The sequence below is a fragment of the Pseudomonadota bacterium genome (genome assembly GCA_023229365.1).
Classification (GTDB): domain Bacteria; phylum Myxococcota_A; class Polyangia; order JAAYKL01; family JAAYKL01; genus JALNZK01.
Window position 1 is genome coordinate 1 of record JALNZK010000032.1, and the last position, 46,758, is coordinate 46,758.

Here is a 46,758-nt window from a genome sequence, read left to right on the forward strand (position 1 = left end):
CGATTGCGCCGCGCTGCACGAAGATGTTCGACCTGAACCGCGCGAGGTTCTTGACGCCGAACGAGAGATCGAGCTCGTTGTCCTTCTCGAACTTACTCTTCTGATCCTCCGTGAGGATGGAGTAGCAGATCCGCTTCGTGTCCGCCGGCCCGAGCGGATCCATCTTGAGCGGGACGAGGCTGCCGTCGATGCGGAGCTGCGGCGGCGTGCCGGTCGTGATGTGGAGATCCGACGCGCCCTTCTCGATCATCGCCTTGAGCAGCTGGTGCAGGTTGATAGTGGATTCCACGGTCCGCGGCCCTTTCCCCGTTCGGGGGCGTTGCGATCAGTCGCCGGCGGTGACGCGCAACACCTCTGCCAAGGCCGTCATCCCCTCGCCGACCTTCTTGAGGCCGGCCATGCGCAGCGACTCCATGCCGAGCCGGATGGCCTCCGCCTTGAGCTCCGCCGTGGAGCAGCCCTGGAGCACCATCTCCTTGAGCTGATCGCCGAAGGTCATCACCTCGTAGAGCGCCACGCGCCCCTTGAAGCCCGTGTTGTTGCACAGAGGACAGCCCGCAGGCTCGTACGCCGTATAACCCGCGGCGAGCGCCTCGGGCTTCACCCCCGCCTCCAGCAGCCGCTCCCGCGGGACGTCCGACGGGACCTTGCACTCCTTGCACAGCCGCCGGGCGAGGCGCTGGGCGATGACCATGACGACCGACGCCGTCACCAGGAACGGCTCGACGCCCATGTTCAGGAGCCGGCTGATCGTGGACGGCGCGTCGTTCGTGTGCAGCGTGGAGAGCACGAGGTGGCCCGTGAGCGCCGCCTTGACCGCGATCTCCGCGGTCTCGAAGTCGCGGACCTCGCCGACCATGATGATGTCCGGATCCTGCCGCAGGAACGAGCGCAGCGCGGCGGCGAAGTTCAACCCGATCTCGTCGTGCATCTGCACCTGGTTGATGCCGTGCAGGTTGTACTCGACCGGATCCTCCGCGGTGGAGATGTTCACGTCCGACTTGTTGAGGTCGGAGAGCGCCGAGTAGAGCGTGGTCGTCTTCCCGGATCCGGTCGGGCCGGTGACGAGCACCATGCCGTACGGCAGGTGGATGGCGCGCTTGAAGTCCTCGAGCGGCACCGTGTCGAACCCGAGCTTGGTCATGTCGAGCTGGAGGTTCGACTTGTCGAGGAGCCGCAGCACGACCTTCTCGCCGAACAGCGTCGGCAGCACCGAGACGCGGAAGTCCATCTCGCGACCCTTGCCGAGCTTCAGCTTGATGCGGCCGTCCTGCGGGAGGCGCCGCTCGGCGATGTCGAGCCGGCTCATGATCTTCACGCGGCTCGTGAGCGCGTTCTTGAGCTTCAGGGGCGGCTGCATCTCGTCGTGGAGCACGCCGTCGACGCGGTACCTGATGCGCATCGACTTCTCGTAGGGCTCGATGTGGATATCCGAGGCGCCCTTCTTGATCGCGTTGACGAGGATGAGGTTGACGAGCCTGACCACCGGAGCGTCCTCGCTGAGCTTCTCGAGCTCGAGGACGTTCTGGTCGTCGCTCATGTCGCCCGTGATCTCGAACTCCTCCTCGTCGAAGCCCTCCATGACGTCGTCGTAGGAGGCGAGCGGCTGGGAGTAGTACTTCTCGATCGCCTTCTCGATCGCCGCCTCGGACGCGACCACCGGCTCGACGTTGTAGCTCGTGAGGAACTTGATGTCGTCGATGGCGTGCAGGTTCGTCGGATCGCCCATCGCGACGATGAGCGACGTGCCGGCGCGCGACACCGGGATGATCTTGTGCCGCTCCGCGACGTCCCGCGGGACGAGGCTGATGATCTCTTCTTCGATCTCGTACTGGTCGAGATCGATGGCGGGGATGTTGTACTGAGACGCGATGAATTCGGTGACGTCGTTGTCGGCCACAAAGCCGAGCTTCACCAGGCTCTTGCTCAGGTTCTCGCCGCTGGCCTTCTGGAGCTCCTGGGCTTTTCGCAGCTGTGCCAGCGAGATGAGTTGCTCGCGGACGAGGAGCTCGCCGAGCCTGTTTTCGTTTGCCATCGGACCTCCGGACCCGGGTGCGCCCAGGTCGAAAAAATCTATTCGGTCGCGTGGATGCGGTCAACTGTCTTCTGGTCGGACATTCAGTGCGGACGGACGGGTGCGCCGATTTCGGATCCGGCGGCTCAGTCCTCCCAGATCAGCTTCCAGGGGTGGTGCTTGATGTCGCGGATCAGCTCCTTGAGATCGTCGTAGATCTCTTCGTCCGAGAGAAGCTGGCCGGCGGTGCCCTCGCCGCGCCGGATCTTCTGCACCATGCCGTCGACGCTGGCGAGCGTGTTGTCCGCCCGGACCGCGATGTCGTCGAGCCGGTTGAGCGCGTCCTTGATGCTCTTCTGCTCCTCCGGCCCGAGGGTGTCGCCGAGACGGTCGACCACGACGAGCGCCTCGCGCACGTCCTTGATCAGCGGATCGATCTCCCGGTTCAGCTTCGCCGAGATCTCCTCCATGTTGTCGAGCGTGCGCGCCACCCCGGGGTCGTCGACGTACTTCTCCCGCGCGCCCTGCACGAGCCCGCGCGTGTCCGTGAGCAGCCCCTCGAGGTTGTCGGCGATGCGGCCGACGCGCGCCTTGTCCGCCGTGCCGCCGTCCGAGAGCATCTGGTCGACGCCGCCCAAGAGCCGCGCCCCGCTCCCGAGGACCTGGTCCAGGTTGCCCGCGTTGCGGCGCAGGAGCTCGTTGAGCGCCGTGATGAGCTCGGCCGCGTCGGCCAGGAACAGGTCGAGCCGCGGCGGATCCGTCCCGAACGCCTTCTGGCCCTGGGCGAACGGCGTCGGCGCCACCCCTGGGTCGATCTCCATGAACGGATCGCCGAGCAAGCCCTTGGTCGTGATGTAGAACCGCGCGTCCGAGCGGAAGGTCTCCGCGACGTCCTCCTCGATCTCGATGAGCGTGCGGACCAGGGCCGGGCGGAGCGTCGTCGGGTGCAGCGGGCCGGTCTGTCCGAGGTAGGTCATCTCGGTGATGGTGCCGACCTTGCGGCCCGCGACCTTGACCGCGGCGCCCGGCGCGAGGCCGCCCGGGTTCTGGAAGTACACGTCGATCCTGGTGCGGCTGCCGAAGGACCAGTCGCCGAGGATGAGGACGAACGTCACCAGAAGGACGAGCGCGACGAGGATCATCGCACCGACCTTGAGCTCCAGGTGCCTCTCGTCGCGGCCGCCGGCGGTCATCGCGCCTCCTCCTCGGGTCGCCCTCCAATGAAGGCTCGTACCACGGAATCCGTGCTAGCGGCCAATTCTTGGGCGGTGCCCAGGAAGCGGACGCGACCCTCGTGGAGCAGCGCGACGCGGCTCGCGATCTCGAACACGGAGCGCACGTCGTGGGAGACGACCACCTGGGTCACGCGCGACGCGGCGAGCGGCCCGCGGACGAGCGCGTCGAATTTGCGCGCCGCGAGCGGATCCAGCCCCGTCGTCGGCTCGTCGAACAGGATCGCCCGCGGCTCGAGCGTCATCGTCCGCGCGACGGCGACGAGCTTGCGGAGCCCCGGGCCGAGGGTCGCGGGATCGCGATCGGCGAGGTGGGAGACACCCACCTGGGCGAGGTAGCCGAGCGCCCGCTCCCGGGCGCGCCGCGGGGGCAGCGCGTAGTGCTTGCGGAGCGGCAGCGCGACGTTCTCGACGCACGACATCGAGTCGAAGAGCGTGGCCTGCTGGAACACCATGCCGCACCTGCGCCGGAGCGCGGTGAGGTGCGCCTCGTCCATGCCGGTGACCTCCTCGCCCTCGAACCGGATCGAGCCCCGGTCCGGGCGCAGGAGCCCGACGAGCTGCTTGATCATCACGCTCTTGCCGACGCCCGACTTGCCGATGATGCAGAACACCTCGCCCTCGCCGATCTCGAGCGAGACGTCGGTGAGCACGCGCCTGCCGCCGAGGGTAATCGACACGTCGCGGTAGGAGATCATGCGCCCCCCGTCGCGAGGTGCGCGATCATCGAGATCAGCGAGTCGAGCGCGACGATCGCGAACGACGATCCCACGACCGCATCGGTCGTCGCCTGGCCGACGCCGCGCGCGCCGCCGCGGGCCGCGAGGCCGCACGCTCCGGACACGATCGGCACCGCCATGCCGTAGGTGAGCGCCTTCGCGATGCCCTGCACGACGTCGGCGGTCCCGATCAGCGACAGGTTCCAGTAGGTGACGGGGCTCACCCCGAAGGCGACGATGCCCGTGAACAGGCCCGCCGCGATCGCGGCGCTGGAGCCGATCACGGCGAGGGTGAACGCGGCGATGATCGCGCCCCGCAGCCGCGGCACCATGAGGACCTCGACGGGATCGGCGGCGCACATGCGCATCGCGTCGAGCTGATCGGTCACCGCCATGGCGGCGATCTCGGCCGCGATGCCGGCGCCCACGCGGCACGCGAGCAGAAGCCCCATGAGCGTTGGCCCGAGCACGCGCACGAGCAGCTTGAGGAACGACGCGCCCACGAGGCTCGTGTCGCCCACGGCGCGCGCGAGCTGCTCCGTGGACTGGTACACCATGATCATGCCGACGAACGCCATGGCGATGCAGACGAATGCCAGCGAGCCGTTCGTGTACCTGTGCGCCATGCGCCGCGACTCGCCGCGATCGGTCTTCGCCGTCAGGAGGAGCCGGGTCGTGCGGACGAGCAGGATGGAGATCGCCCCGATGTGCGCGATCACCGCGAGGGGGCCGGTGGGCGGCCCGGCCCGACGCGCCCGGAGGCCCGCGTCGGCGAGGGTGCGCTTGTCGAACAGCGCTTTGCTCTGCTTGGACATGATCGCGCCAGCAGTCTAGCACACGACCCAACCGCGGAACCAAGAACGGGCGGCGGCGCACTTGCACGGGAAACGTCGGAGTCGCAGAGGCCATACTCTAAAAGTGATACAGTTACGGCACTCATATTGTTTGATAAGGGGGGCTGGAATGAAACGACAAGCGGAAGTTGGGCGATACGTGCCTCGCAAGTGCGTCTTCGAGGTGACCTTGGCCTGCAACATCAGGTGCAGGCACTGCGGATCCGGTGCCGGGGAGCCGAGGGCCGACGAGCTCTCCACGGGCGAGATCGCGCGCATCATGTGCGAGCTGGCCGCGCTCGGGTGCCGCAAGGTGACGATCAGCGGCGGCGAGGCGCTGTTGCGTTCGGATTGGCCCGAGATCGTCTCCGCCGCGTCGGGCGCCGGTATGAAGACGGGGCTCGTGACAAACGGCATCCTGTTCGACGACGGGGCGGCGAGGACGGCGGTGTCGGCCGGCCTGGACGCGATCGGGTTCAGCCTGGACGGCGTCGGCGAGATGCACGACCGGGCGAGGCGATGCCCGGGGCTCTTCCCAAGAGTGCTCCGCGGCTTCGAGGCCGCGGCCGGGGCCGGGCTGCGAGCGTGCGCGATCACACAGATCAGCACGAGGAACCTCGGCGCGCTCCGGGGGATCCGGGATCTCCTAGTTGAGCGCGGCGCCTTCGCGTGGCAGGTGCAACCGGCGATACCCATGGGAGAGCTGTGCTACGACCGCGAGCTGAGCCTTCGACCGGAGGATGTCGTCCGCGCGTCCGCGGAGGTCGCGGCGCTGATCGCGGAGGACGTCCTCCGCATCGACGTCGGCGACTCGCTCGGCTATTTCGGCCCCGACGAGATGATCCTGCGGAGGAGCCTGGGGGGTGGCTATTTCGGAGGATGCCAGGCGGGGAAGAGGATGGTCGGGATCGAGTCGGACGGCTCGGTGAAGGGGTGCCTCTCCATCCAGCCGGGGAACAACCCGGGGCGCGATCGGTTCGTCGAGGGGAACCTGAGGGAGTGGAGCCTCGCGGAGATCTGGAACCGGCCCGGCGCGTTCGCCTACAGCCGGGAGTGGAGCCCCGCCGATCTTTCCGGCTTCTGCCGGCGGTGTCAGTTCGCCGAGCACTGCCGCGGCGGATGTCGGAGCACCCAAGTCGCCTTCGGCGGCGGGGATGGGAACCCTCTGTGTGTGTACCGGGTGCTCGCCGAGAGAAGAGCGAAGAGCGGAACCGCCAACGCCGGAACCGCCGCCGCGGTGCTGGCCATGTTCCTGGCGTTTAGTGTGCAGGGGTGCGTGGGTTGCACATCGGGCGCGGGCGTGTACGGTTTCATTGGCGACGATTCTTCCGACACGGATACAGACACGGATACAGACACGGATACAGACACGGATACGGACAGCGACACCGACACGGACACCGATCCGAATCCCGACGGAGGCGCCGACGGCGGTGCCGACGCGGGCCAGTAGGCGCTGTCAGGGCTTTGGAGAGGGCCGCACCGGGCTGAGACACCGGCGTAGAAGTCGTGTAAGCTAGCTCTGTGGCGACACTCAAGATAGAGCGCGGGACCGAAGACGATGGGAGGGAACTCGAGTTCGAACTCGCGTTCCAGAGAACCCTCTCCTTCGAGCGGCGACTCGCCTGGATGCTCGAGGAGTCGGATCACATCCTCGCCACCCTGATTGCCAATGGAAAAAGAACGCCTTCTGCAATTGTTAAACGCCCACTGCGTTGAGTTCGTGATCATCGGCGCGACGGCGTTCCCGCTCCACGGCTATGCGCGGGCAACCCTCGATATCGACGTATTCATCCGCCCGGATCCCGAGAACGCTCGAAGGATACACGCGGCGCTCGCGGAGTTCGGATACGATCTGTCCGACGTCACCCCAGACGATCTGCTGCGAAACAAGGTCTTGATCCGCCAATATGTCGTTGCGCTCGACGTGCACCCCTTCGTACGCGGTGTCGGGTTCGCGGACGTGTGGGATCACCGCGTGATGGCCCGCTTCGGCAGCGTCGAGGTGCCGTTCGCCTCTCTCGAAGACTTGATCGTCATGAAACGTGCTGCGGGCAGGCCCAAGGACGTCGAGGATCTGCGCGTCCTCGAGCGCCTCGCCGCTGGTGCGCCGGTCGAAGAAGAGGAAACCGCAGATTGAGGCGACGTATTTGGCCCGCTGACGAGACGGCCTACTCCCACTCGATCGTGCCGGGCGGCTTGGAGGTGAGGTCGAGCGCGAGGCCCGAAATGCCGGGCAGGGCGAGGATCGCGTCGCGCAGCTCGGCGACGAGCGCGGGCGGGAGGCTCGCCGCGGTCGCGGTCATCGCGCGCTCCGAGTGGATCGGGCGGACGATGCACAGCTCCGAGCCCTTGCCGTCGATCCGCAGCGGCACGAGCACGGTCGGGCACTGCCAGATCGAGTCGTACAGCTCGTGGCGCCGGAGCCCCTCCATGACCAGGTGGTCCGCCTCCCGCAGGAGATCGAGGCGCTTGCGCGTCATCGTCGCGGCGAGCGGCTCGAACCTGGAAGGCCTGGTCGTAGAGAGGTTCCAGACGCAGCGGTTGATCCCCGGCACGTCCTTGTACATCGTGCCCGCGGCCTCGATGAGCCGCTCGAACGGCGCGTCGCCGCTCAGCATGACCGGGTGCTCGTACGAGCGGAGATCCGCCTTCACGCCCACGGACTTGATGGGCAGCGGCGCGGCCTCGATCCCGTAGCGCGCCCCGATCGCGGCCACGCTCTCCCGGATCGCCGCGACCTCGTCCTCGGCGCCTCCGCCCTTCGAGCAGAGGAGCCGGACGCCGAGCCCCGGGCCGGGGAACGGGTGGCGCCAGATCGCGTGGCGCGGGATGCCCAGACGCTCGCCGAGCTCCCGCACCTCCACCTTGTAGAGATCCGCGAGCGGCTCGACGACGCGCCCGGCGGCGATCATCTGCTCGATGATCGGCACGCGGTTGTGGTGCGTCTTGATCGTGTCCGCGCGCTTCGTGCCGCCGGTCTCGATCGTGTCCGGGTAGATCGTCCCCTGGCCGAGGAGGTGCCCCTCGATGCCGAGCCGCTTCGCCTCCGCCTCGAACACGTCGATGAACGTCCGGCCGATGATCGCGCGCTTCTCCTCCGGCTCCACCGCGCCCGAGAGCGCGGCGAGGAACGCCTCGGAGGCGTCGACGAAGTGCAGGTTCTCGGCGAGGCCCAGCTCCTCGAACATCCGGAGCACGCCCTTGCTCTCGTCCTTGCGCATCATGCCGTTGTCGACGTGGAGGAGGTGCAACCTCGAGGCGCCGAGGGCGAGGCCGAAGAGCTTCGCCGCCACGGTGGAGTCGACGCCGCCGGACGCGAGCAGGAACACGGAACCGCCGCCGACCTGCGCGCGGATCTTCTCGACCTGCTCCTCGACGTAGCGCTCCATCGTCCACGACGGGGCGCAGCCGCAGATCCCGAGCACGAAGTTCGCGATCATCTCGTCGCCGTGGGCCGTGTCGTCGACCTCCGGGTGGAACTGGAAGCCGTAGCGGCGCAGCCGATCCGAGCCGATCGCCGCGTACCTGTGCTTCTTCCCGGCCGCGCCGAGGAACGAGTACCCCAGCTCCTCGAAGTCGGGGCCGATCGCCGACACGGTGTCGAAGTGGCTCATCCACACGATCTCCTTCTCGGCGAGGCCTTGGAACAGAGGGTGCGGCCGCACGACGTGCATCTCCGCGTGCCCCCACTCGCGGCCGCCGTGGATCACCTCGCCGCCGTAGTGCTTGGCGATCTCCTGGTGGCCGAAGCAGAAGCCGAGGATCGGCACGTCGAGATCGTAGATCGCCTTCGTGTACTCCGAGTCCTCGCCGTGGGACGAGAGCGACGGGCTGCCGGAGAGGATGATCCCCTTGTACCTCCGGAACGCGTCGATCGGATCGTCGGGCTGGCGGATCTCGGCGAGCACGCGGCTCTGGCGGACCTTCGTCGCGATGAGGTGCGCGTACTGTCCGCCGAAGTCGATGACGGCGATGGCGTCGTGCTGCATGTTCTCCCTCTCACTCCCGCGCCAGCACCGCGCCGTTGAGCGGGATGCTGCGGCCCTCGCAGAGGTCGCTGACCAGGACGAACGCGAGCGCGGTCTCGCTCACCGTGAACGTGTAGACGCCGACCTGCTCCTCGGGACAGGCGTAGTCGCCGTCGGTGTCGGTGAACGAGATCTCGCAGCCGTCGACCGCCGCTTGCCCGTAGACGTCGATCACCATGAGGTTCGGCGCGCCGGCCGCCTCGTAGGTGAGATCCTCGAAGAACTCCACGCTGTAGTCGGTGCTCAGCCAGACGCCGGTGAGCAGCTCCGCGTCGCACTCGGCGTCCGTGTCGGTATCGGAGTCGGTGTCGGAATCGGTGTCGGAGTCCGTGTCCGAATCCGAATCGGTGTCCGAGTCGGAGTCGGAGTCGGAATCGGTGTCCGAATCCGTGTCCGCGTCGCCGGACGCGTCGTCGTCGCCGCAGCCCACGGCCGCGGCGAACGGGCAGAGGGTGAGGAGCAGGGTCAGTATGCCGAAGGTCGCGCGTGCCATGGGTGGTTCTCCTTTGGTTGAGGCCGTCACAGGATCCTAGGCAGGATGGACTTCGCGTCAAGCGCGCTATTCTCCGGCGTCGGTCCCCGCGTCGCCGACGCCCGCATCACTTTGGCAGCACCAGCAATACGCTCCGTCCGGCCCTTCCGTACAACCCGAGCCGCACGGGCAGCTCAAATCATCGAGACATTCGGTCACGCCGTGGTTCCAACACGGGTCGTCCGGAAGGCATTCGACGAGCATGGTTCCTTCGCAGTAGCTGTCTCCCACTTCCGTGCACTCCGTCGCGGACTCTCCGCAGCAGCCTTCTTCGACCCAGCACTCGCCGTCGGCGCATCCGGAAGAGCAATCCGCGACGTCGCAGTCCTTCTCTGTGAAGTGGCACCCGTCCAGACACTCCATCGCGTAGTCAGCACTGCTGCAGTAGTTGTCATCGTTCGACGTGCACTCGCACTCGGTTTCCGTGTCGCCTGCCTCGTTGCTTTCTTCGCCGCTGCACGCCGCGACAACCGCGGCCGAAGCTAGGAGCAGGGTCGATCTTCCAAACGTTCGAATCTTCATCGCGATCACCTCCGGGCACCCTCCCGTGCAATCCTCGCACCATTCCCGCCCGGCGGCCGGGAGAAAGCGTATCGGGCCGATTTCGCTGGGGAATCAGAAGAGCCAAGCATCGGCGAGGTGTGCCACGTTGTGCCGCCGACCCATCCCCCGGCCCCTTCCCGGTGCGGGAAGGGGAGCAGCGGGATTGATCTTGGCAGAAGAGATCTGATGCCTCCCCCTTCCGCGTCGGAAGGGGGACCGAGGGGGTAGGTTCTAGTCAATCTCTAATCGATCTCTAAAATCCCCTGCCTCACGACGATCGGCGCGTCGCCGCTCGCGTCGACGATCGTGGAGCCGGGCGGGCCGGGCACCGAGCCCGGGACGACGAGGTCGATCCCCTCGAGGTCGAGGAGGTCGCCGTGCGAGAGCGCGTCCCTCCCGCCGGCGCGGTTGGCGCTCGTGGCGGTCAGCGCGCACCCGACACGCCGGACGAGCTCGAGCGCAGGCGACGACCCGGGGACCCGCACGCCGACGAGCCCCCTCGGTCCGACGAGCGGCGCCGAGAGACCCGGACGCGCCGGCACGAGCAACGTGAGCGGCCCGGGCCAGTACCTGGCGGCCAGCTCCAGAGCGAGGGGCGGGAGCGGCAGGGCGATCTCCGCGGCGGCGCCGAGGTCGTGCACGATCGCGGAGATCGGCTGCTTGGGATCGCGGGTCTTCACCGCGGCGGATCTCGCGACGGCCTCGGGAAAGGCCGCGCGCGCCGCGAGGCCGAAGAGGCGCTCGAACGGCAGCGCGACCACGCCGCCCGCGAGGACGACGCGCGCCGCCTCGTCGAGCCACGTCGAGGGCGAGGCGATCTCGGCCACCTTCGCCCCTAGTCCTCGGACGACAGCTGCAGCTGCAGGCCCCGGTCCGACTCCTCGACCGCCACGCGCTGCTTCTCGCGGGCCCCGTCGAGGCGACTCGCGAGCTGCTCGTCGGTCGCGCTCAGGATCGAGGCGGCGATGAGCCCCGCGTTCTTGGCGCCGTCGATGCCGACCGAGGCGATCGGGACGCCGCCGGGCATCTGCACGGCGGAGAGGAGCGCGTCCAGGCCGCCGAGCCCGCCGACCGCGATCGGCAGCGCGATCACGGGCAGCGTCGTGTTCGCCGCCATGGCGCCGCCGAGGTGGTGTGCGCCCCCTGCCGCGGCGATGATCACGCCGAACCCGTCGGAGCGCGCCTTCCGGGCGATCTCGGCCGCGCGCTCTGGCGAGCGGTGCGCCGACGCGATCGTCGCCCGGTACGGGATGTCGAAGCTCTTGAGCACCTCGATCGCCGGCTCGACCTTCGGCAGATCGTTGACGCTCCCCATGACGATGAGCACGCCGTTTTTCATTTCCAGACTCCTCGCTGACGTCAACGGATCACAGGGCGCGATGGCCGATGTCCCGGCGCATGCGCATCCCGGACCACGAGATCCCCCCCGCCACCTGGTACGCGATCCGCGCGGCCTCCGGCACGTCGCTCCCCCGCGCCGTCACGCCGAGGACGCGCCCGCCGACGGTCACCATCTCCCCGCCCGGCTGCCCCTTGGTCCCGGCGTGGAACACCCGCAGCGCGTCGTCCTGTCGGATCGCGTCGAGGCCCGCGATCGGCTTACCCTTCTCGTACGGGCCGGGGTAGCCGCCCGCGACGAGCACCACGCAGAGCGCAGCGCCGTCGTGCCACGCGAGCGGGGCGCCGGACAGCGTACCTTCGGCCGCGTCGCGCAGGAGGAGCGCCAGGTCGCTCTTCAGCATGAGCAGGAGCGGCTGGCACTCCGGATCCCCGAAGCGGACGTTGTACTCGAGGACGTGGAGCCCCTGCTTGCCGATCATGAGGCCGGCGTAGAGGACGCCCCTGAACGGCGTGCCCTCGGCGGCCATCCCCTCGACCGTGCGCCGGATCACCTGCTCCTCGATCAGCCGCCCGAGCTCCGGCGTCACCACCGGCGCGGGCGCGTACGCCCCCATGCCGCCCGTGTTGGGCCCGGTGTCGCCTTCGTACGCCGCCTTGTGATCCTGCGCGGCGATCAGCGTCGTGAACCGCTCGCCGTCGCAGATCGCGAGCACCGATGCCTCCTCGCCCTCGAGGAGATCCTCGACGACCACGCGGGACCCCGCGTCGCCGAACGCCCGGTTGCCGACCATCTCGCGCACCGCCCCACGCGCCTCGAACGGGCTGCGGCAGACGACCACGCCCTTGCCGGCGGCGAGCCCGTCGGCCTTGATGACGCACGGGCCGCCGCGCCGGTCGATCTCGGCGAGCGCCGAGTCGAGCGCCGTGTGGACGGAGAACCTGGCCGTGGGGACGCCGTGGCGCTGCATGAACTCCTTGGCAAACGCCTTGCTGCCCTCGAGGCGGGCCGCCGCGGCGCTCGGTCCGAACGCGCGGATCCTCCGGGCCGCGAGCCTGTCCACGAGGCCGTCGACGAGCGGCGCCTCGGGGCCGACGACCACGAGGTCGATCTTCTCGCGCTCGGCGAGGGAGACCTGGCCGTCGACGTCCTCGGCCTTCAGCGGGACGCACCGGGCGTGCGCGGCTATGCCTCCGTTCCCCGGCGCGCAGATCACCTCCGACACCTCGGGGCTGCACCCGATCTTCCAGGCGAGGGCGTGCTCCCGCCCGCCGCCGCCGACGATCAGGACCTTCATCGAGCGCCCCCTCGGCGCGCGTGGGTCGCGAGATCGAACTGCGGCAGCGTCTGGAACACGGCCGCGTCGTATTTCGCGGTGTGGCCGAAAGCCTTCACGGCGAGATCGAAGCGGATCGCCGGCGGAACGGCGCCGTCCCGGGCGAGGTGCCACAGCACGACCTCGTAGTCCTGCGGATCGCAGACCGCGGTGACCCGCTCGAAGTTCTTCGCCGCCGCGCGCAAGAGGCACGGGCCGCCGATGTCGATCTGTTCGACCGCCTCGGGGAGCTGCACGGTCCTCGAAGCGACCGTCGCCTCGAACGGGTAGAGGTTGACGACGACGAGCTCGATCACCGACGCGTGGATCCGGCGCAGGTCGGCGATGTGGCCCTCCGTGTTGCGCGCGAGGATTCCGCCGTGGATCTTCGGGTGCAGCGTCTTGACGCGCCCGTCCATGATCTCCGGCGCGCCGGTGTAGTCGGACACCATCGTCACCGGGAGCCCCGCCGCTGCGAGCGCCTTGGCCGTGCCGCCCGTGGAGAGGAGACCGAACCCGAAGTCGACGAGGCCGCGCGCGAGAGTCTCGATGCCGCGCTTGTCGGATACGCTGAGGAGAGCGAGGCGCCGATCGTCCATGTGACCGTTTCCCTCCTGGCCGGCGGGGCGGTCGCCGCACCGGCGGATACCGAGAGTTGTACGGGATCGCGGCCCGCTTGACTAGCGGCGTCGTTCGTCGGGCGGGCGGATTGCGAGCAGGAACGCGGCCGCCGAGAGCCTGCCCGCGAGGACCGCCGTCACCGCGACGAACACCGCCGGGACCTCCGTGAGGTTGATCCCGATAGCGAGCGCGACGGCGATCACCCCGACCTCGATGATCGTCCCCGCGGTGATGATCCGCGTGGCGCGCCCCGTCACGAGGCGCCCGTGCCGCCACGAGATCACCGTGGAGAGGGCCGGCGTCGGCACGAGGAGCAGCGCCGCGGGGATCGCGAGCGCGAGGAGCGACTCCCCGAGGTTCGAGACGTCGCGGAACCAGAGGCCGGCGAGCGGCGTCAGGACGACCGCTGCCATCGCGATCGTAGTCACGCCCCCGAGGCCCGTGGCGAAGCGCCGGAGCGCGGCGATCGCGCGCCCGCCGTCGCGGCCCAGGGCGATCGCGACCTCCTGGTACGAAAGCGCGGAGCAGCGGAAGATGAAGCCGAACGAGTTGAGCACCGGGATCACCGCGAGCGACTCCACGGGCAGCCGGCCGCGGCCGACGAAGAACGTGATCATCGGCTGGGCGGCCAGGTTGATGAGCGGCGTCATGGCGAGGGGCGCGTAGAAGCGGCCGATGTCGCGGTAGGTGAGCGCCGGGGCGCCCTCGTCGGGGTCGGTCGCGAGGAGGCGGCGCACGTCGCCGCTCACCCACGCGCGGGCCGCGATCGCCTCGAGGACGACGCCCGCCGAGAGCGCCGCGGCGCCGACGGAGGCGCCGTCGAGGTCGCCCGCGAGGTAGAGGAGCGTCCCGGTCGCGGCCATGGTCGCGAGGCGGATCACCGTGCCGTAGGCGACGAGGCGCGTCTTGCCCGAGCTGATGAGGACGCCGTGGTAGAAGCGGCGGAAGCCGATCGCCGCGGGCCACGGGAGGAGCATGAGCACCGCGTGGTGCGCGAGCCGCGCCACGTCGGGCGGCAGCGCGAGGAGCTCCAGCGAGAAGGCGTCGAACACCGGCGGAATGAGCACGAAGACGATCAGCATCGTCACGCCGACGTTCATCGCGAAGGAGAAGTTGCGCAGCCGCCGGTAGCTCCGCCTGTCTCGGACGAGCGCCGTGGACGCGCTGAGCATCATGATGATCGGCGACTCGGTGACGAAGCCGACCGCCATGGCGACGCCGTACGCCGCGAGGTTGTGCACGGGGTCCGCGAGCCGCGCGATGATCGCGGCCACGAACGGCCCCTCTGCGGCCATCATGAACCACGTCGCCGCGAGCGGGGACCAGAAGCGGAAGATCCTACCGGCGGTCAGCGGCGGGGCGGTGTTTTCGGGGACGATCACCGGGACAATCTGGGCTAGAATGGGAAGGATGGGAAGCAGGAGAATCATAAGAATAATGAGGAGGACTCTCATGACTCCCATGCTTCGCATGATTCCCGTGGCTCTCTTGATCCTGCTCCCCGGCTGCTTCGGCACGAAGACGGCGGTCTACCCCGACGATCCGGGCGCGGGCGGCGACTCGGACATCGATTCGGACTCGGATTCCGATTCCGATTCGGACTCGGATTCCGATTCGGACGCGGATTCGGACCTCGACGTCGATATCGACACTGACACCGACACCGACTCGGGCGATTGCGGCGAGATCGACGCGGAGTGCTGCCCGGCGGAGCCCCTGTGCTTGGACGGCACGACGCCGGTTTCGAACGGCGGCCCGGACTGTACCTGCTACGAGAACTGCGAGCCGGCGGAGTGCGCGGACGATCTCGACCTCTGGGACGCGGAGTACGTTTCCTGCTTCGACGTGAGCTCCGGCGGCGGCGTCGGCGCCTGCATGGCGGACGAGGACATGGAGCCCGTAGCCGAGTGCACGGTCGAGGTCTGCACCACACCGAGCGGCTACACGGACGGCATCTGCCTCTCCGACGGGACAAACGAGTACTGCATCCGGCAATGCACGCCGGACAACGACGTCTGCGACATCGTCCACACGTGCACGGCGCTCTTGGGCGGATCCGGCGAGTACGCCGGCGGGGCGTGCGTCCCGATCTGAGCCGGTCGTCCTACCTGCGGTCCTCGTCCACGGTGACGCGGAGCACCTCCTCGAACGAGGTGATCCCGGCGGCGAGCTTCTGCACCGCCGCCTCGCGCAGCGTGACCGTGCCGTCCGCGCGGGCCGAGCGCATCAACGTCGCGGCGTCGGCGCTCCGGATGACGAGCTCGCGGATCGCGTCGTTGACCTGGAGCATCTCGAACACCGCGACGCGGCCGTACAGCCCGGTGCCGCGGCAGCGCACGCAGCCCTGACCGCGGGCGACCGTCAGATCCCGCGGCCCGCCGGCGGGCGCGTCGATGCCGAGGAGCGACTGCTGATCCTTGGTGAGCGCGACCTCCACCTTGCACTTCTCGCAGACCTTCCGCACGAGCCGCTGCGCGACGACGCCGACGAGCGTGGACGCGACGAGGTGCGGATCGACGCCGAGCTCGAGCAGCCGCGTGAGGCTCGAGGCGCTGTCGTTCGTGTGGAGCGTGGAGAGCACGAGGTGCCCGGTCAGCGCCGCCTGCATCGCCTGCTCGGCGGTCTCCGGATCGCGGATCTCGCCGACCATGATGATGTCGGGATCCTGGCGCAGGAGGTGGCGGAGCGCGTGGGCGAACGTCACGCCGATCTTCGGCTGGATCGCGACCTGGTTGAAGTCCTCGATCACCATCTCGATCGGATCCTCGATGCTCGTCACGTTGACCTCTGGGCCGCTCACGTGGCGCAGCGCCGAGTATAGCGTCGTCGTCTTGCCCGACCCGGTCGGCCCGGTCACGAGCACGAGACCGTTCGGCCGCTCGATGAACTCGAGGAACCGGCGGTAGCCGTCCTCGTCGAACCCGAGATCGGCGACCTCCTGGATCAGCACGGTCGGATCGAAGATCCGGATGACGAGCTTCTCGCCGAACGCGACCGGTATCGAGGAGACGCGCATCTCGACCTCGACGCCCTCCTTGTCGGTCTTGAAACGGCCGTCCTGCGGCCGCCGGCGCTCGGCGAGATCGAGCCGCGAGAGCATCTTGATGCGGCTCACCACCGCGGGGTGGACCGCCTTGGGGATCTGGTAGATGTCGTGCAGCACGCCGTCGATCCGCATCCGCACCTGGCTGTGCTCGCGCTTCGGCTCGATGTGGATGTCTGACGCCCGCTGGTCGAACGCGTAGTGCAGAATGTATTCGACCGCGTTGACGACGTGCTGATCGTTCGCCTCGATCTCGTTCACGGCGCCGAGCCGGACGAGCTGCTCCAGGTTGCCGAGGTCGATCGTCGGCGCCATCTCCTTGGCCGCGCGCGTCACCGACCGCTTGAAGCCGTAGACCTCGGTGATGAACCGCTGGATGTCGCCGCGGGTCGAGAGCGCCACCCGGATCTGGCCGCGGACGATGCGGCGCAGCTCCTCGAAGAGCTTCTCGTCGAACGGATCCGTGACCGCGAGCACGAGGGCGTCGCCCTCCCGGCGCAGCGGCAGCACCGAGGTGCGGCGCGCGTACGGGAGCGAGAACGTCCCGGTGATGAGCGCCGCGTCCAGCTTCAAGGGGTCGATCTTCTCGTACGGGACGCCGGCCTTCTGCGCGAGGCACTTGACGATCTGCTCCTCGTCGACGGGCAGGCCCTCCGGGGCGCCGGCGGCGCGGCACTCCATGGAGGCCACGACCTCCGCCGAGGTCACGTCGACGCGTTCACCGCGGCCGCGCGGTCCGCCGCGGTTCTGGCCGAGGCGCAGCCTGGCGCGCTGGGTGTCGGCGCGGACCTTGACCTCGAGCACCTGTTCCTCGGTGAGGAGCCCCTGCTCGCGGAGGATCTCCGCGAGCTCGTCGACGGTGACGCGGTGTGTTCTCATGGGCGGAGCATATCACGCGGCGGGGCGGGCCCCAAAGGCGGCGAGCGGGATCAGCCGCAGCACAGCTCCCACAGCTCGCAGCCGTCGTGCTCGAAGTGGATGGGATCGCCGTCGCAGAAGGTGTACGCGGTCTCGCAGGTGAGCCCCTCGTCCTCGCAGTCGCCGGTGCCCGCGTCCGCCGGAGCGGGTTCGCAGCACACGTCCGTCATGCTGCCGCAGGAGTATTCGGTGTGGCCGATGCCTTCGCAGCCGCCGATGTAGCCCTCGCAGCTCCAGGGACAGGACGGGCCGGCGTCCTCCCCGGCGCCGCCGTCGCCGGCCTCGCAGCACTGCTGGCCGAGGCCGCAGTCGTACTCGTCGTGCACCGTGCCGTCGCAGCCGGGGTAGATGTAGACGCACTCGAACGGGCAGTCGGAATCGGAGTCGGAATCCGAATCGGAATCCGTGTCGGAATCGGAATCCGAGTCGGTGTCCGAGTCGGTGTCCGTGTCGGTGTCGGTGTCGGTGTCCGCGTCGGTGTCGGTGTCCGTGTCGGTGGACGCATCCAAGCCAGCGTCCAGATCCACGGTGCCGTCCCCGCAACCGAAGGCGAGCGCCGCCAGACAGAGCGCGGCGAGCAGAGTGGTACGGTTCATTTGGGTCCTCCTTTTAATGCAGGATTTCGATAGGGCGCGATTGTACCTCGTCGCGGTTCGAGAAGGAAGAAGTTCGAACGGAAAGCGGGGAGATCCCGCCCGGCGTTGCCGATCGCGCGGAATCCGGGTACACGAAATCATGCCGGCGCAACGGGACGACGGGATGATCGAGGGCGTGGTCGATCGCGTCGTCTTCAGGAACGAGGGCAACGGCTGGACGGTGCTGAGGCTCTCCGTCGACGGCCGGCCGCTCGTCGACACCGTCGTCGGTCACATCCAGCAGGTCGCCGCGGGCGAGCGGATCCGGTGCGTCGGGGAGTGGACCGTCGATCCGAAGCACGGCCGCCAGTTCCGCGCCGAGACGTGCCTGCCGCTCGCGCCGTCGACCGAGCGCGGGATCGAGAAGTTCCTCGGCTCCGGCGTGGTGCCGGGCGTCGGGCCGGTGATGGCGCGGCGCCTCGTCACGCGGTTCGGGCTCGAGACGCTCGAGGTGATCGAGCGGGCCCCCAAGCGCCTCGCGGAGGTCGAGGGAATCGGCCCGAAGCGTGCGGCGGCGATCTCCCTGGCGATGGCCGAGAAGCGGAACGTCCGCGACGTCATGGTGTTCCTCGAGTCGGCGGGCGCGTCGCCGGCCTACGCGCACCGGATACACCAGCGTTATGGGCCGCAGGCGATCCGGATCGTCAGCGACAACCCCTACAGGCTCGCGGGCGAGGTCGCGGGCATCGGCTTCCTCACGGCGGATAGGATCGCGTCGGTGCTCGGCGTGCCGCTCGACTCGCCGTATCGCGCGGAGGCGGGCGTCGTGTTCGCGCTCGAGGAGCTCGCCGGCGAGGGGCACGTCTTCGCGCGGTCGGAGCCGCTGCTCGCCCGGGCGGGGGAGATCCTGCGCCTTGAGCCCGCAGCGCTGGAGGCCGCGCTCGAAAGGTTGCGCCTCCGGGGCGGCGTGCGCGTCGAGGAGCCCGACGGCGAGCCGCTCGTGTACCTCCCGAGGCTCTACCGCGCGGAGACCGAGGCCGCCGCGCAGATGTGCCGCCTCCTCGGTGGGCGCACCGACGATCTCGCCATCGACCCCGAAGCCGCGGCGAGGCGGGCCGAGGCGCTGTCGGGGATCGAGCTCGCGGACGGGCAGCGCGCGGCGTTCGGCGCGCTGTCGTCGGCGCGGGTGATCGTGATCACCGGCGGCCCCGGCACCGGGAAGACCACCCTGCTGCGCGGCATCGTGGCCTGCCTCGCGGAGCTCGGGCAGCGCATCGCGCTCGCCGCGCCGACCGGCCGTGCGGCGCGGAGGATGGCCGACAGCACCGGCCGCGACGCGAGGACCATCCACCGGCTGCTCGAGTTCGCGCCCCGGACGATGCGCTTCGAGCGCTGCGCCGAGAGGCCCCTCGAGGAGGACGTCATCGTGGTGGACGAGCTCTCGATGGTCGACATCGAGCTGTTCGCCGCGCTGCTCGGCGCGGTGCGCGACGGAGCGCGCCTCGTCCTCGTCGGCGATCCGGATCAGCTCCCGTCCGTCGGCCCGGGGACGGTGCTCGCGGATCTCCTCGCGGTGGGCGCGGCGGAGCGTCGGGGGCTGGCGGTGATCCGGCTGACCGAGATCTTCCGGCAGGCGCGTTCGAGCCTGATCGTCATAGGAGCGCACGACGTGCTCGCGGGGACCATGCCGCGCGTCGGAGGGAAGGGCGAGGACGCGGATCTGTTCCTCGTCGAGCGCGAGAGCCCGGAGGGGTGCCTCGAAGTGATCGCCGATCTCGTCGCGACCCGCATCCCGGACCGCTTCGGCCTCGACCCGATCGCCGAGACGCAGGTGCTCACGCCGATGAACCGCGGCGTCCTCGGCGCGCACAACCTGAACGCGATGCTCAAGGATCTGCTCAACCCGGGTGATCCCGGCGCGGATCGCGACGGCCCCGAGGTCGGCGACAAGGTCATGCAGATCCGGAACAACTACGACCTCGAGGTGTTCAACGGCGACGTCGGCCGGGTCACCGCGGCGGGTGCGGAGGGGGAGTGGCTCGAGGTGGCGTTTCCGGAGCGCGTCGTGCGCTATCCCATGACGGAGCTCGATCAGATCACCCTCGCGTACGCCTGCACGGTCCACAAGGCGCAGGGGAGCGAGTACCCGGCGGTCGTGATCCCGATCCACACGCAGCACTACGTCATGCTGCAGCGGAACCTCCTGTACACGGCCATGACGCGCGGCCGGCGGCTCGTCGTCATCGTCGGCTCTCGTCGCGCGCTCGGGATCGCAGTCCGCAACGACAGGCGGCAGGCGCGCGGCTCGGGGCTCGGCGCCCGCGTGCTGCGCGGGCTCCGCGCCTGATCACTCCACGGTGAGAATCCCGCCGCCGGCCGCGATGTGCACCGATCCGCCCTTGGCGAAACGCACGACGAGCCCGCCGTCCTCGAGCTCGATGGTCTCGCTTCCGGGGGCGAGCGAGAGGCGCGGGCCGGGCGGCAGCGGGATCGAGGCCCTGTCGGAGACCGGCAGCGGCGTGCCGAGCGGGTCGGCGATGATCCTCTCCGAGGTCGACTCGATCTCGTCGTCCGACTTCCACAGCATGACGTGGTACGCGAGCCAGATGCCCTCGACCGCCGCCTGGAAGTCGGGCAGTTGCGGGGGCGGGATCGCGACGGCGAGCAGCTCGAGCAGGCTCCTCTCCCGCTCCACGGTCGTGAACCCGCGCGGCAGGAACTCGAGGAACTCGGTGATCGTGGCGCGCAGGATCACGCAGTCGTCGATGAAGCCGAATCCCCCCGGGAGGCCGTCCGGGAGGAGGTCGCGCGGCTGCACGAGGTAAGCGAGCGCGCCGGTGAGCGCGCACCGCACCGCCGGATCGGTGGTCTTGCGATCGACGGCGTTCAGCATCGCGTCGACGATCTGCGGGATCTCGCCTATCACCCGCAGCATCGCGCCGGCCACGGCTCGCGACGTGAGCTCGCTGCGCTCGTCGTCGGAGGGCGGAAAGAGGTCCGGGCGCGCGGCGCGAAGCAGCTCGGCGAACGCCGGGACGTCGCGTCCGCCCGTGCTCTTGTCGAGGGCGTCGACGGCGGCGATCACCTTCTGGACGAGCGAGTTCAGGTCTTCGGGTCGGTGCGGCATGGGCGCTTTCTAACACGGAGGAGGGTCACGGTGAACTTCGGATCGCCTCCTCGTCGGTCGAATACCCGGGCCGCAGCATCCAGAGCCACTTCAGCATGGCTCCGAGCTCGTGGACCGCGTACCTCGCGGGCGTCAGCGCGCCCGTGGGCCTATAGTACGGCTCGACGAAGAGCAGCCTGCCGCGGCGCGGCGTGTAGAGCGGGATCGAGACGCCGACGAACCCGTGGAGCTCGTCCCGCGGGGCCCGGTCGTCCCCGAAGCCGTGGCCGTAGCCGAGGCCGACCGTGAAGACGAGGAACGACAGCCCGGTCTCGGCGTAGGGGAAACAGGAGACGTCCTCGGAATCCGCGAAGAGCCGCGCCCCCGCGCTGAGCCAGAAGTAGAGGGGCGTGTGCAGGCGGTGCGAATAGGTGAGCTCGGCTCCGGGCGCCACGACCCAGCCGAGATCGGGAGCTTGGGCAGCGCCCATCGACGGGCCGAACGCGAGCGCGTCGTCCGGGTGCCAACCGGCGGGGGGCGGTGCGCCCGCGATCGAAGCGCCTGAGCACAGGGCGACGGCGCACAGGAGCGCGATCGCCGCCACCGGCGGAGCGGGATGTGCCGGGAACACGATGTCATTGGTGTCGCGCATCGGACCTCGTCGAGCCTCGCCATCGTATCTCGTATCAGTTTGGGAGCAAACGCGGTTTCCGACATCTAATTCGATAGGAGTGTTCCACTGGCACAGCAGAGCATCGAAATGAGTATAAGACAACGCAGCCGCTCATATGGTATTTTCTTCGGGATGAGCGCGCTCACACCGAATCGCAGTCGTTGGGTTTCGGCTGTTCTGCGCACGTTCGGAGGCTGCTGCGCGGCGTTCGGACTCGCCGTTTGGGCGGCGGCGTGCGCGGACGCACGGGTGCCGACTTCGGAGAAGGATCCAGACTCAGGGACGGACGGCGATTCCGACACGGACTCGGATGTCGACATCGACAGCGACACCGATTCCGACGCCGAGTGCACGCTGGACACGAGCGAGACCTTCGACGGCGACACCCTGCCTGCCGGATGGGAGATCGAGAACTTCGACGACGACGCGTACGGCTATGCATGGGACTGGAGCGAGGACGACAACTCCACCGGCGGCGCCGGCGGCTACTGGTGGATCAACGGCGCGTTCCCGGTCGCGTTCGACGACCGCCTGACCAGCGAGACGTACACTCGCGGCGCGTGCCCCGAGGTCGTGCTGTCGTTCAACCAGGACTTCGCGAGGGAGGGGAGCACCGATTTCGGGTACGTTCAGATCCAGGTCGACGGGGGCACGTGGCAGACGTTGAGCACGCTGTCCGCCAGCGCGACGGGCTCGTTCGACGTGGATCTGTCGGCGTACCTGCCGAGCGCGAGCTCGGAGTTCAGGATTCGGTTCCGGTATGTCGGAAACAACAACCTGCACTGGAAGGTGGACGATTTCGAGCTTGTCGGGGGAAACCCCTGAGCCGGGTCGGGACAGCACGAGAATAGTGTGTTAACATTGTTTCATGGATCGGTTGGCTGACATCACCGTTGGGGAGATATAAACATGACGAGAGCTAGCGGTGCATGGTTGATCGTTTTCGTGGGGATCGCCGTGGTCTTCGGGTTTTGTGCGGACGTTTCGTCCGTGAGCCCGGACGACGATTCGTCGGATGTCGATTCCGATACGGACTCGGATACGGATTCGGATTCGGACACGGATTCGGACACGGATTCGGACACGGATTCGGACACGGATTCGGACACGGATTCGGACACGGACACGGACACGGACACGGACACGGACACGGACACGGACACGGACACGGACACGGACGCGGACGCGGACACGGACACGGACACGGACACGGATACGGATACGGACACGGATACGGACACGGATGTGGACTGCTCGGTGGATCTGCTCGAGGCGTTCGACGCGTCGCCGCTGCCCACGGGGTGGGAGATCGACGATTTCGATGCCGACGCCTACGGCTACGACTGGGCCTGGGCCAACACGTCCAACACGACGGGCGGATCCGGCGGGTACTGGTGGGTCAACGGCGCGTACCCGGTGGCGTTCGACGACCGTCTCGTGAGCGCGACGTACACCCGCGGCGACTGCGACACGGTGACCCTGTCGTTCCATCACCACTTCCAGAAGAACGCCGGCGACGATTTCGGGTTCGTGCAGATCCAGGTGAACGCGGGGACCTGGCAGACCGTCAACACGTTCACGGCGACCGCGAGCGGGGCGCACGAGGTGAACATCTCGTCGTACCTGCCGCAGCCGACGACGCAGTTCCGGATCCGCTACCGGTACGTCGGGAACGCAGATCTCAGCTGGAAGGTCGACGATTTCGAGCTCGCCGGGGCACCGTGACGGCACGCCCACGGTCGACCCGTCCCGCCAGGTCTGATATCATTCGATCGCTTTGAGCGACACCTCCCAAGCGCCGAGGTTCCGGCTGAGCCCGACCTGGACGGCCGCCGTCGCCGTCGCTGCCGCGTGCGCGCTCGCCTTCTCGGGAATCGGCGCGGACAAGCTCTGGGACGACGAGGCGAACACCGCCGTCTTCGCGAGGAACCTCCTCGCGACCGGGGAGCTGACGGCCTGGGACGGGAAGAACGTCATCGGCTTCCGGGACGGTGGGGAGCTGGACGAGAACCTGAAGAACGTCTTCATGCCGCCGCTGCAGTACTGGCTCGCCGCAGGGGGGCTCGCGCTCTTCGGCGGCGACGAGGTCGGGCTCCGGGCGCCGTTCGTGCTCGCCGGGCTCGCGTGCCTCGTCGCGCTCGCGTTCCTCGCCCGCAGGCTGCCCGGCGCGGGGCTCACGTGGAGCGTCGCCGTCTGGATCGCCGCGCTCTCCCCGGCGTTCCTGCTCTACATGCGGAACTGCCGCTACTACGCGCCGGGATCGGCGCTCGCGATTGGGGTCCTGGCGCTCGCGGTCGGCCCGATCGGTTCGCGGCGGGCGCTCGCGTTCCGTGCCCTCGGGGCGGCGGTGTGCGGTGCGCTCCTCATGCTGACGAACTACTTCAACGCGGTGGCGGCGCTCGCCGCCCTGCCGCTGTTGGCCCTGCTCCCAGCACAAAGGACGCGGCGCCATGTGTTCGTCTCCGCCGCCGCGTTCGTCGCGTCGGGAGCGGTGGGCGCGTATGTCCTCGCGACCACGAACCCGTTCGACGCGCCCGTCCCGAGGCCCGACGAGGCGGTCGGGATCGCGCGGCTCGCGACGCTCCTCTGGTGGAACCTGCGCGACCTCGGGACGTTCGAGTTCCTTCCGGTCACCCTGATGCCGGTCCTCGTGCTCCCGTTCCTGTTTCGCCGGCTCGCCGGGCTGCGCCCCGCGGCTCGCGCGGGACTCGTCGCGATCGGCATGATCCTGATCGCGCTCATGACGACTGCCGCGTTCTCGCCCCAGTCCGTGAGCCGATCCACGATCGCCGACATGCGGTACCTCGTGCCGTTGATCCCGCTCGGCGCGATCGCGACGGCGGTCGCCCTGCGGATCCTGTGGGGGCTCGCCCGGCCGCTCGCCGCGGTGATCGCGTGCGTCGTCGTCTTCTCCAACGTCCTCCACCTCGGCTTCCTCGGCGAGTACAACGGGTGGCTGCCGCCCAAGGGGATCCAGTGCACCCTGTGCCAGTACGTCGAGGAGGTCGCCACGGACAGGACCACGACCACCGAGGCGCTCATTGACTACATCGAGAAGCTCCCGAAGGAAGAGGTGCTGCTCGTGTTCCCCGCGTACATGGGGTTCTCGGCGATGTACTACCTCCCGGACCGGGAGTTCTGCTGCCAGCTCAGGGCGGACCACCCGCTCACCCCCGCCCTCCGGGCCGAGCTCCCGGAATACGTGTTCTGGGAGAAGGCGAAGGCGAGCATGGCGCTCATCAGCGCACCGCGGCCGTACCTCCCCGAGGGGCCGCTGTCGATCAGCGGGGTCGACATGGGGCACTTCAAGTACGTCGAGATGCTGGACATCCCGCCGCGGGATTGCTCACGGCCGGAGATCCCGTGGCACGCTTTTCCCGGCGAGGACATCCGGGCGCTGCACTACAACAAGTTCTTCGTCGTGACGGTCACGAGGTGAGCATGGGGCCGGGTGGCAACTCCGCGCAGGGGCAGGGCAGGGCGGTCGTGGTCGTCGCGCCGGCCTTCACGAGCCTGGCCCGATTCGGCGGCGACTCCCTGGAGGCGAAGCTCCAGCTCATGACGCGCCGCGGCGTGCCCGCGTCGCTCGCGAACCTCGACGCGATGGTTAACTCGCCGATCTCGGCGCCGCCCCTCGCCCGAGGGCTTCGCCGGGCCGGGCCCATGGCCGCGTACTATCTTGAGAGCTTCCTCAAGCTGCGGGAGTACCGGGCCCTCGTGATCGTCGACTGGGACGACGCCGACCCGCTCCGTCGCGCGCTGCGTGCAGATCCCCTCGCTGTGCTGTTCTCGACCACCTTCGTCACGGACGCGGGCGTCCTCGAGCGGTGCCTCGCCGAGTTGCGGCGGGAAGTGGGCACCATACCGATCCTCGTGGGCGGGCCGTTCGTTCACAAGCAGGCGAAGCAGCTCGCGCGTGCCGGCGACGGCCGGCGGGCCGAGGCGCTTCGCGGGTTCTGCGTGGACGTCCATGCGCAGGTCCTGTTTCGCGAAGGCCGTGATCCCGCGCTCGACAGCTGCATTTTCGTCGCGTCGCCCCACGGCGAGCACACCGCGCTCGCGGTGCTGTCCCAGCTCGCGCGGCCGGATGGTCGGCGTGGGCTGGCGGAGATCCCGAACCTCGTGCTGCGCGACGGGTCGCGCGGCTGGCGTCTCACCGGTCGCGCCCTGGAGCCCGTCGATCTCGACGGCGAGATCACGCGCTGGGACCTTATCGACGAGCTCCCGGCCGCGATCCCGATCCGCACGGCGGTCGGCTGCGAAGGGCGGTGTGCGTTCTGCGACTTCAGGACGCTCCATCGGCGGTTCGTCGCGCGGCGCGTCTCGTCCGTGATCGAGGAGATGCGGCTCGCGGTGGGCCGGGGCCGTTCGTTTTTCGATTTCGTCGACGACGACATCTTCGCCCCGCCGGGGGGAGCCGCCGGGCTCGTCGCCGGGATCGAGGGCGCAGGCCTCGATATCGTTTGGGGCGGCTTCTTCAAGGCCGATCGCCTGTCCGAGGCCGACGGGGCCGCCGCGGTCCGTGCCGGGATGCGGTTCGGGCTAACGGGCATCGAGAGCGGCCACCCGGCCCAACTCGCGCGCATGGGCAAGAGACTCGACCTCGACGCCGCTCAACGCAACCTCGGGGTGCTCGTCGGCGCAGGGGCGCGGATCGATCTCTGCTTCATCATCGGCTTTCCGGGCGAGGACGAAGAGACGCTCGAGGCGACCGCCGCCTTCATCGACGGCGCCCCGCGCGGTGATCGGGGCTACGCGTTCTACGAGCTGTTCCCGTTCGAGCTCTACCCCGGCACGGTGGCCGACACGCCGCGCTTCCGGAGGCGGCACGGGCTCGAGGGCCGTGGCACGTCCTGGTCTCACGCCACGATGAGCGCTCGTGACGTGGTCGACGTGGTCGCGCCGAGGGTGTTCGGGCGGATCGCCCGGACGCCTTACTATCACGGCGGAGAGGACGCCCCGTCGTGGTGGGGCTCGGCCCGCCGCGACGAGGGGTTCGTGCGGCGCATCGATCTCGTGAAGGGGTTCCTCGGCCGAGTCGACGACGCCGAGATCCAGACGAGGTTCGCGGCGCTGCACGCGCTCGTCGAGGACCCGCGAGTGACGGGTGAGATCCCGCGATGGACGGAGATCCTAGCCGCGCGGAGTGCCCAGCCGGGGGGAGGGTGAGAGGATGAGCGCGGGGCCGAGGACGGTGGTCGATGCGGTGCGGCGATGGGCGCAGGTCCGGCCGGATGCGGTCGCGTTCCGTTTCCTCACCGAGCACGGCGCCGAGGTGAAGGAACTCTCCTTCGGCGCGCTCGACCTGGAAGCCCGGCGGATCGGAGCGGAGCTCCTCGACTCGGCGCGCCCCGGCGACAGGGCCGCAATCGTCTGCACGTCCGAGGAGGCGTTCGTGCGCGCCTTCTTTGGGAGCCTTTACGCCGGCCTGATCCCCGTGCCGGCGCTCCCGCCCTCGCCGCGGCGGGAGAACGGGCGCCTGCACGCGCTCCTTGCCGACTGCCACCCCTCGGTCGTGCTGACCCACGCGCGCGTCGGGGAGGTCTCCCGGAAGCGCGTTGCGTCGATGGGCGGCTTCGACGATCTGCGCTGGATGGATGTCGACGATCCCGGTGGCGCCGGTCCCGGGGCGTTCTGCCCGCCGCGGATCGCGGGCGGGGGCGCGGCGCTCCTGCAGTACACGTCGGGCTCCACGGCTTTGCCGCGTGGCGTGGCGATCACCCACGACAACATGGTGGCGAACTGCCTTGCGCTCAGCGCGGGGTTCGGCTTCGCGGTCGAGGATCTCGCGCCGCTCGCGTGGCTGCCGCTGTTCCACGACATGGGGCTCCTCGGTCACGTGGTCATGCCCGCCTACTTCGGCGTCGCGTCGACGCTCATGCCGTCCCACGACTTTCTCCAGCAGCCGGCGTCGTGGCTCGCGGCGTTGAGTGCGTACCGCGCGACCTACTCCCTCTCGCCCAACTTCGCCTACGACCTGTGCGTCGAGCGCGTGTCCGCGGAGCAGAAGGCCGGGCTCGATCTCGGTGCGTGGCGGTGGGCGGGCAACGGCGCGGAGCCGGTGCGGCTCGGTACCATGGAGCGGTTCGCCGCCGCGTTCGCCGGGTGCGGGTTCGACATACGGCAGTTCTTTCCGTGCTACGGGCTCGCGGAGGCGACGCTCTTCGCCGCAGGCGGGCCCGAGGGATCGGCGCCGGATGTGTGCCGCGCGAGCCGCGCAGCGCTCCTCGACAACCGGATCATCGAGGTGGCAGACGGCGAGCCAGAGCCGGCGGTCGGTCTCGTGTCGAGCGGTCGCGTGCGCGCCGACAGCGCGTCGCGGATCGTCGATCCGGTTTCGGGCCGCTCGCTCGGGGAGATGGAGGTCGGCGAGATCTGGCTCTCGGGACCGAGCGTGGCGTCGGGATACTGGAACCGCCCGGACGAGAGCCGCGAGATCTTCGAGGCGACCTGCGGTGACGGGGGGCGATACCTGCGCACCGGCGATCTCGGGTTCACGCGGGGGGGGGCCCTCTTCGTTTGCGGGCGTTCGAAGGACGTCGTGATCCTGGACGGGAGCAACCACCACGCCCAGGATCTCGAGCAGTCGATCGAGGGCTGCCATCCGGCGCTCCGTGAGAACGGGTGCGCGGCGTTTTCCGTGGACGCGGACGATCGGGAGGTGCTGATCGCGGCCTGCGAGATCCGCAAGTCCATGCTGCGCGGCGTGGACCGCGCGGAGGTGATGGGCGCCATACGGGAGGCGCTGGCCGGGGTGCACGGCGTTCGGCTGCACAACGCGGTGCTCCTCGGGCCGGGGCGATTGCCGCGGACGACGAGCGGCAAGGTGATGAGGCGCGCGTGCCGCAGGATGTACCTGGAGGGGACGCTCGCAGCGGGAGGAGGTGAGCGAGATGAGCGCGACGGGAGCGAAGACCGCGGCTGAGGTCAGGGTGTGGCTCAAGGCCCGCGTGGCCGTTCGTCTCGGTATGATGCCCGAGGAGGTGCCGGCAGATCAGCCGGTGACGCGCCTCGGGGTGGACTCGACGGAGGCGGTTGTGATCTCGGGCGAGCTGCAGGAGTGGCTCGGACGGCGCGTCGCGCCCACGGCCCTGTGGGATCATCCCACCATCGACGCGCTCGCGGAGCACCTGGCGGAGCGCTGAGGATCAGAACTGAAAGTAGATGAACTGCTGGTGCGTGTCGACCGCGCCGTAGAGGATCGCGAGCAGGAGCGCCAGCCAGAGGAGGGCGCGGAGCGGCGCCGGCATGGAGAGATCCCGGCGTCCCCGCTCGTGGAAAGCTCCCCGCGCGACGCACGCGATCCAGATCGCCGCGGCGCCGGCCGCGTATCCCGCCGTCAGCCCGTTGAAGCTCCAGCCGCCTCGCGCGACACCGCTCGCGATCGTCGCCGCATCGGCGAGCGACGGGGAACGGAACAGCAGCGCGAGGCCGAAGCCGAGCAAGTGCATGAGCAGAACCGCCGAGACCGAGGCGAGGAGCCCCCCGCCGAACAGCGGCTTCGCCCGCGAGCGCCCCGTGAAGAGATAGATCCCCTCGTACGCAGCGATGGAGAGCCCCGCGGCGAGGCCGAACGCCACGAAGTGCCACGCGGGACCGTGCCACAGTCCGACGAGCACCATGACGACGACGAGGTTCGCGAGCCGGCGCGCGGTGCCGGGGCGGCGTCTGCCCACGAGCGCGGTGAAGACGTAGTCGCGGAACCACGTGCCGAGCGTGACGTGCCAGCGCGCCCAGAAGTCGACCGGGTTACGGGCGAGCATGGGCCACCGGAAGTTCTCGGTCAGTGAGATCCCCATCATCCTCGCCGCGCCGATCGCGATGTCGCAGTAGGCGCTGAAGTCCATGTAGACCTGGAGAGCAAAGCACGCGGTCGCGACGACGAGAGCCGCCGCCGCCGCCTCGGTCGGGGCGCCGTAAACGTGATCGACAAACAGCCCGAGCCGGTCCGCAAACACGACCTTCTTGGTGAGCCCCCATAGTATCCGCTGGAACCCCGCCTCCATGTCGCCCGGTCCCGCCAGCCGCTTCTCGCGCAGCTGGGGGGCGAGCTTCGAGAACCGCTCGATGGGCCCGGCCACGAGCTGCGGGAAGAACGAGACGTACAGGGCGAGCTCCGCGAAGCTCCGGGTGGAGCGCGCCTTCCCGAAGTAGACATCGAGCGTGTAGGCGAGCGCCTGGAACGTGAAGAACGAGATGCCGATCGGCAGCGCCCATTCGGGCGCAGGGAGCAGAGGGAGGCCGAGCGCACCGAGGATCGTGTTCGCGCTCCCGGCGGCGAACGCGCCGTACTTGAACACCGCGAGCAGGCCGAGGGTCGCGACGAGCGCGACTATCAGGATCGCCTTCCGGGCGCGGCCGTCCGGGAGGGCGTCGATCCGCCGCGCGGCGGCGAAGTTGATCGTCGTCGACGTGAGCAGGAGGAGGCAGTGCCACGGGTTTCCGGCGCCGTAGAAGATGTACGACGCGACGAGCAGCATGATCCGGCCGGCGCGCCACGGCAGCGCGCGGTGCAGGACGAGGACCGTCGCGAGGAATACGACGAAGGTGACGCTGGCGAAGCTCATGGCGCGCGCCCGCCTCCCCGGAGCGCCGCGTCCACGACTGGGAGGAGAACCTGCGCGAACTCGCGGTGGCCGTCCTCGTCGAAGTGGCCCAAGGTCTCGAAGTGTTCGGGCTCGATCACGCCGGTCATGTCGTGGCAGGTCGCGCCGCTGTCCTCGATGAGCGTGGTGGCGGCCTCGATGAACCTGTCCCGCGCGGCGAGCGCGTCGCCGGCGGCCGCGCTCGGGGCGATCGGGTTCCACACCCAGGTGAGGCTCGTCCCGCTCTCGGCGAGGCGGGCGCGGATGCCGGGGTACACGGCGCGGAACGTTTCGAGGCGCAGGTCGGCCTGATCAGCGACCCACTCCTGCACCTTGCCTCTCCGAGCCCCGCGGCGCCGCCCTAGCTCCTGCTCGGTGAGATCTCTGGACGGGAAGTACATGGAGACGTCCGGATCGCGCAGGCCGTCGAGCCGCGGCCCGGGGCGCACCTCGCGGCCGACGATCAGCGGCTGCGCGTTGAGCGGGACGCGGGCTGCCACGAGATCGGTGACCGCGAGCCGGCTGCGCGCGAGGCTCGACGACAGCTCGACGAACGCGACCGCGAGATCCTCGAACGAGCTACGCGCCATGAACCGGGTGCCCGAGAGGCGCGTCCAGTGGGCCGGGGAGCCGGCGACGAGCGTGAGATCTGAGAACGGGAACTTCAGGTCCACCCGCGCTGGCGGATCGAAGTTGTTGACGGTCAGGATCATGAGCACTTGGACCGCCCGGCGCCGGGCGGCCTCGAGGGTGAGGAGCTCGACCTCGGTCGTGCGCAGGCCGCCCATGGACCAGTTTTCGAAGGCGTATCCCTTGGCGGAGAGGTGGCGCCGAAGGGCGGCGGCGTAGATCTTGTGAGGATCGTCGACCTCGGCGCCCACACCCTGGGAGTTGGAGATCAGCACCACGAGCGGCCGGCCGCCTTCGGACGCGTCGAGGTACTCGGGCCAGCCGCGGTGCTTCAGGGGGTTGCGGATCGCGACGTCCGCGGTCGGCACGAGCCGGTACGGCAGGGTCCGCCACGCTGCGAGCTCCCCGAGCGTGAGGAGGGCAGCGAACCAGAAGAAGGCGCTGCGGACGAGGCGCGTCATCGGATCCCGCCGTCGATCTCGGCGTCGGTCCGATCCTCTTTGCGGGCGAGATAGCCGAGCTCCTCAAGCGTCTTGAGCACCTGCGCGTCCACGTCGATGGGCGTCCCGTTCCCTGCGCCGGGGCGGGCCGCGAGGAGCGTGTCGAGGTGCATCCGGAGGCCGGCCGCCTTCTCGGCGTCGCCCTGGCACAGGTCCTTCTTCTCGCTCGGATCCGCGGCGAGATCGAACAGGAGCGGCGGCGCGCCCGCGCTGGGCAGGATCATCTTCCGCCCCCCGATCCGGAGCGACGTCGGGACGACCGCGTCGAGGACGTCCCGCTCGCTCACCGCCGGCCGCTCGACGTCGGGCTCACCTCGCACGAGCGGCAGGAGCGAACGGCCCTCTGCCTCGGGCAGGGGCGTCGTGCCGACGAGATCGAGTACTGTCGGCAGGATGTCGATTCCGCGCACCTGGCTTCGGATCCGCTTCCCCGCGAAGCGGCCGTCCGGCAGCCCGACGAGCAGCGGCACGAGGAGCTGCTCGTCCCACAGGGCGTGAGAGTGCCAACCCATCATGCCGTGCTCGCCGAGCTCCTCGCCATGATCGGACGTGAAGATGATGATGGTTTCGTCCAGGAGATCCCGGCGCTCGAGGGCGGCGAGCAGCTCGCCGAACGCCGCGTCCGTCGATCGGATGTCGCCGTCGTAGGCGGCCACCACGTGCCGCTTGTCCGCGTCGCCGAGAACGAGCGCGCCGGAGTTGATCCGCTCGAGCAGCGGCACGTCGATGACGTCCGGCAGCGGGCCGCCGTAGTCGTGCCCGATCGCCTCGTAGTAGGCCTCGCCCGGATCGTAGGGGGAGTGCGGCTCGTACGTGTGCAGGAACACGAACCAGGGCGACTCCGCCTCCTCCGAGTCGAGCCACCGCAACGCGGTGGCGACGGTCTTCGAGAACTTCGCCAGCTTCGACAGGCCCGGCAGGCTCGTGTACGCGTCGAACCCCTGGGCGAGCCCCCAGCCGGCGTCCATCTGGCCGCCGTCATTCACGGACATCGTCCTGTAGCCTTCGTGCTTCAGGAGCTCGGCGAGGGTCGTGAAGCGATCGTCGAGCTTCGATCGCCTCGCGAAGAGCGCGCCGTGGTGTGTGGGGAGGAGCGAGGTGAAGATCGCCGCGTGGGACGGCTCCGTGGACGGCGCGGCGGCCACGGTCGTCTCGAAGAGGATTGATCGCCGGGCGAAGGCGTCGACGTTCGGGGACGTGCTCACGCCGTATCCGTAGCACCCGAGGTGATCGGCCCGAAGGGTGTCGATGGAGATGAGGAGCACGTTGGGCCTTCTCTGCGGACCGAGCGCGAGGAGGATCGCCGCCGCGATCCCGGCCGCCGCGATGAGGGCCAGGAGCGCGAGGATGGCCCGGCGCCGTTTGCTCATCTCGTGTACCCCAGCGCCTTGAGCCGGTCGACCGTCTCGAGGTAGGAGCGCACGGCGTCCGTCGTGGCGGGATCGGCGGTCGAGCGCCGGTCGCGCGTCCACGCCTCGAGCTCGGCGGACAGGGCGGTTCCCTCCGCACGCTCGTCCCAGAGGTTCCTCCGCTCGCCCGGATCCGCCGCGAGATCGTACAGGGCGCGCTTCCCCTCGCGGGGAGTGAGGACGATCTTCAGACTCCCGCGAACCAGGCTGAAGTCGTTGGGCGGGGCTCGGAACTCCCGCGGGTCGAGCTGATCCTCGCCGTAGTAGTGGAAGGTGCGGCTCACCACGGGCGGCAGCGCCGAGGGGTTGCGGCCGTCCACCGCGGCGGCCAGGTAGTCGTGGATCGCGAGCGTCGAGATCGGATTGGCGCGACGGCCGGCCGCTTTCGATGCGGGGTTGCGGACCATGAACGGGACGCGCAGGAGCTCGTTGAACACCGTGAGCTCGTGGCCGACGTTGCCGCGTTCCATGAACTCCTCGCCGTGGTCGCCGGCGACGACGACGATCGTGCGCCCCGCGAGCCCCAGCTCGTCGAGGCGGCGCAGGATGCTCCCCACGAGACGATCGGTCTCGAGCACCTCGCCGAGCCACAGCGCCTCGAGGCACTCGAGCTCCCGCGGCGAGAGCTCCTTCTGGATGCGGTGGATCTCCTCGATGTCGAACCCCTTCACGACGCGGCCGCAGGTGCCGGGGTCGAAGCCGAACGGCCGGGCCGTCTCGTCCGCGGGCACCCAGTTGAAGTGAGGATCGAAGAGGTGTGTCCAAAGGAAGAACCGCTCCTTGTGGTGGTCGCCGAGCCAGCGCTCGACCGCGGCCGCAGCCTTGGCGGACGTCTTTCCGGTCCGCCCCTGTCCGAAGTTCTCCACCTCGTCGAAGTCGCGGATGATCGTCGCCGTCTTCGGCCGCTGGCGTTTGAGATCTCCGAGCCCCTTGTGGTCCGTGATCGCGGCGGTCGCGTAGCCCTTCTTTCGAAGCGTGGCGGCGAGGGTGGGCGACGCGTCGTTGTGCGCGATGAGCTCCAGGAGGTCCTCATTGGACGGCAGGCTCCCGGTGAGGATCGCCTGCAGGGTGGGGGTGGTGACCGGCGCCGGCGTATACGCGTTTTCGAACAGGAGCGCCGTCTCCCCGAACGCGCAGAGGGCGGGCGCCGGATCCGCGGCGTAGCCCTGGCACTTCAGGCGATCGGCGCGCAGCGTCTCGAACGTGATCAGGAGGACGTTGCACCCCTCGCAGCCGCCGTCGTTCAGGAGATCGACCCCCGCCCGGTCGCCCGCGCCGGCCCACGTTCCCTCGAACCACAGGCAGGTCGCCGCGGAGACGACGAAGGCCGCCACGAGGGCGCAGGCGATGATCGTTCTCTTCTTCACGGCGTGTCGCTCTCGGGTCCGGATCCTACCACGGAACGCCGGGCCGACCTACGGCGCGCTTGTCGCCTCGAGCCGTTCGAGGTGGCGCTTCGCCCGCTCGACGTACGCCGCGTCGCGGTATTCCATCCCGAGCTCGAGCACCCGCCTCCACGCGGCGATCGCGCGCTCGCGGCGGCCGGGCGTCCGCTCGGCTACGAGCGCGAGGTTGTGCTGCGAAGAGATGTAGTCCGGGTTGAGCGCGATCGACCGCTCGTACTCGGCGATCGCCTCTTCGGGCCGCTCGAGCTGCCGGTACTTGTTGCCCAGGTTGTAGTGCGCGATGAACCTGTCGCCGGTCTCGTCCACGAGATCCGGTTGCGTCGCGACGACCGCGAGGGCGATCCCGGCGGCCGCCAACGCGAGAGCCGCGGGCTTGCGGTCGCGGACCCGCTCGAGGATCCAGACGACGGCGTACGCGGCGAAAATCACGAGGAACGGCACGACCGGCATCCTGTAGTGGGAGAGGACGAAGTAGAGGACGAGCGACGCGGCGTAGGTCGCGACGACGGCGTACAGCGCGAAAGCCTCACGGCGCCGGCGCCACGCGAGCAGCATGCCGAGCAGCGCGAGCGGGGAGACGATCGCGAAGGAGAGGAGCGGGGCGCGCAGCACCCGGGAGAAGGCGCGGGAGGTCTCGATGTCCCCGCTCGATCCGGGCTCGTACTCGTTGAAGAACAGCCCGAGCTTCACCCCGAGGACGCGCAGCCACGCGCCGGGGCGATCCGCGACGTGCGACCACGTCCGGCGCCACCAGAAAAAGGAGATCTCCGAGGGCTTGAGCTCCCGTCCCGACTCCGCCTCGGCCACCCGCTCGTACGCGGCCCGCTGCTGCTCGGGATCGTCGGCGCGCGTGGGCGGGAACTCGCGGGGCACGCGGAACACGCCGGTCGCGCCGGGGCCGTTGCCGATGTAGAAGTTCGCGCCGCCCTGGGCGCTCACGAGCACGACGTCGTCGCCGACGGCGTAGTTGCGGATCGTCGCCGGCAGGACGAGCGCCGCGGTCGAGAGGACGAACGCCGCCGCGGCGAGCAGGATCCGCGCCCGGGGGAGGCGGCCCCAAAGCGAGAGCGCGATCCACGGCACGAGGATCGCCCCGAGCAGGAGCACGTTCGGACGCGCGAGCGCCGAGATGCCGAGGAGCGCCCCCGCGACGGCCCAGCTCGCGGCGGTGCGGCGCGAGGAGGCGCGGACGACGGCGAGCGCGAGCAGCAGGTTGAGCGGCGTCTGGATCGCGGTGACCAATAGATCGCCGTCGTAGAAGATCGCCGGCGCGTACAGCGCCCAGGCGAAGGCCGCGATCGCCCCGGTCGCAGCGCCGAGCGTCCGCTTGCCGAGCAGGTAGACGAGCGCGCAGCACCCGGCGCCGCCGATGAGCCCGACGAGCCGCGCCGCGAAGAGGCTCGGGCCGGTGATCTCGTAGAGGACGGCGAGCGCGTACGGGTAGAGCGGCGAGAGGAAGAACACGTCCTTCCCGATCCATTCGCCGCCCGCGATCCGGGTCGCCCACTCGTGGTAGGTGCGCGGGTCCACGGACGGGAAGTAGAAGTACGGGTCGTTCGCCTCGATCTCGACGAAGTGGAGGAGGCGGACGGCGAGCCCGAGGAGCACGGCGCCGCAGACGATCAGGGCCGCGTGCCGCTGGAGCGCCGCCGCGAGGCCGCCCCCGCGCCGCGCAGGATCGCGATCCGTCTCGGTCATCCGCGGATGATAGCACGCCGGAACCATTTTTCTCTCCCCCCGAAGGCTTCCTGCGCACTGAGGTGGTGAGGGTAGCGCGAGGAGGGCGCATGAAGGCGGTGCCGCAGGAGAGGATCGGCGAGATGCTCCTCGCCGCTTGCCTCATCAACCAGCAACAGCTCCTGCACGCGCTCTCCGAGCAGCGGCGCATGGGCGACAGGCTGGGCTCCGCGCTCGTCAGGCTCGGCTACCTCTCGGAGCCGAGCCTCGCCGTGTTCCTGTCGAAGCGGACCCACCTCCCGTGCATCAACGTCGCCGCGGCCGTGGTGTCCCCCGAAGCGCTGCGCCTCGTCCCGAAGGCGGCGGCGAGCGCCCGCGGGATCCTGCCGCTCCGGATCGCAGGCGGCGTGGTGTACGTCGCGGTGGCCTCCCCGCTCGCGGCCGAGGAGCTCGAGGAGCTCGGCCTGCCGGGCGGCGCGGAGGTGGTCCAGATGATCGCGCCGGAGTTCCGCCTGCGCGAGGCGATCGCCGCGTCCTACGGCGGGTGACCCCGCGGCTCAGAACACGCTGTCGGGCAGCGGCCCGCCGCTCATCGCGGAGATGATCGACAGCACCGTCAGCCGGCCCTCGTCGGCGTCGGCCGCGAACCGCTCTGCCGCCGCCGCGCCGTAGATCTCGCCGATCAGCCGGTCCTCGTCCACCCACAGGCCCTTCACCGCCTCGGTCGCCGCGCCGTAGTCGACCGGCTCGGCGCCGATCGCGGCGGCGATCTCGGCCATGCGCGCGATCCGCACCGGGCGGTAACGCTCGGCGAGGCGCTCCCGGTCGGCGGCGCTCGAATCCAGGCTGTCGGCGAACCGCCGCGCCTCGCTCGCCGCGTTGCGCTCCTGCTCCTCGGCGTTCGAGAGGCTCTTGCGAACGTCGGCGAGCGTCTCCTTCTTCTTCTCGCGCCAGCGGTCACGCATCTGCTGCTCGGCGATGCGGCAACGGAGGTCGTCCAGATCGTCCTTTCCGCGCGCCTTGCCGGACGCTCCGTCGCGCGAGACCCGCAACGCTTCGGCCAGCGATCGCAGGGCGTCCTTGGCCTGCCGGGCCTTGAGGCGATCCTCGCACTTGCGGAGCTCCTCGGCGGGGCTCGCGCTGGGCTTCGCCTTCGGCGCCTCGACCGCGCGCGACGGCGGCGGACCTCTTCGGGCAGCGGGCTTCTCCGTCGGCCACAGGGCGATCGCGTTCACGGCCAGCGACGCGGCGAGCGCGACGCCCAGGATCACGGTCGATCGGGTCGGGTGCATGGAGCGATTGTCGGCCGGTCGAGGCGCCGCGACAAGCGGATCCGGAACGCCGCTTGCGCCGTGCAGGGAGCTGTCCGAGAATTCGTCGGACGTCCGTTGGTCGCCTTGCCGGCACCTTCCTTTGGGGCAGGGTTCGATTGGGAGGGAGAACATGATGACGCGGATCGCGTGTTGCACCGGCCTCGCGGCGCTGCTCGCCGGGGTTTCGGCGCGAGCTCAAGAGAGCGGATGGACGTACGGGATCGACGACGGGAAGCTCGTCGCCGCGAGCGGGGAGACGCAAAAGCCCGTGGAGCTCCCGGGCGTGCCGGTCGCGCTCCTCGTGCGAGGCGCGAAGCTGTACGCGGCGCTCGGCGCAGACGGTGTGGCAGTGCTCGACCTCGCGGATCCGGGCGCGCCGGTCGTGGCGCAGCGGATCCCAGTCGCGCAGGGGAGGGTCACCGGGTTCGTCGTGATCGACGACGCCGTCTGGATGCGCATCGACTCGACCGCGGCCGTGCTCGTCGAGGGTGGCGTTCCGGCGGGCGACGCCTCGGGCGCGGCGGGGGGGACGCCGACGATCGCCGGTCCGCCCGCTGCGACCGCCCCGGCGGCTGCGGCGGTCCAGCCCGCGGCGCCCGCGGTCGCCCGCGACGAGCCCATCCGCATCCTCGCCGTGGATCGGGCCAATGGCACGGTGAAGCTCGACGCGGGCTCGACCGACGGCGTCCAGGCCGGGGACAGGTTCGTCGTGCACCGGGCGGTCGAGATGGACGCGGGCGGCGACGGCGCGTTCACCGCGCAGACGACGATCGCGGATCTCGAGGCCGAGGCGGTCGGCGAGGAGGTCACGCTCGCGAGCGTCTGGCGCGGCGATCGGGTGGAGGTCAGCGACGTCGCGCGGCCCGCGGAGGAGGGGCACCGGCCGAGCGCGGTCTACCCGCGGCGCCTCGGCCAAATCGGCGAGGTGTCGGTCGTCGTGCGGCCGCTGTTCAACGTGGGCAACGAGAAGGGGTTCGGCATGCTGTGCGACGCCACCGTCGCGTGGTGGGGCAAGCACCTGTTCTACGATCTGCGGTTCCAGCCGCTCGGCTTCGGCTGGACCGACGACGGCAACCCGGCGTCGAGCAGCATCCTCGGCGAGCTCGGCTACGACGGCCGCGCGTTCGCGCTCGGGGTGGGCGCCGGGGTCGCGATCGTGAACGGCGATATCGGCGAGTCGCTCGTGAGCCGCGGCGTGTACGAGATGTCCGAGGACGGCGGCGGCGGATCCCTCGAGTGGGAGGATCGGGCGCGGGCGGCGTTCGCCCTGTCGCAGGTCGTCCGGCTCGGCGCGCGCGACGGCCTCAACCTCACCCTCTACAACCTCCTCCTCTACTACGACCCGCCTGGCGACGACTACGACGACGAGGACTCCGGCGCCCAGGGCTTCTACTACGGCGGCACGTCGGGCAAGATCACGATCCCGCTCGCGGCGCGCGTCAACCTGTTCTTCGGCGGCGGCGGCGGCCTCGTCGGCTACTGGTTCAGCGAGGCGGGTGTGTTCTTCTGGGCGCGCGGGCACGGCGACGCGGGCTCCATCGGCGTCTCGGCCTCGGGCGGCGCCGCCGGGATCTGGGGCTATCTCCACGAGGGGAACGGCCAGGACACGTCGCGTGTCGACATCCTCGGCCCGATGATCTCCCTCGGGCTCACCGCGCGGTTCGGGCCGAAGCCGAAGTGATCCTCTGCGGATCGAATTGGGTGTAAAGTCGATTTCGGCTAGGTCGGGGAGGGCGACATGACGATTCATCGCGGTGCGGCGGTGATCTCGGCGCTCGGCGCCGTGGTGCTCGCGAGCTGCTGGCGCTCGGCGGGCCCGTACGAGGCCGGGGCGCCGGACGCCGATACCGACATCGATTCGGACACGGATGTCGATTCGGACGTGGATTCGGACTCGGACGCGGACAGCGATTCGGACGTGGACACGGATTCCGATTCGGACACCGACGGCGACACCGAGACCGAGACCGACACGGGGTCCGAGACGACGACCGACACAGGACCGGATCCGTCTGCGTGGGTGACGAAGGCCGAGGGGCTCGGTCCCATCGCGGTCCGCGGCCTCGCGCCGCTGTCCACCGGCGGCGTCGCGCTCGCCGGCGACTCGAACGGGGCGGTCGTCTTCGATTGGTCGGAGGGATGGGCGTTCCTGTGCAACGTCGTGGGCCACAGCTGCGGCTTCGCGATCGTCTACGACCAGGCCGGGACGGCCGACTGGGTCGTCGCCGTGCCCTCCTCGGGCAACAGCCGCATGATGTCCGCCGCCGCGCTCCCCGACGACTCGGTCGCCGTCGCGGGGGGGTTCTCGGACCAGTGGAACGAGACGTCCCTCTTCGGCGAGATCGACCTGACCTCGATGGGCGCGATGGACGCGTTCGTCGCGCGGATCGAGGACGCCGACTCCGGTTTCACCGGCAAGTGGGATTGGATCCGGCAGATCGGCGGCTCGGGGTGGGATCTCGCAACGGCGGTCGGACCGTTCGGCGCGGACACGCTCCTGGTCACAGGCTACTTCGGCTACGGCGCCCCGGCGGGAGCGGTCGTGACGCTCTCCATGGGCGAGCCCGACGAGGCGACGGTCACGGGGTGGGGGAGCGACTGCGCGTTCTACGCGATCTACGGTTTCGACGGCGATCTCCTGGAGGCCGGCCCCCTGGCGTGCGGGCTGTCGGCGGATCCTCCGTTCAGGACCTCATCCGCGGGCGACGGCACGCTGGATGCCATCGGGACGTTCGACGGCGCGGCGACGGTCCGCATGCTCTCCTCGGAGCCGTACCAGTCGTACGCCAACTACGGCGTGCGGTCGTGGTTCCACGTCGGGTTCGACGCCGCGCACGCGCTCGACGCCAGTTGGAGCTGCGCGGGCGGCGACTGCTGGGCGAGCTCGCTGGCGCTCGCGCCGTCCGGCGCGGCGGCCGTCGGCGGCGGGTTCGCCGGGACGAACGTCCTACAGGATGGGGATCTCGCCCTCGATCTCGAGAGCGAGGGCGCGCGGGACGGCCTCCTCGCGCTCTGGGACGAAGCGGGCGACCTCGCGTGGCTCCGGTCGCTGCGCTGCGGGGATCTGGATGCCGTGCGCGGCGTCGCGACGGGCGGCGATCGGGTCTGCTTCGCCGGCTCCGTCGGGAACGAGGTCGGGCTCGCGGGCTGCGATCCGGTGCTCGACGGGGACGAGAGCTGGGAGGCGCCCACCTCGACCCTGGGCGGTTCGGATCTCGTCTTCGGGTGCCTGACCGACGCCGGGGCGACGGAGTGGGCACGCACCGCCGGATCGACGGGCGACGACGCCGCGACGGCCGTGGCGGTCAGCGAGCTCGGCTGGGTGTTCGCGGCCGGCACCTACGCCGGCGACATCGTTTTCGACGAGGGCGGTCCGGGCGAAACCGCGCTCGACGTGATCTCCTCGATGGACGGCGCGCAGGGGATCTTCGTCGCCAAGACCGAGCTCTGAGCGCGCTCCCGGTCAGCCGTCGTTCCGATCGCCGCCGTCGTCCTCGCCGCGCAGCCACCTGAGCCGCGCCGCGATCTTCGCCTCGACGCCGCTCTCCTTGGGGACGTAGTAACGCCGCCCGACGAGCGCGTCCGGCAGGTACGTCTCGCCGCGCGCGTAGCCGCCCTCGGCGTGGGGGTACCTGTAGCTCGCGCCGTAGCCCATCTCCTTCATGAGCTTGGTCGGCGCGTTGCGAAGCTTCGCCGGGACCGGCAGCGGCCCGTGCTCCGCGATGTCGCGCCGCGGCAGCGCGATCGCGTCGACCTGGGCGTTCGACTTCTGCGCGCACGCGAGGTAGGTGCACGCCTGGGCGAGCGGGTACGCGCCCTCGGGCATGCCGACGCGCTGGTAAGCGCTGTCCGCGGCGACGACGACCTGCAGGGCGTGCGGGTCCGCGTTGCCGACGTCCTCGGACGCGAAGATGATCATGCGCCGCAGCACGAACAGAGGATCCTCGCCCGCCTCGATCATGCGGAACATCCAGTAGAGCGCGGCGTCCGGATCCGAGCCGCGCAGGCTCTTGATGAACGCGGAGACGACGTTGTAGTGCTCCTCGCCCGCCTTGTCGTAGAGGAGCGCCTTGGCCTGGGCCGCCTCCTCGATGCACGCGAGGTCGACGCGTTTCGACGCGCCCCCGAGGGCGTGCTGCACCGCGATCTCGAGCGCCGAGAGCGCGTAGCGCGCGTCGCCGCGGGCCGCCTCGGCGATGAACTCGAGCGCCCGCTCCTCGACGGTCACGCCGCTCGCCCCGAGCCCCTTGTCCGCGTCGGCGAGGGCGCGCTCGAGGATGCTGCGGATCTCCTCCGGCGCGAGCGGCTCGAGCGTCAGCACCTTGCACCGCGACAGGAGCGCCGCGATCACCGAGAACGACGGGTTCTCCGTGGTCGCGCCTATCAGCGTCACGACGCCCTGCTCGACGCACGGCAGGAGCACGTCCTGCTGCGCCTTGTTGAACCTGTGGATCTCGTCGATGAACAGGATCGTCCGCCGGCGGTACGCGCGGCGCTGCTCCGCCGCCTCGGCGACGATCTCGCGCACCTCCTTGACCGATCCCGAGACCGCGGAGAACGGCACGAAGCGCGTGCCGGTGCGGTTCGCGATCACCCGCGCGAGCGTCGTCTTGCCCGTGCCGGGCGGGCCCCAGAGCACGAGCGACGGCACGCGATCCGCCGCGATGGCGCGCTCGAGGAACCGGCCCTCGCCGAGCAGGTGCGTCTGGCCGACGAACTCCGAGAGCTCTCGGGGGCGCATCCTGTCGGCCAGCGGCGTGAGCGAGCGATCGTTCGCCACGGCGCGGGAGAAGAGGTCCTCGGTCATGCGGGGATACTAAATCGAAGAGCTTCGATCTGCTAGCGGGTGCGCTTCTCGACGGCGCCGGAGCGGATGCAGCGGGTGCAGACGCGGAGCCGCACGGCCCTGCCGTCCACGACCGCCTTCACCTTCTGCGTGTTCGGCAGCGACACGGTGCGCGCCTTCCGGTTCGAGTGGCTGACCGTGTTGCCGGACATTCGACCCTTGCCGCAGATATCACAACGATTCGACATGACGGACCTCCAGAGTGACCTAGTCGAGCGGACGGTTCGTAACACCAAGTACCCGCAGGAGCAAGGAAAATGTGGGTCGGAGGGCCTCGGCTAGATCCCCCAGGGGTTCTCCTCGTCGCAGGAGCTCCCGTCGTAGAGCGCGACGCTGTCGATCTCGGCGCCGGGCGCGTCGAGCGGCGCCGAGGTGATCCTGCAGCGCGACACGGCGTAGGCGACGTCGCCGATGACGTGCGCGCGAAGCGTCGGGGAGACGCTGCCCTCGCCCCCGCCGAGCAGGAGATCGCCGCGCGCCTCGATCCCGGTCTCGGACACGTCGAGCAGGCGGACGCCCGACTGCCACGAGCCGGTGGTGACGGGCAGGGCGATCAGGTCGAGCGGCGCGGCGTAGGTGAACGCCTTGTGGTTCCAGAGCGCCGGCGTCGACTCGGTGCCGCCCAGGTAGAACCGCTCTACGAGCGTCGGGCTCGAGAAGTCGGCGAGGTCGTAGAGCGAGACGTGAACGAGCCCGAAGTCCATGCCGACCGCGAGCAGCAGCGTCTCGCCGATCGGGTGGACGTACGACGCCCAGCCGGGCCCCTCCCAGATGCCGACCACGGTCGGGGCGTAGGGATCGGCGAGGTCGAGCGTGAACAGCGGATCCTCGCCCTCTCCCTCGTCCTCCCACTCCTCCTCCTCCTCCGGGATCTCCTCGGGCGCCATCGTGACGATGAACCCACGATCGCCGAGGAACCGCGCCGAGTAGAAGATCTCGCCCGCGCCGATCCCGTGAAGCTCAGAGACCACCACGAGGTCGGCGCCGATCTGCTCGAAGATCTGCAGGTGGTTGTCGAAGTCGGCGACGGTCGAGCCGGTCGTGGTCGCGACGCGCAGGAAGCCTTCGTGCTCGCCGAGGCAGAACTGGTTCAGCATCCTCCCCGCGACCTCACCGGACGCCTCGTGGAGCGCGAGCCCGGGGTTGCTCGCGATGTCGAACTCGTGGATGCCCGAGGTCTCCTCGGTCCAGAGCCCGGCGGCCGTCGCGATCGCGACGTAGTCCCGCGCGGTCGTCAGGTAGAGCGACCCCTGCGTGGCGTACACGAGCCCCGGATCGCCGAACACGACGACGTCGCGCTGGGGCGCGGCCGGCGAGTCGAGATCGATGCTGACGATCGAAGTCACCGCCATGCCGGCGGGCGTCATCGGGCCGTAGCCGTCCGTGCACAGGGCGATCGCCTGGGACTCGGCGAGCTCCGGCGAGGCGGCGAGCGTGTCGCGCTTGCGCGGCAGCACCTCCTCGAGCGTGGCGTTGCCGATGATCGACACGTTGTCGCTCCAGAGCTCCTCGAACGCCTGATTGAGCTCTTCCTCGGAGGTCGGGAGCGGCGATGGCCAGGTCGGGAGCTGGAACGCGGCGATCGGGCTCTCCAGCACGACGCGGAGCGCGTTGTCGACCCGGCGCGAGGTCACGTAGCGGCCCGCGTAGTCGATGGATCGCAGCAGCGCGGGCGCGGCGCGGTCCGAGACGTCCACGAGCGCAATCCGCGTGTAGCCGGGCGCTGGCTGCGTTGCCCAGTCCCCGCCTGCGACAGGCGCGTCCGGGAGCTCGATGCCCGGATCGATCTCCGCCTCGCTGAGCTCGGAGAAGACGACCGCGAGGTCGCCGCGCAGCAGGAGCTCGGTGGGAGTGCCGCCGATCGCGAGCGATCCGAGGCGCTCCATCGCGCCGCCATCGGCAGAGGCGATGACGAGCCGACCCGCGCTCAAAGCGTACAGGAAGTCGCCATCGGTCTTCACGAGGTCCGCCTCGTCGACGCCGTGCTCCTGCACGTTGGTGCCGGTGTAGTCCGCATCGCCGTCTGCGTCGGCGTCCGCGTCGGCGTCCGCGTCGGCGTCCGCGTCCACATCCGAATCGGCGTCGGAATCCGAATCGGTGTCGGAGTCCGAATCGACGTCGGAATCCGCGTCGGTGTCGACATCGGTGTCGACGTCGATGTCCGGCCCCGGGTCGTCGGGCAGCGCCGCCTCGGCCCACGCCTTGCGGATCATCATCCTGGCCGCCAAAGCGTCCCGCGCCGCGCCCCGGATGTAGTCCTCCATCTGGCCGCAGTCGGAGAACCGGGCGAGCTCGTGATCCGGGGTCTCCGACATCGGCCACTTCGGCCCGGTGTCGTCGTCCGTTCCGGACGTGTCGAAGTCGTGCCCCATGGTGTCCTCGGCGGCGGGCGCCCCGCCGGGCCGCTCGGCGCAGCCGCTCGCGAAGCACAGGACGCAGGTCGCAGCGAGGGCGGCCCGGATCGGGAAGTGTGCTCTGTCGCGCATGGTCTCCTCCGTCGCGTCACAACGCGATGACGCAGCGTCCGCCGACCGCGGGCGAGGCCGACGCCGGATCGCGGCTGTCGCGCGCCGCCGTGCGGAACGCCGATGCATAGAAGTCGTTCCAGTTGCCGCCGCGCACGACGCGCTCGTCGCCAGCGGAAGGACCGGCCGGGTCCGTGCAGGGGTACGACGCGCAGCCGCCGAGGTCGGCGCCGTAGAGATCGCGCGTCCACTCCGAGACGTTGCAGGCCATGTTGTCGAGGCCGGCGCCGGTGGACGGCTTCGTGCCCACCGCGTCGGTGTGGCCGAGGCCGCAGCCCGGATCGCCGTCGTTCATCACGGCGCGATCGCAGGATGGCGCCGGCGAGCTGCCCCACGGGTAGATCCAGTACGCCTCGCCGTCGCCGTCGTGGTCGCCGCGCATCGCGCGCTCCCACTGCGCCTCGGTGGGGAGGTCGCCGCCGACGTGCTGGCAGAACTCGCGCATCCCGTCCCAGTCGATGCAGTTGACGGGGTGATTCTCGCGGTCCGGCAGCCCGTAGTTGCAGCTCGAGCCCGTCGCGACGTGCGACGGGTCGCAGGCGTCGTCCGCGACGCAGCCCGCGTACATCTCCACCGTGACCTCGGTCGAGAGGATCCAGAACGGCGACAGGACGACCTCGTGCCGCGCCTCCTCGGTGCCGCAGGACGGATCGAGGCTCAGGAGGCAGCCGAGCGTCGTCGTCGCGGCCGGGATCTCGATCCAGGTCGCGCCCGGGAGCGTCAGAGGCGCGCACAGGTGGTCGGTGCCGCAGGCGAGGCCGTCCGCGCACTCGCCGCAGTCGATCCCGAGGATCTCGCCGCATTCGGCGGCGGCGCACGCCTCGACGCAGGCGCCGTCGTCGCACGCGAATCCCGCGCCTTGATCCGCGCAGTCGCCGCAGTCGATCCCGAGGACGTCGCCGCACTCCGCCTCTGCGCAGGCGTCGACGCACGCGTTGTCGGAGCAGGCGAAGGTCGCGCCCTGATCCGCGCAGTCGCCGCAGTCCAGGCCGAGCACGAAGCCGCACTCGGCGGTGGCGCACGGCTCGACGCAGGTGTTGCCGTCGCAGACGAACCCGTCGCCGTGATCCGAGCAGTCGCCGCAGTCCGCGCCCTCGACGTAACCGCACTCGATGTCCCCGACGCACATCTCGGCGCACTGCCCCTCCGCGGTGCACGCCTCGGTGCCCGCGCACTCGCCGCAGGCGAACCCCTCGAAGACGCCGCACTCGCGGCCGGTGCACGGGAAGGCGACGACCTCGGGATCGCAGCCGACGATGTCGAAGCCGTCCGCGCTGTACGCGACGTCGAGCGCGCCGTGCGTGACGCCGCGCTCCACGACGATGGTCATCTCGCGCCACCCGCCGACGCGCGGGCTGCAGACCCCGAGCAGGTAGTACGAGTGCGCGAGGTCGAAGACGTGCTGCGTGATCGCCTCGAAGGCGGAGGCGAGATCCGCGGCGTCCTGCGCCCATTCGAAGCCGTCCTTGCCGAACATGAGCAGCTCGTCCTGGTTCACGTCGCCGCCGAGCCCGACGGTGAAGACGTTGGCGTCGCTCCCGTCGATCGCCGCCGTCGCCGCCTGCGCGGTCGAGGCCATCGCCTCGTCGGTGCCGTCGGTGAAGAGGATCAGCGTCTCGGAAGAGAGCACGTCCGGGACGGTCTCGTCGTCCAGGATCTCGATCGCCTTCACGATGGAGCCGTAGAGGTCGGTCGTCCCGAACCCCTCGGTCGTCGCGAGCGCCGACAGCGCCGCGTCGAGGGGCTCGATCTCGGTGGTGAAGCCCGCGACCTCGCCGAAGTAGGGCGGGCCGGCGAACTGGTAGATGGCCACCCGGTGGCCCTGCGCGACGAGCGCGTGGGCGGCGATGCTCGCCGCGTCGAGCATCGGCTGCAGGTTCCCATTCTCGACAATCGAGTACGAGAGGTCGAGCAGCAGCATCGTCGACAGCCTGAAGTCCACCTCCTGCGTGAGCACCGGGGCCACGTCGCCCTCGGACTGGATGTCCTGATCGTCGAGGAGCACGGTCACCTCGTCGCTCGCGAGGTCCGCGATCGGCGCGCCGTTGCAGTCGGAGAGCTGGAACACGGTGCGGACCCCGGCCGGAGAGACCTCGGCGGTCGCGATCTCCTCGAGCCGCAGGCAGTCCTCGCCCTTGTAGCTCCCGTCGGGGCCGGCGCACTGGCACCCGCAGAAGCCGGCGGCGAACCCGAAGATCATTGCCGTGAGGATCAAGCGTTTCATGGCGCGCCCCCTTGTCACTCGAACTTGTTGCGGTACGTGTCGAGCAGCCCGTCGATCTCGAGGAGCTCGGGATCCCCGGCCAGCACGTCGGCCGCCGCGCCGACGACGTCGCGCGCCGCGTCGATCTTGGCGCGGATGATGGCGTCGTT

40 protein-coding genes and 1 pseudogene are annotated in these 46,758 nt (G+C 69.9%); 14 read left to right on the plus strand and 27 right to left on the minus strand.

Translation table 11 applies throughout. The features are described 5' to 3' along the window. The 5 genes from M0R80_14685 to M0R80_14705 form a co-directional block, all read right to left on the minus strand. On the minus strand, positions 1-250 hold a 250-nt coding region (locus M0R80_14685; GenBank protein ID MCK9460882.1), incomplete at its 3' end, for a type IV pili twitching motility protein PilT. A gap of 75 nt (positions 251-325) precedes the next feature. After that, a complete protein-coding gene (gene pilB, locus M0R80_14690; GenBank protein MCK9460883.1) occupies positions 326-2,035 on the minus strand; it encodes a type IV-A pilus assembly ATPase PilB in 1,710 nt (569 codons plus the stop codon). A gap of 125 nt (positions 2,036-2,160) precedes the next feature. Continuing rightward, entirely contained in the window at positions 2,161-3,207 is a 1,047-nt protein-coding gene (locus tag M0R80_14695; GenBank protein MCK9460884.1) for an MlaD family protein, read from the minus strand. After that, a complete protein-coding gene (locus M0R80_14700; protein ID MCK9460885.1) occupies positions 3,204-3,944 on the minus strand; it encodes an ATP-binding cassette domain-containing protein in 741 nt (246 codons plus the stop codon). The genes M0R80_14695 and M0R80_14700 overlap by 4 nt, the downstream gene beginning before the upstream one ends. Continuing rightward, complete coding sequence (locus tag M0R80_14705; protein MCK9460886.1) at positions 3,941-4,780, minus strand: ABC transporter permease; 840 nt, start codon at positions 4,778-4,780, stop codon at positions 3,941-3,943. Before M0R80_14705 ends, M0R80_14700 begins: the two co-directional genes overlap by 4 nt. Positions 4,781-4,928: 148 nt before the next feature. Between M0R80_14705 and M0R80_14710 the strand changes: the two genes are divergently transcribed. From M0R80_14710 to M0R80_14720, 3 genes are all read left to right on the plus strand, one after another. Then, the gene (locus M0R80_14710; GenBank protein MCK9460887.1) at positions 4,929-6,251 is read left to right on the plus strand and encodes a radical SAM protein; all 1,323 of its coding nucleotides are present in this window, start codon (positions 4,929-4,931) and stop codon (positions 6,249-6,251) included. A gap of 71 nt (positions 6,252-6,322) precedes the next feature. Further along, positions 6,323-6,517: a hypothetical protein gene (locus M0R80_14715; GenBank protein MCK9460888.1), complete on the plus strand. Its 195-nt coding sequence runs from the start codon at positions 6,323-6,325 to the stop codon at positions 6,515-6,517. Continuing rightward, entirely contained in the window at positions 6,471-6,938 is a 468-nt protein-coding gene (locus M0R80_14720) for a nucleotidyltransferase (GenBank protein ID MCK9460889.1), read from the plus strand. The genes M0R80_14715 and M0R80_14720 overlap by 47 nt, the downstream gene beginning before the upstream one ends. Before the next feature lie 31 nt (positions 6,939-6,969). Here M0R80_14720 and guaA read toward each other — a convergent pair whose 3' ends face one another. From guaA to M0R80_14760, 8 genes are all read right to left on the minus strand, one after another. Beyond that, positions 6,970-8,790 (minus strand): glutamine-hydrolyzing GMP synthase, encoded by a 1,821-nt coding sequence (guaA, locus tag M0R80_14725; GenBank protein ID MCK9460890.1) that lies wholly within the window; start codon positions 8,788-8,790, stop codon positions 6,970-6,972. A gap of 10 nt (positions 8,791-8,800) precedes the next feature. Further along, positions 8,801-9,322 carry a hypothetical protein gene (locus M0R80_14730; protein MCK9460891.1) on the minus strand — a complete coding sequence of 174 codons (522 nt, stop codon included), beginning with the start codon at positions 9,320-9,322 and terminating at the stop codon, positions 8,801-8,803. A 66-nt stretch (positions 9,323-9,388) separates the two neighbouring features. Further along, positions 9,389-9,883, minus strand: a complete 495-nt coding sequence (locus tag M0R80_14735; protein ID MCK9460892.1) for a hypothetical protein — start codon at positions 9,881-9,883, stop codon at positions 9,389-9,391. Between the two features lie 263 nt (positions 9,884-10,146). Continuing rightward, positions 10,147-10,731 (minus strand): L-threonylcarbamoyladenylate synthase, encoded by a 585-nt coding sequence (locus tag M0R80_14740; protein ID MCK9460893.1) that lies wholly within the window; start codon positions 10,729-10,731, stop codon positions 10,147-10,149. Between the two features lie 8 nt (positions 10,732-10,739). Then, positions 10,740-11,243: a 5-(carboxyamino)imidazole ribonucleotide mutase gene (purE, locus tag M0R80_14745; GenBank protein ID MCK9460894.1), complete on the minus strand. Its 504-nt coding sequence runs from the start codon at positions 11,241-11,243 to the stop codon at positions 10,740-10,742. 28 nt (positions 11,244-11,271) lie between these two features. Further along, positions 11,272-12,540, minus strand: a complete 1,269-nt coding sequence (gene purD, locus M0R80_14750; protein ID MCK9460895.1) for a phosphoribosylamine--glycine ligase — start codon at positions 12,538-12,540, stop codon at positions 11,272-11,274. Then, complete coding sequence (locus M0R80_14755) at positions 12,537-13,157, minus strand: hypothetical protein (protein ID MCK9460896.1); 621 nt, start codon at positions 13,155-13,157, stop codon at positions 12,537-12,539. The genes purD and M0R80_14755 overlap by 4 nt, the downstream gene beginning before the upstream one ends. Positions 13,158-13,238: 81 nt before the next feature. After that, positions 13,239-14,561, minus strand: coding sequence for an MATE family efflux transporter (locus M0R80_14760; protein MCK9460897.1), 1,323 nt, complete (start codon positions 14,559-14,561; stop codon positions 13,239-13,241). 70 nt (positions 14,562-14,631) lie between these two features. Between M0R80_14760 and M0R80_14765 the strand changes: the two genes are divergently transcribed. Continuing rightward, positions 14,632-15,273 (plus strand): hypothetical protein, encoded by a 642-nt coding sequence (locus M0R80_14765; protein MCK9460898.1) that lies wholly within the window; start codon positions 14,632-14,634, stop codon positions 15,271-15,273. Positions 15,274-15,283: 10 nt separating this feature from the next. Here the strand turns inward: M0R80_14765 and tadA are convergent, their stop codons facing one another. Both tadA and M0R80_14775 read right to left on the minus strand, forming a co-directional pair. Further along, entirely contained in the window at positions 15,284-17,101 is a 1,818-nt protein-coding gene (gene tadA, locus M0R80_14770; protein MCK9460899.1) for a Flp pilus assembly complex ATPase component TadA, read from the minus strand. Between the two features lie 50 nt (positions 17,102-17,151). After that, positions 17,152-17,736 (minus strand): hypothetical protein, encoded by a 585-nt coding sequence (locus tag M0R80_14775; protein MCK9460900.1) that lies wholly within the window; start codon positions 17,734-17,736, stop codon positions 17,152-17,154. Positions 17,737-17,875: 139 nt separating this feature from the next. On the opposite strand from M0R80_14775, the gene M0R80_14780 reads away from it, so the two are divergent. Then, positions 17,876-20,062, plus strand: coding sequence for an ATP-dependent RecD-like DNA helicase (locus tag M0R80_14780; GenBank protein ID MCK9460901.1), 2,187 nt, complete (start codon positions 17,876-17,878; stop codon positions 20,060-20,062). Here the strand turns inward: M0R80_14780 and M0R80_14785 are convergent, their stop codons facing one another. Further along, the gene (locus tag M0R80_14785; protein MCK9460902.1) at positions 20,063-20,842 is read right to left on the minus strand and encodes a DUF1232 domain-containing protein; all 780 of its coding nucleotides are present in this window, start codon (positions 20,840-20,842) and stop codon (positions 20,063-20,065) included. A 25-nt stretch (positions 20,843-20,867) separates the two neighbouring features. After that, positions 20,868-21,473 (minus strand): hypothetical protein, encoded by a 606-nt coding sequence (locus tag M0R80_14790; protein ID MCK9460903.1) that lies wholly within the window; start codon positions 21,471-21,473, stop codon positions 20,868-20,870. Positions 21,474-21,626: 153 nt separating this feature from the next. On the opposite strand from M0R80_14790, the gene M0R80_14795 reads away from it, so the two are divergent. From M0R80_14795 to M0R80_14820, 6 genes and pseudogenes are all read left to right on the plus strand, one after another. Further along, the gene (locus M0R80_14795; protein MCK9460904.1) at positions 21,627-22,319 is read left to right on the plus strand and encodes a hypothetical protein; all 693 of its coding nucleotides are present in this window, start codon (positions 21,627-21,629) and stop codon (positions 22,317-22,319) included. Between the two features lie 186 nt (positions 22,320-22,505). Further along, a pseudogene (locus M0R80_14800) lies at positions 22,506-22,739 on the plus strand (hypothetical protein). A 532-nt stretch (positions 22,740-23,271) separates the two neighbouring features. After that, complete coding sequence (locus tag M0R80_14805) at positions 23,272-24,933, plus strand: glycosyltransferase family 39 protein (protein ID MCK9460905.1); 1,662 nt, start codon at positions 23,272-23,274, stop codon at positions 24,931-24,933. Positions 24,934-24,935: 2 nt separating this feature from the next. Beyond that, positions 24,936-26,663, plus strand: coding sequence for a radical SAM protein (locus M0R80_14810; protein MCK9460906.1), 1,728 nt, complete (start codon positions 24,936-24,938; stop codon positions 26,661-26,663). 4 nt (positions 26,664-26,667) lie between these two features. Continuing rightward, the gene (locus tag M0R80_14815) at positions 26,668-28,419 is read left to right on the plus strand and encodes a fatty acyl-AMP ligase (GenBank protein ID MCK9460907.1); all 1,752 of its coding nucleotides are present in this window, start codon (positions 26,668-26,670) and stop codon (positions 28,417-28,419) included. Further along, entirely contained in the window at positions 28,388-28,639 is a 252-nt protein-coding gene (locus M0R80_14820) for an acyl carrier protein (protein ID MCK9460908.1), read from the plus strand. Before M0R80_14815 ends, M0R80_14820 begins: the two co-directional genes overlap by 32 nt. Before the next feature lie 3 nt (positions 28,640-28,642). Here the strand turns inward: M0R80_14820 and M0R80_14825 are convergent, their stop codons facing one another. From M0R80_14825 to M0R80_14845, 5 genes are read right to left on the minus strand one after another with little or no spacing between them, the layout of a single operon-like run. Continuing rightward, positions 28,643-30,061 carry a hypothetical protein gene (locus M0R80_14825; GenBank protein ID MCK9460909.1) on the minus strand — a complete coding sequence of 473 codons (1,419 nt, stop codon included), beginning with the start codon at positions 30,059-30,061 and terminating at the stop codon, positions 28,643-28,645. Continuing rightward, positions 30,058-31,170, minus strand: coding sequence for a hypothetical protein (locus M0R80_14830; GenBank protein ID MCK9460910.1), 1,113 nt, complete (start codon positions 31,168-31,170; stop codon positions 30,058-30,060). The genes M0R80_14825 and M0R80_14830 overlap by 4 nt, the downstream gene beginning before the upstream one ends. After that, complete coding sequence (locus M0R80_14835; GenBank protein MCK9460911.1) at positions 31,167-32,579, minus strand: sulfatase-like hydrolase/transferase; 1,413 nt, start codon at positions 32,577-32,579, stop codon at positions 31,167-31,169. The genes M0R80_14830 and M0R80_14835 overlap by 4 nt, the downstream gene beginning before the upstream one ends. After that, a complete protein-coding gene (locus M0R80_14840) occupies positions 32,576-33,985 on the minus strand; it encodes a sulfatase (protein ID MCK9460912.1) in 1,410 nt (469 codons plus the stop codon). Before M0R80_14840 ends, M0R80_14835 begins: the two co-directional genes overlap by 4 nt. A gap of 48 nt (positions 33,986-34,033) precedes the next feature. Next, positions 34,034-35,722 (minus strand): glycosyltransferase family 39 protein, encoded by a 1,689-nt coding sequence (locus tag M0R80_14845; GenBank protein ID MCK9460913.1) that lies wholly within the window; start codon positions 35,720-35,722, stop codon positions 34,034-34,036. A gap of 89 nt (positions 35,723-35,811) precedes the next feature. Between M0R80_14845 and M0R80_14850 the strand changes: the two genes are divergently transcribed. Then, a complete protein-coding gene (locus M0R80_14850; GenBank protein MCK9460914.1) occupies positions 35,812-36,249 on the plus strand; it encodes a hypothetical protein in 438 nt (145 codons plus the stop codon). Positions 36,250-36,258: 9 nt separating this feature from the next. Here M0R80_14850 and M0R80_14855 read toward each other — a convergent pair whose 3' ends face one another. Beyond that, the gene (locus M0R80_14855; protein MCK9460915.1) at positions 36,259-36,993 is read right to left on the minus strand and encodes a hypothetical protein; all 735 of its coding nucleotides are present in this window, start codon (positions 36,991-36,993) and stop codon (positions 36,259-36,261) included. Between the two features lie 151 nt (positions 36,994-37,144). On the opposite strand from M0R80_14855, the gene M0R80_14860 reads away from it, so the two are divergent. Both M0R80_14860 and M0R80_14865 read left to right on the plus strand, forming a co-directional pair. Next, a complete protein-coding gene (locus tag M0R80_14860) occupies positions 37,145-38,695 on the plus strand; it encodes a hypothetical protein (GenBank protein MCK9460916.1) in 1,551 nt (516 codons plus the stop codon). Between the two features lie 57 nt (positions 38,696-38,752). Further along, complete coding sequence (locus M0R80_14865; protein MCK9460917.1) at positions 38,753-40,465, plus strand: hypothetical protein; 1,713 nt, start codon at positions 38,753-38,755, stop codon at positions 40,463-40,465. A 12-nt stretch (positions 40,466-40,477) separates the two neighbouring features. On the opposite strand, the gene M0R80_14870 is transcribed toward M0R80_14865, so the two are convergent. From M0R80_14870 to M0R80_14885, 4 genes are all read right to left on the minus strand, one after another. Beyond that, positions 40,478-41,821, minus strand: coding sequence for a replication-associated recombination protein A (locus tag M0R80_14870; GenBank protein ID MCK9460918.1), 1,344 nt, complete (start codon positions 41,819-41,821; stop codon positions 40,478-40,480). A gap of 32 nt (positions 41,822-41,853) precedes the next feature. After that, a complete protein-coding gene (gene rpmB, locus M0R80_14875) occupies positions 41,854-42,048 on the minus strand; it encodes a 50S ribosomal protein L28 (protein ID MCK9460919.1) in 195 nt (64 codons plus the stop codon). Between the two features lie 90 nt (positions 42,049-42,138). Beyond that, positions 42,139-44,346: a beta-propeller domain-containing protein gene (locus M0R80_14880; protein ID MCK9460920.1), complete on the minus strand. Its 2,208-nt coding sequence runs from the start codon at positions 44,344-44,346 to the stop codon at positions 42,139-42,141. 16 nt (positions 44,347-44,362) lie between these two features. After that, complete coding sequence (locus M0R80_14885; protein ID MCK9460921.1) at positions 44,363-46,609, minus strand: SUMF1/EgtB/PvdO family nonheme iron enzyme; 2,247 nt, start codon at positions 46,607-46,609, stop codon at positions 44,363-44,365. Between the last annotated feature and the right edge of the window lie 149 nt (positions 46,610-46,758).

Excerpts from the sequence above, each read along its gene's own strand:
- M0R80_14720 (MCK9460889.1), top strand. The coding sequence starts at position 6,471 with ATGGAAAAAGAACGCCTTCTGCAATTGTTAAACGCCCACTGCGTTGAG.
- M0R80_14790 (MCK9460903.1), bottom strand. The coding sequence starts at position 21,473 with ATGCGCGACACCAATGACATCGTGTTCCCGGCACATCCCGCTCCGCCG.
- M0R80_14835 (MCK9460911.1), bottom strand. The coding sequence starts at position 32,579 with ATGAGCAAACGGCGCCGGGCCATCCTCGCGCTCCTGGCCCTCATCGCG.
- M0R80_14820 (MCK9460908.1), top strand. The coding sequence starts at position 28,388 with ATGAGCGCGACGGGAGCGAAGACCGCGGCTGAGGTCAGGGTGTGGCTC.
- M0R80_14795 (MCK9460904.1), top strand. The coding sequence starts at position 21,627 with ATGAGCGCGCTCACACCGAATCGCAGTCGTTGGGTTTCGGCTGTTCTG.
- purD (MCK9460895.1), bottom strand. The coding sequence starts at position 12,540 with ATGAAGGTCCTGATCGTCGGCGGCGGCGGGCGGGAGCACGCCCTCGCC.
- M0R80_14705 (MCK9460886.1), bottom strand. The coding sequence starts at position 4,780 with ATGTCCAAGCAGAGCAAAGCGCTGTTCGACAAGCGCACCCTCGCCGAC.
- M0R80_14825 (MCK9460909.1), bottom strand. The coding sequence starts at position 30,061 with ATGAGCTTCGCCAGCGTCACCTTCGTCGTATTCCTCGCGACGGTCCTC.
- tadA (MCK9460899.1), bottom strand. The coding sequence starts at position 17,101 with ATGAGAACACACCGCGTCACCGTCGACGAGCTCGCGGAGATCCTCCGC.
- M0R80_14695 (MCK9460884.1), bottom strand. The coding sequence starts at position 3,207 with ATGACCGCCGGCGGCCGCGACGAGAGGCACCTGGAGCTCAAGGTCGGT.
- M0R80_14730 (MCK9460891.1), bottom strand. The coding sequence starts at position 9,322 with ATGGCACGCGCGACCTTCGGCATACTGACCCTGCTCCTCACCCTCTGC.
- guaA (MCK9460890.1), bottom strand. The coding sequence starts at position 8,790 with ATGCAGCACGACGCCATCGCCGTCATCGACTTCGGCGGACAGTACGCG.
- rpmB (MCK9460919.1), bottom strand. The coding sequence starts at position 42,048 with ATGTCGAATCGTTGTGATATCTGCGGCAAGGGTCGAATGTCCGGCAAC.
- M0R80_14860 (MCK9460916.1), top strand. The coding sequence starts at position 37,145 with ATGATGACGCGGATCGCGTGTTGCACCGGCCTCGCGGCGCTGCTCGCC.
- M0R80_14700 (MCK9460885.1), bottom strand. The coding sequence starts at position 3,944 with ATGATCTCCTACCGCGACGTGTCGATTACCCTCGGCGGCAGGCGCGTG.
- M0R80_14845 (MCK9460913.1), bottom strand. The coding sequence starts at position 35,722 with ATGACCGAGACGGATCGCGATCCTGCGCGGCGCGGGGGCGGCCTCGCG.
- M0R80_14880 (MCK9460920.1), bottom strand. The coding sequence starts at position 44,346 with ATGCGCGACAGAGCACACTTCCCGATCCGGGCCGCCCTCGCTGCGACC.
- M0R80_14765 (MCK9460898.1), top strand. The coding sequence starts at position 14,632 with ATGACTCCCATGCTTCGCATGATTCCCGTGGCTCTCTTGATCCTGCTC.
- M0R80_14865 (MCK9460917.1), top strand. The coding sequence starts at position 38,753 with ATGACGATTCATCGCGGTGCGGCGGTGATCTCGGCGCTCGGCGCCGTG.
- M0R80_14810 (MCK9460906.1), top strand. The coding sequence starts at position 24,936 with ATGGGGCCGGGTGGCAACTCCGCGCAGGGGCAGGGCAGGGCGGTCGTG.
- pilB (MCK9460883.1), bottom strand. The coding sequence starts at position 2,035 with ATGGCAAACGAAAACAGGCTCGGCGAGCTCCTCGTCCGCGAGCAACTC.
- M0R80_14815 (MCK9460907.1), top strand. The coding sequence starts at position 26,668 with ATGAGCGCGGGGCCGAGGACGGTGGTCGATGCGGTGCGGCGATGGGCG.
- M0R80_14785 (MCK9460902.1), bottom strand. The coding sequence starts at position 20,842 with ATGCCGCACCGACCCGAAGACCTGAACTCGCTCGTCCAGAAGGTGATC.
- M0R80_14775 (MCK9460900.1), bottom strand. The coding sequence starts at position 17,736 with ATGAACCGTACCACTCTGCTCGCCGCGCTCTGTCTGGCGGCGCTCGCC.
- M0R80_14735 (MCK9460892.1), bottom strand. The coding sequence starts at position 9,883 with ATGAAGATTCGAACGTTTGGAAGATCGACCCTGCTCCTAGCTTCGGCC.
- M0R80_14780 (MCK9460901.1), top strand. The coding sequence starts at position 17,876 with ATGCCGGCGCAACGGGACGACGGGATGATCGAGGGCGTGGTCGATCGC.
- M0R80_14850 (MCK9460914.1), top strand. The coding sequence starts at position 35,812 with ATGAAGGCGGTGCCGCAGGAGAGGATCGGCGAGATGCTCCTCGCCGCT.
- M0R80_14855 (MCK9460915.1), bottom strand. The coding sequence starts at position 36,993 with ATGCACCCGACCCGATCGACCGTGATCCTGGGCGTCGCGCTCGCCGCG.
- M0R80_14870 (MCK9460918.1), bottom strand. The coding sequence starts at position 41,821 with ATGACCGAGGACCTCTTCTCCCGCGCCGTGGCGAACGATCGCTCGCTC.
- M0R80_14830 (MCK9460910.1), bottom strand. The coding sequence starts at position 31,170 with ATGACGCGCCTCGTCCGCAGCGCCTTCTTCTGGTTCGCTGCCCTCCTC.
- M0R80_14710 (MCK9460887.1), top strand. The coding sequence starts at position 4,929 with ATGAAACGACAAGCGGAAGTTGGGCGATACGTGCCTCGCAAGTGCGTC.
- M0R80_14755 (MCK9460896.1), bottom strand. The coding sequence starts at position 13,157 with ATGGACGATCGGCGCCTCGCTCTCCTCAGCGTATCCGACAAGCGCGGC.
- M0R80_14885 (MCK9460921.1), bottom strand. The coding sequence starts at position 46,609 with ATGAAACGCTTGATCCTCACGGCAATGATCTTCGGGTTCGCCGCCGGC.
- purE (MCK9460894.1), bottom strand. The coding sequence starts at position 11,243 with ATGAAAAACGGCGTGCTCATCGTCATGGGGAGCGTCAACGATCTGCCG.